Raw genomic sequence first — 56,359 nt, forward strand, 5'->3', positions numbered from 1 at the left:
GGCCCGGGGGACAACTATGTCTTCCTGTCGTCGATGATCCATGCCCACGCCGATGACCTGTTCCAGGGCATGAAGGTCAAGGGCTGCTACCAGTTCCGTCTGACCCGTAACGCCGACCTGGCCCTCGATTCAGAGGACGTGGAAGACCTTGCCCGCGCGCTGCGTGGCGAGCTGTTCTCCCGTCGTTACGGCGATGCCGTGCGTCTGGAAGTGGCAGATACCTGCCCGAAACTGCTCTCGGACTACCTGCTCAAGCAGTTCAACCTGAGCGAGACCGAGCTGTATCAGGTCAATGGCCCGGTGAACCTGACGCGGCTGTTCAGCATCACCGGCCTGGACAGTCACCCCGAGCTGCAGTACATGCCGTTCACCCCGGCGATTCCGAAGCTGCTGCAGAACAGCGAAAACATTTTCAACGTGATCAGCAAGCAGGACATCCTGCTGTTGCACCCGTTCGAGTCCTTCACGCCGGTCGTCGATCTGCTGCGCCAGGCGGCGAAAGACCCTCACGTGCTGGCCGTGCGGCAGACGCTCTACCGCAGCGGTGCCAACTCGGAAATCGTCGATGCACTGGTCGATGCCGCGCGCAACGGCAAGGAAGTCACCGCCGTTATCGAGCTGCGTGCGCGTTTTGACGAAGAGTCGAACCTTCAACTGGCGAGCCGCCTGCAAGCGGCCGGTGCCGTAGTGATCTACGGCGTGGTCGGTTACAAGACCCACGCCAAGATGATGCTCATCCTGCGCCGCGAAGCCGGCGAGATCGTTCGTTACGCGCATTTGGGAACGGGCAACTACCACGCTGGTAACGCGCGTCTGTATACCGATTACAGCCTGCTCACCTCGGACGATGCCTTGTGTGAAGACGTCGGCAAGCTGTTCAGCCAGTTGATCGGGATGGGTAAGACGCTGCGCATGAAGAAACTGCTGCACGCGCCGTTCACCCTGAAGAAAGGCATGCTGGACATGATTGCCCGGGAGACGCAGTTCGCGTCCGAGGGCAAGCCTGCGCACATCATCGCCAAGTTCAACTCGCTGACCGACCCGAAGATCATTCGCGCGCTGTACAAGGCGAGTCAGACCGGGGTCAAGATCGACCTCGTCGTGCGCGGCATGTGCTGCCTGCGTCCTGGCGTGCCGGGGGTGTCCCACAACATTCAGGTGCGCTCGATCATCGGTCGCTTCCTTGAGCACACGCGGGTGTTCTACTTCCTGAATGGCGGTGACGAGCAGATGTTCCTGTCCAGTGCCGACTGGATGGAGCGCAACCTCGACAAGCGCGTCGAGACCTGCTTCCCGGTGGAAGGCAAGAAGCTGATCTTGCGCGTGAAGAAAGAGCTGGAAGGGTACCTGACCGACAACACCCATAGCTGGCTGCTGCAGCCGGACGGGCGCTACATTCGCAGCACCCCGACCGGCAACCAGAACGCCCGCAATGTGCAGGCGAGTCTGTTGGAAAAACTCAGCAACCCGGTCCTCAGCGTACGTTGAGGATGATGCCGACTCGGGTCAGCCATTCCGCTTCGAGCGCGAAGTCGGCCTGAGTCAGCTGGTTGTTTTCCAGCCAGCCATCCGGGAACACGATGTCCAGATGGTTATCGTTGGCGGTCAGCACGGGTTGCGGCATTTCCTGAGTACCGCGAATGTGGTGAAACAGGATCGCAAAACGCAGCAGCGCGCACAGACGAATCAGCTTCACGCCTTCGTTGCCGAACTCGGCAAACTTGTCCTTGGGAATATTGCGACGATGACCGCGCACCAGCAGCGCGAGCATTTGCTGGTCTTCGCGTGAGAAACCGGCGAGGTCCGAGTGCTCGATCAGGTATGCGCCATGCTTGTGGTAGTGGTAGTGGGCGATGTCCAGACCCACTTCATGCACCTTGGCGGCCCAGCTCAGTAACTCGCGATACGCATTGTCCTCAAGCTCCCACGCCTTCGCCACTTGCTCCAGTGCCGACAGGGCCTTGCGCTCGACACGGGCGGCTTGTTCGAGATCGACGTGGTAGCGCTCCATCAGCGAGCTGAGGGTGCGTTCGCGCACGTCTTCGTGGTGATGACGGCCAAGCAGGTCGTAAAGCACGCCTTCACGCAGCGCGCCTTCGCAGTGATCCATGCGTTTGAGGTCGAGGGCGTCGAAAATCGCTTCGAGAATCGCCAGCCCTGCGGGGAAGATCGCACGACGGTCAGGCTTGAGGCCTTCGAAATCGATTTTGTCCACTTCGCCCAGCTTCATCAGCTTGCGCTTGAGCCAGGCCAGGCCTTCGGCGTTGACCTCGCCATTGCCGTGGCCGCCGGCCTTCAGAGCCAGGCCGATGGCGCGGATGGTGCCGGAAGAACCGATGGCCTCATCCCACGTCAGGCGATGCAGCGCGTGCTCGATGCTCATGATTTCCAGCCGCGCTGCAGTGTAAGCCTGGGCGTAGCGCGCCGGGGTGATCTTGCCGTCCTTGAAATAACGCTGAGTGAAGCTGACGCAGCCCATCTGCAGGCTTTCGCGCAACAGTGGCTCGAAGCGCTGGCCGATGATGAACTCGGTGCTGCCGCCGCCGATGTCGGCGACCAGGCGTTTGCCGGGCGTGTCGGCCAGGGTATGGGACACGCCCAGGTAGATCAGGCGCGCTTCTTCACGGCCGGAGATCACCTCGACCGGATGGCCGAGGATTTCTTCGGCGCGGTGAATGAATTCGTTGCGATTGCGGGCTTCGCGCAGGGCGTTGGTGCCGACGATGCGCACGGCGCCGGGCGGCATACCGTTGATCAGTTGGGAGAAGCGCTTGAGGCAGTCGAGCCCTCGCTGCATGGATTCTTCGCTGAGGCGGCGGTCGTCATCGATCCCCGCGGCCAGCTGCACTTTCTCACCGAGCCGCTCAAGGATGCGAATTTCGCCCTGATTGGCTTTGGCGACAACCATATGGAAGCTGTTGGAGCCCAGGTCGATCGCGGCGATCAGCGAGAGGTTTTTGGCTGTGGATAGCGGCATGGTCAAAAGGTCTCGGTCGATAACCCCGCCATCGTGCCACGATCCATCACCGTCGCCAAACCGGCAACGTATTTGCGCCGTATTAGTAGGACCGGCTTCAGCCGGGAAGAGGCCAGTGTGTGCGCCGTCAATGTTGCGGTGTGACACCTGACGTCTTCCCGGCTAAAGCCGGTCCTACAGTTTGAGCCGAAGCTAGCCCCCACAGGATGCACGCGGTGTCTTAGTAGGACCGGCTTCAGCCGGGAAGGGGCCAGTGTGTGCGACATCAGTTTCGCGACATGGCACCTGACGCCTTCCCGGCTAAAGGCGGTCCTACAGTTTGAGCCATGGCCGATTCTGCACTCGGGCTCAAGCCTGCTCAACTGACCCAATGAAATTCGCCAGCTCGGGCGTTTTCGGGTTGGCCATCAGTATTTTAGGATCGCCTACCTCATGCACCTTGCCCTGATGCATGAACACCAGCTTGTCGCCCACCTCGCGGGCGAAGCGCATTTCGTGGGTCACCATGATCAGCGTCATGCCGTCTTTGGCCAGCTCGCGAACGACTGCGAGTACTTCGTTCACCAGCTCCGGGTCGAGCGCGGAGGTGATTTCGTCGCACAGCAGCACTTTGGGCGACATCGCCAGCGCACGCGCGATCGCCACGCGCTGCTGCTGACCACCGGACAGCCGGTCAGGGAAGGCGTCGAATTTCTCGCCCAGGCCCACCCGGTCGAGCATCTCCTTCGCCAGCTTTTTCGCTTCGGTTTTGGAAACCTTCTTCACCACCTGCGGCGCGAGCATTACGTTCTCGCCCACCGTCAGGTGCGGAAACAGGTTGAACTGCTGGAAGACCATGCCGACTTTCTGTCTCAGGCTGCGCAGGTCAGCCCGCGCGGCATCGAGGTATTCGCCGTCGACCTCGATCACCCCGTCATTGATCGACTCAAGGCCGTTCAGGGTGCGCAGCAGCGTGCTTTTGCCCGAACCGCTGCGCCCGATGATCGCCACGACCTGACCTTCCTCGACGCTGAGGTCGATGCCCTTGAGCACATGGTGGTCGCCGTAATACTTGTGCAGGGCGGAAATTCTAAGCAGAGGCATGAAGTCTCCTTTCCAGGTAGCGCGCGCTGAGCGACAACGGATAGCAAAGCATGAAGTAGCCCAGGGCAACGAAGCCGTAGACCATGAAAGGCTGGAACGTGGCGTTGGCGAGCATGCCGCCGGTTTTGGTCAGCTCGGTGAAGCCGATGATCGACGTGACTGCCGTGCCTTTGACCACCTGCACGGAGAACCCCACCGTTGGCGCCACCGCGATGCGCAACGCCTGAGGCAGAATCACGTAACGCAGTTGCTCGAACGGGGTCAGCGCCAGACTTGCGGAAGCTTCCCACTGGCCGTTGGAAATCGACTCCACGCAGCCACGCCAGATTTCAGCCAGGTACGCACTGGTGAACAACGTCAACGCCAGCGCCGCCGCGAACCAGGGCGAAATGTCGATGCCCATCAGCGCCACGCCGAAGAACACCAGGAACAGCTGCATCAATAGTGGCGTGCCTTGAAACAGCTCGATGTAGCAGCGCGCGAGCCTGCGTGGCATTGCCTTCTCGGAGATGCGCAGGGTCATCACCAGCAAACCGATCACGCCGCCGCCGATGAACGCCACCAGCGACAGCGCCAGTGTCCACTGCAGGCCGGTCAGCAAGTTGCGCACGACGTCCCAAAGGGTGAAATCCATCAGCGGCTCCTCGCGATATAGCGTTTGCCGATCCACGCCAGCAACTGACGCACCAGCAGCGCCATGCACAGGTAGATCAGCGTGGTAATGATGTACGTCTCAAACGAGCGGAAGTTGCGCGACTGAATGAAGTTCGCGGCGAAACTCAGCTCCTCGGTGGCGATCTGCGAACAGACCGCCGAACCGAGCATGACGATGATGATCTGGCTGCTCAGCGCCGGCCACACCTTGCCCAGCGCCGGGACCAGCACGACATGGCGAAACGTCTCGAAGCGAGTCATCGCCAGCGCGGCCGACGCCTCGATCTGGCCGCGCGGAATCGCCTGCACGCCCGCACGGATGATCTCCGTCGAGTAGGCGCCAAGGTTGATGACCATCGCCAGCACGGCGGCCTGCCACTCCGATATCTGCAGGCCCAGTGACGGCAGCCCGAAGAAGATGAAAAACAACTGCACCAGAAACGGCGTGTTGCGGATCAGCTCTACATAGACACCGAAAATGGCCGAGAACGGCTGGATTTTCCACGCCCTGACAATCGCCCCGACAATGCCGACGCTGACACCGAGCAGCGTGCCGATGGCGGTCAGCTCCAGCGTGAACAGTGCGCCGCGCAGGAGCAGGTCAGTGTTTTGCAGGACCGGGATAAAGTCGAACTGATAAGCCATTTAGCGCCTCGGCAGTCGATGATCAGAGGTCGGCAGGCAATGGCTGCTTGAGCCAGGTCTGCGCGTTCTTTTCCAGCGTGCCGTCTTTCTTCGCCGCTTCGAGAATCTCGTTCACTTTGGCGAGCAACTCGGGCTGACCTTTGTTCACACCCACGTAGACCGGCGAGTCCTTGAGCTTCACTTTCAGCTCCGGAATGCGCTTGGGGTTCTTCTCGCTGATGGCGACCATCACCACGTTGCCGCTGGCGATCAGGTCGGTCTGCTTGGCCAGGTAAGCCGCGATGGTCGAGTTGTTGTCTTCGAAGCGTTTGATCGTGGCTTCCTTCGGCGCAACGGCGGTCAGCTCGATGTCCTCGATGGCGCCACGGGTCACGCTGATGGTTTTGCCTTTCAGGTCGTCCACGGTTTTGATCGCGTCTTCAGGCGGGCCGAACACGGCGAGGTAGAAGGGAGCGTAGGCGCGGGAGAAGTCGATGACCTTTTCGCGGTCCGGGTTTTTGCCGAGGCTGGAGATGACCAGGTCAACCTTGCCGGTGGTCAGGTACGGCACGCGGTTGGTGCTGTTGACCGGCGTCAGCTCAAGCTTGACCTTCAACTGATTGGCGATGAGCTGTGCGGTGTCGATGTCCAGGCCGCGCGGCTTCATGTCGGGGCCGACCGAACCGAAGGGCGGGAAGTCTTGCGGAACCGCGACTTTCAACGTGCCGCGAGCGGTTACATCATCCAGACCATTAGCGTGGGCGGGGGCCTGGCCGAGCATGAGGCTGGCAAACAGGGCGGCGAGCAGGGCGCTGTAACGCTGGGTCATGTGGTGTCTCCGAATCGATCAATATGCAGGCGAAGCCCGGGTCATGGCCAAGCACCAGTGCACAGCCCATGCCAGCCGATGGTTTGCAACCATGGAATGCGGGCCGCAGGCTTGATCCGGTCTAACTGGTCTGAACAGTGAGTGAGGGAGCCGCCCCGCTTTGGCGCGCTCGAAAGGCCCGGCGCCCCTCGCTTGGGCGTCACTTGCCGGATGCCTCCGATGGGGATACAAGGGATTTTTCCTACGGTTTCCACACCTTGATCGCCATGCATCCGAGCCCTGTAGCTGTGCCTGAAGCCGCCTTCCAGGCGATCCGCAAACTGATCGCCGAGCAGGGCTATGTGCCCGGCGACAGCCTGCCGTCTCAGCGGGATCTGGCGATTCGGCTGGGCGTCAGTCGGGCTTCGTTGCGTGAGGCACTGTCATCATTGAGCGCCTTGGGGTTGGTCAGTGTGCAGCCCGGCAAAGGCGTATTCGTACAGGCGGTTTCTGAACCACAACGGAGCACGGACGGATTTTCCTGGCCGTATGCAGCGCACGCATCACCTGCTGAGACTTTTCAGCTGCGCTATGCGCTGGAAGGCTTTGCCGCCGGGCTTGCAGCGGTCACGCTGACGGCCGATGAGCGCGATGTACTGGAGGACAACGTCGAAGCCATGCGCCTTGAACTCAAGGCAGGGGATTTTGACTGCGCGGCGCGGCTGGACTTCGATTTCCACCGGCGCATTCTCGTCGCCAGTGGCAATCAGGCGATTCTGGGGATTATCACCACCAGCGCCGATATTTTTCTGGAGAGCCAAAAGCTGCCTTTTATTCGAGCGGGCAGGGCCATGGAAACCTGGCAGGAGCATCGCAAGATCCTGCGGGCGCTGGCGCGAAACGCGTCTGGCCCGGCGCAGAAAGCCATGCAGGAGCACATCCGCGGCGCTGCGTTGCGCACCGGCATCGTGTTTGTCGCACCTTCCGGCTAAACATCTGCAATTTCTGCAATTAAGGCAACCGCGCCGGGTCATAGCTAGAGACAATGAACCTCGACTTCCTGTCACCGCGTGACACAGTTATGATGGCCCACGTTTTTTTGCCTATGACCTCGGAGAAATCTCATGAGTAACGACCTGATCAAACACGTCAGCGACGCGAGCTTCGACGCCGATGTCCTGAAGGCTGCCGGCCCTGTACTGGTGGATTACTGGGCTGAATGGTGTGGCCCATGCAAGATGATTGCCCCGGTTCTGGATGACATCGCTGGCACTTACGAAGGCAAGCTGACCATCGCCAAGCTGAATATCGACGACAACCAGGAAACACCGGCCAAGCACGGCGTTCGTGGTATCCCGACCCTGATGCTGTTCAAGAACGGCGAAGTCGCGGCAACCAAGGTCGGCGCACTGTCCAAGTCGCAGTTGCAGGCGTTCCTCGACGCCAACATCTGATGACGATATAGCCCCGCAAATCGCGGGGTTTTTTTCGGGCGTCGTACTAGACGCTCAGAAAATCAAGTGGTACATTCGGCCCCGCAACGGCTTCTCCGTTGCCCCCTGCTAGCCGTCGCCGACCGTCTCCTTTCGATTTGCACGCGATCCTGTCGCCTTCTCTGCGGCGCGGCCTCATTAAGCCAAAAGCTTAATTTCCCCCTCCATACATGATTACGTCATTCCTATATGAACCTGACTGAACTCAAGCAAAAGCCTATTACCGATCTGCTCGAAATGGCCGAACAGATGGGCATTGAAAATATGGCCCGTTCGCGCAAGCAGGACGTGATTTTCTCCCTGCTGAAGAAGCATGCGAAAAGCGGCGAGGAAATCTCGGGTGACGGCGTGCTGGAGATCCTCCAGGATGGCTTCGGCTTCCTCCGTTCTGCAGACGCCTCCTACCTTGCCGGCCCAGACGACATTTACGTCTCGCCGAGCCAGATCCGCCGCTTCAACCTGCGCACGGGCGACACCATTGTCGGCAAGATCCGTCCGCCGAAGGAAGGCGAGCGTTACTTCGCACTGCTCAAGGTCGACACCATCAACTTCGACCGTCCAGAAAACGCGAAGAACAAGATTCTGTTTGAAAACCTGACGCCGCTGTTCCCGACCATTCGCATGAAGATGGAAGCCGGTAACGGTTCCACCGAAGACCTCACCGGTCGCGTCATCGATCTGTGTGCTCCGATCGGTAAAGGTCAGCGCGGTCTGATCGTTGCTCCGCCAAAAGCGGGCAAGACCATCATGCTGCAGAACATCGCGTCGAACATCACGCGCAACAACCCTGAAGTCCATCTGATCGTTCTGCTGATCGATGAGCGTCCGGAAGAAGTCACCGAGATGCAGCGCACCGTGCGCGGCGAAGTGGTTGCTTCTACCTTCGACGAGCCACCTACCCGTCACGTGCAGGTCGCCGAAATGGTGATCGAAAAGGCCAAGCGCCTGGTCGAGCACAAGAAGGACGTGGTCATCCTGCTCGACTCCATCACCCGTCTGGCTCGCGCCTACAACACCGTCATTCCGAGCTCCGGCAAGGTCCTGACCGGTGGTGTCGATGCGCACGCCCTCGAGAAGCCAAAGCGTTTCTTCGGTGCGGCACGTAACATCGAAGAAGGCGGCTCGCTGACCATCATCGCTACCGCGCTGGTTGAAACCGGCTCGAAGATGGACGAAGTGATCTACGAAGAATTCAAAGGCACCGGCAACATGGAGCTGCCTCTGGATCGCAAGATCGCAGAGAAGCGCGTCTTCCCGGCCATCAACATCAACCGCTCCGGCACACGCCGCGAAGAGTTGCTGACGGCCGACGACGAGTTGCAGCGCATGTGGATCCTGCGCAAGCTGCTGCATCCTATGGATGAGGTCGCGGCCATCGAGTTCTTGATCGACAAGCTGAAACAGACCAAGACCAACGATGAGTTCTTCCTGTCGATGAAGCGCAAGTAACACCCTGCGCTGAACCGACCGTAGAAAAATGGTGTCCTTCTGGACACCATTTTTTTTGACCTTTTCTGTAGATCTCTCCCGTAGACAAGGAGCGTCATGCACACGTTTGGCAATCGCCGTGATATCGATGGGCTGCGGGCCCTGGCCGTGGTCCCGGTGCTGTTGTTTCACTTCGGTCTGGGCCTGAGCGGCGGCTTCGTCGGCGTCGACGTGTTTTTCGTCATCTCCGGCTACCTGATCACGTCCATCATCTTCCGCGAGATCAGCGCGGGGCGATTCAGCTTCGTCGATTTCTGGGCCCGTCGCGCGCGACGTATCGTCCCTGCCGTGACCGTCGTCGTGCTGGCCACGTTGGCGTTTGGCTGGATATTGCTGACGCCCAAGGACTACGCCGAGCTGGGCCGGGAAGTGCGGTATCAGTCGATGTTCATGTCCAACCTGCTGTTCATGCGGCAGGACGGCTACTTCGATTCCGCGTCAGATTTCAAACCGCTTCTTCACACCTGGTCGCTGGCGGTGGAGGAGCAGTACTACATTTTCTTCCCGCTGCTGATGGTGCTGGCGACGCGGTACGTGCGGCACTGGCGCTGGTTGCTGCTCGGCCTGCTGGTGCTGTCGTTCGGGCTGAACATCTGGGCGATCAAGCACAAACCCGAGGCAGCATTCTTTCTGCTGCCGATGCGTGCATGGGAACTGCTGTGCGGGGCGATGCTGGCCGTCGCCCCTGCGCCTAGACGCCCGCTGCCGACCTGGATCTATCAAACGGTCAGTTTGAGCGGTTTTGCGGCGGTCGTGCTGGCGATGCTGAGTTTTGACAAAACCACGCAATTCCCCGGCTGGGCGGCGCTGCTGCCTGTGATGGGCACCACAGCGATGATCTGGGCCAACGGTCATCCCGCGTCATGGGTCGGGCGTTTTCTGAGCATCAAACCGCTGGTGGCAATCGGGCTTATCTCCTACTCGCTGTACCTGTGGCATTGGCCTATTCATGTCTATGCCAATGCAATTTCAGCTGACGGGATTTCTGACCTTGAAGCGATTGGCTGGATCCTTCTGGCCGGCGCGCTTGCCTGGATCAGCTGGCGCTTTGTCGAGCTGCCATTCCGTGAACGCCGCGTGCTGGCCGGCCGCAAGCCGGTACTGATGGGTGGACTGCTGACGCTGGCCGTATTGGCGCTGATGGGGCAGGCGGTGCGCTCCAGTGACGGCGTACCGCAACGCCTGTCCGGCCAGGCCCTGCAATATGCGCAGTCGCGGGAGTGGAGCGCCGGGCAGATGGACTGTTTCCTGCTCGGATCAAAGCACAGCGAAGGTCTGGACAAGCTCTGTCGGGCGGGTGGCAATGCCGATGCCGCGCCGTCCCATCTCGTCTGGGGCGACAGTCATGCGGCAGCCCTGTGGCCAGGCGTCAGAAGCGCGGCCGAGCAAGCCCATGTGCCTGTCTGGCTGGCAAGCATGAGCGGATGTCCGCCGCTGGTCAGCACCGCAACAAGCAAGCGCTGTCAGGACTTCAACGCCCTGAACGTCGAGCGCGTTCGAGCACAGAAAATCCCTGACGTGACGCTGGCCGCGCGCTGGAGTTTGTACATCTACGGCCTGGAAGACGGCAACAAAAGCAACGTGCTGCTGAAACACGAATCCATTCCCCGAAACGAAGCGTATTTCGCCGATGCTTTGAAAGCTCAGATCGCTGAATTGCGAGCAGCGGGGGCGCAGGTCTGGTTGTTCAAGGAAGTGCCGCAGCAGCGCAAGGGCACCATCGAGCGATTGAGCAGCCTGGCGAGGGTTGGACGTTCGGCTGCAGAGGTCGGGCGTCCGGCTGCGGAGCTTGATGGGCGGCAGGCGTTTATCAACCACCTGTTCGACACCCTCAGCCGTGCGGATGCAGGCATTCACCTGATCGACCCTAAACCGCTGCTGTGTGAGGGCGGTCTGTGCCGTGCCGAAGTTGACGGGCGTTCGCTGTACAAGGACGAAGATCACCTGTCGGACCTGGGCGGCGAGAAGATGCAACTGCTGTTCGCGCCGCTGTTGCGCGAAACACCGCGCATTTGAGTTGGACACAAGCTGCCCTCTGCGGTCAGAGCAGGTAGGATGTGCATCTATTTGGTGAGTGGCCGGGTTAATGAAATTCAAGGATCTACGGGATTTCGTGCAGCAGCTTGAGCAGCGCGGAGAGTTGAAACGCATTCAGGTGCCCATTTCCCCTGTACTGGAAATGACCGAGATCTGCGACCGGACCCTGCGCAACAAGGGGCCGGCGCTGCTCTTCGAAAAGCCGACGGGTTTCGACATCCCGGTGCTTGGCAACCTGTTCGGCACGCCCGAGCGCGTCGCTATGGGCATGGGCGCCGAGTCGGTGTCCGAACTGCGGGAAATCGGCAAGCTGCTGGCTTTCCTTAAAGAGCCCGAGCCGCCCAAGGGCTTGAAGGACGCCTGGTCCAAGCTGCCCATCTTCAGAAAAGTGATCGCCATGGCGCCGAAAGTCGTCAAGGACGCGCCGTGTCAGGAGATCGTGATCGAGGGCGACGACGTCGACCTTGGCATGCTGCCCGTGCAGACCTGCTGGCCCGGCGATGTCGGTCCGCTGATTACGTGGGGGCTGACGGTCACTCGCGGGCCCAACAAAGAACGGCAGAATCTGGGTATCTATCGCCAGCAGGTGATCGGCCGCAACAAGGTGATCATGCGCTGGCTCAGCCACCGCGGCGGCGCGCTGGATTTCAGGGATTGGTGCAACAAGCACCCCGGTCAGCCATTCCCGGTGTCCGTGGCCTTGGGCGCTGACCCCGCCACCATTCTGGGCGCCGTCACGCCGGTGCCCGACAGCTTGTCCGAATACGCATTCGCCGGCCTGCTGCGTGGCAACCGTACCGAACTGATCAAGTGCCGTGGCAACGACCTCCAGGTCCCCGCCAGCGCCGAAATCGTCCTTGAAGGGGTGATTCATCCCGGCGAAATGGCCGACGAGGGTCCGTACGGCGACCACACCGGCTACTACAACGAGGTCGACAGCTTCCCGGTCTTCACGGTCGAGCGCATCACCCACCGCATCAAGCCGATTTACCACAGCACCTACACGGGCCGGCCGCCTGACGAGCCGGCCATCCTGGGCGTTGCGCTAAACGAAGTCTTCGTGCCGATTCTGCAGAAGCAGTTTCCGGAAATCGTCGACTTCTACCTGCCGCCCGAGGGTTGCTCGTACCGCATGGCGGTCGTGACGATCAAGAAGCAGTACCCCGGCCATGCCAAGCGCGTGATGTTGGGCGTCTGGTCGTTTTTGCGACAGTTCATGTACACCAAGTTCGTTATCGTCACCGACGACGACATCAATGCCCGTGACTGGAATGACGTCATCTGGGCAATCACCACGCGCATGGACCCCAAGCGCGACACGGTGATGATCGACAACACGCCAATCGACTACCTCGATTTCGCCTCGCCGGTGTCCGGTCTGGGCTCGAAAATGGGGCTCGATGCCACCCATAAGTGGCCGGGCGAAACCACCCGTGAATGGGGTCGCGCTATCGTCAAGGACGAAGCGGTGACCCGCCGGATCGATGAAATCTGGACTCAGCTGGGAATTGATTGATGCGTGTAACTTTGCAGCCCTCGGGCGCGGTCATCGAGACATTGCCGGGCGAGCGGATCCTCGACGCTGCGCAGCGGCTGGGCTACGAATGCCCTCAGAGCTGTCGCAACGGCAATTGTCACATCTGTTCCGCGCTGCTGGTTGAAGGCAGCGTCGAGCAGGCCGGAGAGATCCGCAACCACGGCGAAATCTACACGTGCCTGGCGGTGCCGCAGGAAGACTGCGTTGTGCTGTGGGACAGCGTGCTGGCGCTCGGCGAGTTGCCGGTGCGTACGTTCGCCTGCCAGGTCAGCGAGTGTGTTGAAGTCGGCGGCGATGTCTGGCGCGTGATGCTCCGTGCGCCTGCGGGCAAGCCGCCGCGTTATCACGCCGGTCAGTACCTGATGATCCATCGGGACGACGGCGAAAAATCGGCGTTTTCCATGGCGTCAGCGCCGGAGAGCGGGCGCGATCTCGAAATTCACGTCCTCGCCCGCGAGGCCAGTGCGCAAAACCTGATCAAGCAGCTGCAGCGCGAGGGCATGGCGCGGGTTGACTTGCCCTTCGGCGATACGCATTTGGGCGAATTGCCCGATGGCCCGCTGGTATTGATTGCGGCAGGCACCGGTATGGGGCAGATGCACAGCCTGATCGAGCATTGCCGCGCCAAAGGTTTCCCCTATCCGGTGCATGTGTATTGGGGAATGCGCCGTCCGGAAGATTTCTATCAGCTCAGGCATTGGGATGAGTGGCAGACGCTGCCCAACCTTTTCCTGCACAAGGTCGTCAGTGATCTGTGCGGTTGGGAAGGGCGCTGCGGCATGCTGCACGAGGCGGTCTGCGAGGACTTCAGCGATCTGAAGTCGCTTTATGTGTATGCCAGCGGCTCACCGGCCATGGTCTATTCGACCCTCGATGCGCTGGTGCTGGCGGGCATGGATGCGCATCAGATGCGTGCCGATGTGTTCGCGTATGCGCCGAGGCCCTGAAGCGCAGCCACTCGCCGGGCTGGATGTGGACAGCGTATTGCATGGCTGTTTGTCAGATATCGGCTTTTCCGGCGTGACCCGTGCGCCGGTGGCCGAGTCACAACGTCACACTGCCTGCGATGCCGTCTGATTGTTCATTCGTTGTTGCCAGACCCGTTTCATGAGTGTTCAGCGTTGCACCGGCGTCAGCCTTGCCGGTGGGGGGAACCAGATGGGGAATCAAATCAATATCCTGGCGGAAGCTGTCCATGATGGCTTGGGGTTGTCCTACCCGCCGGTCATCGATCTTGGGCCGAAACTGAGCCGCGAGCAGCTTCTTGCCTCCATCCACGCCACGATGAGCCGTCACCAGGGCGGCCCGATCTGGTTGTTCGCGTATGGATCATTGATCTGGCGACCCGAGTGCAGCGCCGTCGAGTGTCAGCGCGGACGGGTCCACGGCTATCATCGCGGTCTCTATCTCTGGTCCCACGAACACCGTGGCACGCCCGAGCAGCCAGGGCTGGTATTCGGTCTGGACCGCGGCGGCTCCTGCAGCGGATTCGCCTATCGGTTGCCCGAAGACAATATCGACGAGTCCCTGCTGGCGCTGTGGCAGAGAGAAATGCCGTTCCCGTCCTACCGCCCGCACTGGCTCAACTGCCGACTTGAAGACGGCACCAAGGTGCAGGCGCTGGGATTTGTGCTGGAGCGGCATCTGCCGAGTTACGCTGGCAACCTGCCCGACAGCGTGCTCACCCAGGTGCTGGCCAATGCCAGCGGCCGTTACGGGACCACGTGGGAATACGTCGAGCAAACCATCCGCGCACTGCGCACCCACGCCATGCCGGACCTGAGCCTGGAAGCGCGGTTCAAGCGGTGCAGGCCGGTGTTGTTGGCGATATAGCTTCTGGTCCGAATAAGGCTTGATCATCGCACTGACCAAGCCCTTTTCGTTTGAGACTTAAGCCATCTCCTCTCGCGACTGGCTCGCCACCCGCGTATGCCGCAGCGTCGGTATCAGGAACGCTATTGCGAGGATGCAAGCGGACACCAGCAGCACGAAGCCACCGTCCCAGCCGAAGTGGTCGACCGTGTAACCCATCAGCGCGCTGGCGGCGACCGAGCCACCGAGATAGCCGAACAGGCCGGTGAATCCCGCTGCGGTGCCGGCGGCTTTCTTCGGTGCCAGCTCAAGGGCCTGCAAGCCGACCAGCATGACCGGGCCGTAAATCAGGAAGCCGATCGAGACCAGCGCAATCATATCGACGGTGGGATTGCCGGGTGGGTTGAGCCAGTAGACCAACGTCGCAACGGTCACCATTGCCATGAACACGATGCCGGTCAGGCCACGGTTGCCACGAAAGATCTTGTCGGACATCCAGCCGCACAGCAGCGTGCCCGGAATGCCTGCCCACTCATAAAAAAAGTAGGCCCACGAGGTCTTGTCGACGTCGAAGTGCTTGGCTTCTTTCAAGTACGTTGGCGCCCAATCCAGCACGCCGTAACGCAGCAGGTAAACGAAGACGTTGGCCAGCGCGATGTACCAGAGCATTTTGTTACGCAGGACGTATTTGACGAAGATCTCTTTGGCGGTGAATTCCTCTTCGTGGCTCGCGTCGTAGCCTTCCGGGTAGTCGTTCTTGTAGTCCTCGACCGGCGGCAAGCCCACGGACTGTGGGGTGTCGCGCATGGTGACGAAGGCGAACAGGGCGACGAACAGGGCAACCGCCGCAGGCACGTAGAACGCGGCGTGCCAGTCGTTGGTCCAACCCAGCCCGAGCAGGAACAGCGGGCCGATCAAGCCACCACCGACGTTGTGCGCCACATTCCATACCGAGACCACGCCGCCACGCTCCTTCTGCGACCACCAGTGCACCATCGTGCGTCCGCTCGGCGGCCAGCCCATGCCTTGGGCCCAGCCATTGATGAACAGCAGAATGAACATGATGGTTACGCTGGACGTCGCCCAGGGTGCGAATCCGAACACGAACATCACCAGCGCGGAAATCACCAGTCCGAATGGCAGGAAGTAGCGCGGGTTGGAGCGATCCGACACCAGCCCCATCAGGAATTTCGACAGCCCGTACGCAATGGCAATCGCTGAGATCGCGAGGCCCAGTTGGCCACGGGTATATCCCTCGTCGATCAGGTAGGGCATGGCCAGCGAGAAATTCTTGCGCAGCAAATAGTAGCCGGCGTAGCCGAAGAAGATGCCGGCGAAAATCTGCCAGCGAAGGCGGCGGTAGGTAGAGTCGACACGCTCCTCAGGCAGCGGAGCCTGATGTGCGGCAGGACGGAAAAAGGCAAACATCGGGACACTCCATTTATTTTATTGTTATGCGAATCCGAATATTACATTTTCGTTACAGAAAATAGGAAGGCTTCTCATCGGATAAAAAGGACGTAAACACGGGCCGAGAGGGAATTCCTTTGCGAACATCCCGTTTGTGCAGTGCTGTCCATAGGTGGGTTTCGGTGCGTGGGACAGGTAAAGTGCGCGCTCACGCGATCACGATTGGCAAACCCTCATGCAGTCACCCCCGCTTGGGATTCGGAATAAAAAAATCATCATCCTGTGCCGCGATGTTGGCGGATACCTTGGCCGGCTCAGCACCTTTCTCGGCAAGTCGAACGACGTTGTATTCCTTGACCTGACCCATGGCGCGAAAGAACTGCCATGGCTTCCGGGGAAGCTGCGCCGATGGCTGAAAAAGTACCTGATCGTTAAGCGTGCTCGTGCGGCGATTCGGGCGGCGGGCCATGTCGATGCGCTGCTGGTTGTGAATCCAAGCCAGTTGGATCAGGGTTTGGTCACACTGGCCCAGGCTGCGGCGGCGCTCAGCGTCGCCTATCTGTCTGACGGGATTGCACGATTGTCGATGCCGATTGATCAACTGGCGACCTTTGACAAGGTCTACACCTTCGATGGCGCTGATGCCCGCGAGTATCAACTGCGCAAGCTCTACAACTACATCTACGAAGAACACGCCGATTTCAGAACGACGTCCGACTTCAAGGCTTTTGTCGTGATGGGCGGCAAGCACCGTGTGGATGTACTCGGGAGGGTGGCTCGGGCGTTTGAACAACTGGGCTACACCAACACCTGCAAGTTCCTGGTGCAGAGCAAGCCAGTGTTGGGGGCCAGTCCATTACTGACCTTCTTTCGGCAGCGCATGGACATCGATGAAACGGCCGAATACGTCAGGCGTTCGGAAATACTGATAGACATCGTCCGGCCGGGGCACGCGGGTTTGAGCTTCCGGTTCTTCGAAGCACTGCTCTATCGCAAGAAAATGATCACAAACAATGCATCGGTGGCGGATTACGACTTCTACGATCCGCGCAACATTTTGATCATCGACAGCGATAACCCGGTGATCCCTGAAGCCTTCATCGCCGGTGAATACGTGGATCCGCCCGAAGAGGTCGTGCAGCGCTACAGCATGGCGAGCTGGGCGAATGAGGTTTTCAGTTCGTCGCCGGCCAGCCCGCCTCGGTTACCCGTTAACGAATCTTAAGCCCTCGGCAAGCCGGCGTCGGCGCTTGGCGTTGCCTTGCGCAGGAATGGATGCTCGATGCACCAGTACGTCGCGACGCTGATGCTGCTGGTCAGCAGGATGATCAGCGGTAAATACAGCGCATAACTCAGCGGATCCGGCGTGGTGAAGTCGTACGCGTCCAGCAAGCTGAACGCGCTGTAGATGACGATGCCGTGCAGCAGGTAAATGCTGAAGCTGGCCTCGCCCAAAATCTTCAATCCTCGAATCTCCAGCAACCCGTGCAAGCTGTTGCCGAGCACAAACAGCGCAAACGGAATGCCGAGGATCAACATCTGCAGCGTCGAATACGATTTGAGCTTCATGCTGATCAGCAGTATCACGACCGCAACCAACGTGCAGCGCACGCCCGTGAAGTCGACGCGCCACTGGCGCATCCGGTCTTCAAACACCGCCACCGCGATGCCGACAGCGAACAGTTTGATGAATCGGTTGTGAAAGTGATGGTGGTATTCGCCCCACAGGCACGCCAGCACCATCAGCGAGACGACGACGGCCATCCCGGGGAGCGTGCGCCGAAGGAGGCAATACAGCACCGGCAGCGACAGGTAGAAGACCGCTTCATAGAGCAGCGTCCACTGCACCGAGGCGTTGATGCGGACAGTGTCCGGGAAACCGTTGATGGGGCTGCCGATGAAAATCACCCATCGGCCAAGTGCTTTGAGGGTGTCCATCACCGGGGCGCTGATGCCTGCGGATTGATACAGGGCGATGGCCGCGATCACGGCGACGCTGAAGAGGTACATCGGGAGGATTCGCCGTACCCGTGACGACAGGATCTGACGCCATTTCGGCTCGCCGCGGTAGATCTTCGCGGTAAACAGGTAACCCGTGATCATGAAAAACAGCGACACCGGCACCGTGCCCATGTTGTTCAGCACGCGACTGTCCGTGGTTTCCCAAGCTCCGTTGACGTGCCAGTAATAACTGACGATGAAGTGGTGAACGATGACCGCAGTGGCGAGCACGCCGCGCAGCCCGTCCAGCGACGAAACGCGGTGGAGCGCGTCTTGGGAAAGGATCGGCAGTCGCTGTGTAGCGAGGCAAAATATCGCGATCGACAGCGCGTACAGCGATATCAAAATCAGAGTGACGGTCATCAATACTGGGTCCGCAATTCGTATTGGAGTCGATACCGAATGAGGGCCCGTTCGGTATGTATCGGGCGTGAAATATACGGAACACATCGGGCGCCGTCGCGGGTTGTTTAGCGAGGTGTTGATTTTGGGATCGATCCTACGCAGCTCTGGGAAGTCATGAGCTATTGCCGCCGCAGCCCAACACACAAACTGCGCGCCGGCCTTTTGCACTCAAGCAGGGGGCACACGGGAAGAAGCGCGCAGGTGACGGCAGTGATGAGCAGGTGGGTTTTATGGGTGATGCTTGCGGTGTGTATCAAGGTTCATGCAGACGAGCGCAGTGTTGAGTTTGATTACCGCAGGGCGCCCGCCTGGCCGTATTCGCTTTCAAAATCGGGAGTATCCGGGTGGGTCGTCTACAACCTGAAGGCGCACCACGATGGAAAGGTTTCCGCGCCTGAGGTGCTGGACAGCTCGCACCCTCTGTTTTCCCTCTCCGTGGTAAACGTTGCGCCGATATGGCGCGTAAAACCCTGGGTGGTCAGTGATCAGCGTCCGGCAGTTATCTCGCTGCGCCAGGAGCATTACTTCGTCCACTCGCGTGAAGGAAATGCCCCCGTGCCCTGGCTTCATCGCAGCCTGCGACACATGACCTGCGCCCGATTCAACAAGCGACTGGACGACTTCCAGCAAAACTCATTCGGTCTTGAAGAGATCGACATGAGCGTGTTCCGGCACACCTTCAAAGTGCTGGCAAGGGTCGCCACTTACCGCAGGCTGTCCGACGAGCGACGGTTCGCGCTGGGGGATGCGCTGGCAGATGCAGCTCCGGAGATCATTCAGCGATGCCGGGCGAATCCGGAACTGCGTTACAAGGACGTGTTACCTGATCAAGTGAGGATGATGCTGTGAGCGCGTGGTCAGCCCTTTCAGATTGGAGGCGATCCCGATGCACGCTACCTGACGCTAACCACCACTTTGCCAACCGCTTTCCTCTGCGCCAACGATTCAATGGCTTCCCCTGCCTGCTCCAGCGGGTAAACCTTCGACACCAGCGGCTTCAGCTTGCCCTCGCTGAACCAGGTGAACAGTTGCTGGAAATTCGCCGCGTTGTCCTGGGGCTGGCGTTGGGCAAATGAGCCCCAGAACACACCCACAGCCGAGGCCCCTTTCAACAGCGCGAGATTGACCGGCAGCTCAGGAATGCGGCCACTGGCGAAACCGACGACCAGCAGTCGCCCGTTCCAGGCGATGCCCCTAACGGCCTGATCAAAAAGGTCGCCGCCCACCGGGTCATAGATCACATCGACGCCGTTACCGTTGGTGAGGCGTTTGATTTCATCCTTGAGATTGCTTTCGCTGTAGTTGATTACCTCGTCGGCGCCTGCGTTTTTGGCGACCTCCAGCTTTTCTGCGCTGCTGGCGGCGGCAATCACTCGAGCGCCCATGGCTTTGCCGATCTCGACGGCCGCCAGGCCGACACCCCCGGAAGCGCCGAGGACGAGCAGTGTTTCGCCTGCCTGCAGATTTGCGCGCTGTTTAAGGGCGTGCATGGAGGTGCCGTAAGTCATGCTGAATGCCGCGGCGGTGGTGAAGTCCATCGTTTCGGGAATGGGCAGGACGTTGTAACCGGCCACGGCGATCTGTTCAGCGAAGCTGCCCCAGCCTGTCAGCGCCATTACCCGGTCACCGACACGCACATGGCCGACCTTTTCACCGACAGCGGTCACGATACCCGACGCCTCACCTCCAGGTGAAAACGGAAAAGGCGGCTTGAACTGGTATTTGCCCTCGATGATCAGCGTGTCCGGGAAGTTGACCCCGGCAGCGTGCACGTCCAGAAGAATCTCGTTTTTCTTCGGCTCCGGGCTGGGGATTTCCTCCAGCACCAGACCTGCAGCGGGACCGAAGGCTTTACAAAGCACGGCTTTCATCGAGGGCTATTCCTTTTTCGGGGATGGCCGATAAGTACAGGTAGCGAGGTTGTGGGGTCAATGAGCATGGCCCGGCCTGATAGGCGTGCATAAGCTGAAGTAAGCTATGCGGCAAAACGGATTGAGGAGCGGACTGTGAAAGCGTGGATTCTGATGTTGATGGCATTGTCGATGCCGGTTGTGGCGCTGGCCGAAGAGGGCGGGGAGAAGGAAGATCCGAACAAGGTTTCCTACGTGGCGTTGACGCCACCCTTCGTAGGCAACTACTCACTGGATGGCGGCCCGAAACTGCACGTCTATAAGGCCGACGTCGCCTTGCGCGTGACCGGCGCCGAAGCGCAGAAGCTGGTGAAGCAGAACGAGCCGCTGATTCGCAATCAGCTGGTGGCGCTGTTCACTCAGCAAACGGTCGACAGCATGGGCAACGTCGATGCCAAGGAGAAACTGCGTCAGGAAGCCCTGAAGCAGACCCAGCAAGTGCTGACCCAGGAAACCGGCAAGCCCGTGGTTGATGACCTGCTGTTCAACAACTTCATTGCCCAATAACGCCGCGTTCTGAACTCAGCGCAGGCCTAGCACGGCGGCCCATTGTTCGTCCGTCACCGGCATGACGGACAAGCGGCTGCCTTTCTGCACCAGTGGCATCTGCTCCAGTGCGGCTTGTTGCTTCAGAAAACTCAGGCCCAGCACGTTCGGAAACGCCTCGACGAATGCCACATCAAGGGCGCTCCAGGGGTTTTTCTGCTCGGTGGCCTTGGCGTCGAAGTAGTGGCTTTTTTCGTCCAGCGCAGTGGGATCGGGATACGCGGCCTTGACGATTTCTCCGATGCCGGCGATCCCGGGCTCGGGGCAGCTGGAATGGTAGAAAAAGAACTGATCGCCCACGGCCATCGCGCGCATAAAGTTGCGGGCCTGGTAGTTGCGTACACCGTCCCAGCGCGTCTGCCCGAGCTTTTTCAGCCCGCTGATCGAGAGCTCGTCGGGCTCGGATTTCATCAGCCAATAGGCCATTTATAAGGCTCCTGAACAGGTCTTGGGAAAGTTGTCCTACGATTTGATGACAAACCGACAGTCGGCTGGCGCCAGTATTTGCGTGTTGCGTCACGTTGCCGCAGAATGCCGGCATTTTAAGGGCTGCACTATCTGGCGGCCTTGTTTAAACGTTATCGATTTCAGATTCTGATTCGTTACAAAGGGGACGATGAATGCGACGCAAGCCGGATGTACTGTGGATTTTGGCAATTTTGTTCGGCTTGGGAATCGTTACCACCGGTTATGCGCAAAGTCTGTGGGCTGCCAAGGCAGACGCGCCGGTTGAAATCACTCAGCAACAGCAGCCACAGCTCCGCCGCTAAACCGCTTTTTCGCAGCGCGCTTTTTTTCACCCAAGCGCGCATTGCTGATGATTTACCCCGCCATATACCAACGCGTACCCGTCACCGTTCCTGCCAACGGAACATCCCAACTGGCGACCGCCAGCTTCCCGACTTTCTGACACTCGTGGGCCAGTCCCAGCAGCACCGGCTTGCGCCAGGTTTTACGACGCGCGAGATAAGCCAGGCTGCGGTCGTAAAAGCCACCACCCATCCCAAGACGTCCCCCGTCCGGATCGAACCCCACCAGCGGCATCAGCACCAGGTCGAGCGTCCAGATCTTGCGCTGTCGCCTGGCATTGGTACGTGGCTCCGGGATGCGGAACCGGTTCGGCTTGAACGTCTCCCCGGGGCGCACGCGCTGAAACACCATTTTGGTTCGAGGCCAGGCACTGAGCACCGGCAGGTACGTGGTCTTGCCGCGTTTTTGAGCGGCACGGAGGAGCAGGCGCGGGTCGATTTCACCGTCCATCGGAAGGTAGAGCGAAACATGACGGGCGCGGCGAAACAGCGGGTTTTGCGCCAGTTGACGGTACAGGCCCTGCGCCGCCTGTCGCTGTTCTGCCGGGCTGAGCGCGCGACGATTATGGCGAAGAAGCCGACGCAACTGTGGTCGAGAGAGGCTTGAAGGATCTGGAAGGGGAGCGGCGCCGGATGAGGTCATGCTGGCGGGTCCGTGAGGCGTTGGATAGTGATGTCGTGGAATCAGGCAGATTCACGATGCCCACCGCCAGACGGGGCGCCTGGCGATGGGTAGAAGGTTCGAGACTCCCCGACGAACCGCTGTCGGTGTAGCCCTTGAACCCGAAAGTTCAAGGTGGAGATTGCAGGAGGTTTTAAGGCTTTCCGTCGAGCGGACATGCACACCAACCCCAACGTGCAACCCCCGTGGTTGTGCGTATCGGCTCAGGGACATGACCGACTGGCAAGCACTCCAGGGAGCGGTCGCAAGTATACCCAATCATGTCCGAACAATCAGCCTTGTGCTTTATCCGAATCCGTGGCAAGGACCAGGTCTACACGGTCCAGCAAATCGCGAACCTGCTCACTGTTGGCACCATTGGCCTGGGCCTTTGCGGGTGGCAGTTCCTGTTTGTGCAGAAGGTCATGGGTAATATTCAGTGCAGCCATCACCGCAATACGGTCGGCGCCGATGACTTTGCCGCTGCTGCGGATCTCGCGCATTTTGCCGTCCAGATAACGCGCGGCGCTGACCAGATTGGTGCGCTCCTCTTGCGGGCAGATGATCGAATATTCTTTGTCGAGGATTTGCACGGTGATGCTGTTGCCATTACTCATGAGTCTTGCTCCAGGGCCTTGAGGCGCGAAATCATGGACTCGACCTTTTGCCGGGCGATTTCGTTTTTTTCAATGAGTTGAGCGCGTTCCTCGCGCCAGGATTTTTCCTGAGCTAATAGGAGTCCGTTTTGACTTTTTAGTTGCTCGACACGATTGATCAATAACTCCAGTCGAGCCATCAGCGCTTGCAGGTCGTTGTCTTCCATTGTTTTCCACTGATTACTTTCAGATGAGTGGTGCAGGCGCTGGCGTCTGGATTCGCCCCGGACATCGCCTGATAGCTTGGGCGCGTCTGCCGGTGCTACGATACAAGGCCTTCATTCTAGACATTGCGCCGCTTGGCGCCTAGTTGCCCATGCCTATTCAGAATTCCCCGTACAACGGCTTCGCCGCCCTGCTTGCCAGCAGTGGTCATCATGTATCTCCTGCCGAATTGCACGGCCTCTTGCTGGGCCGCAGTTGCGCCGGCGCAGGCTTCGATGCAGAAGAGTGGCTGTCCGACGCTCATCTGCTGCTGGAAACAGAGCCAGACGACAAAGTGCGTCAGGCCCTGATCGGCCTGCAGGCAATGGTCAAAAGCGAACTGACCGGTGACGACATGACCGTCGTGTTGCTGTTGCCCGGTGATGATGAGCCTCTGGCTGCACGCACCGCCGCCATGGCCCAGTGGTGCCAGGGTTTCCTCAGTGGCTTTGCCCGGGTGGGTGGCCAGTCACTGAGCGATGATGCCAGGGACGTGCTGCAAGACCTAGCTGCCATTGCTCAGGTTCATGACGCGCTGGACGAGTCCGAAGATGGCGAGAGCGACTACATGGAAGTCATGGAGTACCTGCGCGTTGCGCCGTTGCTGCTGTTCACCGAGTTCAACCAGAAAACCGATGCTGACGACGAAGCCAAGCCTTCTTTGCACTGACAGCGCGTCATCGCTGCTTCGTCCATGCCGCCCTTGCGCGGCGGTGGCCGAAGCGCATCTCCCGGAGAACCGCACTTGCCCATGATTCATATCCCGAAAGCCGAATATGCCCGCCGCCGCAAGGCGTTGATGGAGCAGATGGAGCCCAACAGCATCGCCATCCTGCCAGCGGCGGCTGTGGCGATTCGAAATCGGGACGTCGAGCATGTGTACCGCCAGGACAGCGACTTTCAGTACCTGAGTGGCTTCCCCGAACCGGAAGCGGTGATCGTGCTGATCCCTGGCCGCGAGTACGGTGAGTACGTCCTGTTCTGTCGCGAACGCAATCCCGAGCGCGAGTTGTGGGACGGCCTGCGCGCGGGCCAGGACGGCGCGATGCGCGAGTACGGCGCCGATGATGCCTTCCCGATCACCGACATCGACGACATCCTGCCCGGCCTCATCGAGGGTCGCGATCGGGTGTATTCGTCCATGGGCAGCAATCCTGAATTCGACCGCCATGTGATGGAGTGGATCAACGTCATCCGTTCCAAGGCGCACCTGGGTGCGCAGCCGCCCAAAGAATTCGTTGCGCTGGATCACTTGCTTCACGACATGCGCCTGTATAAATCGGCGGCCGAAGTGAAGGTGATGCGTGAGGCCGCGCAGATCTCGGCCCGTGCCCATGTGCGAGCCATGCAGGCCAGTCGCGCCGGGCTGTACGAGTTCAGCCTGGAAGCGGAGCTTGATTACGAATTCCGCAAGGGCGGCGCGAAGATGCCGGCCTATGGCTCCATCGTCGCCTCGGGGCGCAACGCCTGCATCCTGCATTACCAGGAGAACGACGCGCCGCTCAAAGACGGTGACCTGGTACTGATCGATGCCGGTTGCGAGATCGACTGTTACGCCAGTGACATTACCCGTACCTTCCCGGTAAGCGGCAAATTCTCCGCCGAACAGAAGGCGATTTACGAGGTGGTGCTCAAATCCCAGGAAGCGGCGTTTGCAGCAATCAAACCCGGAAATCACTGGAATCAGGCCCACGAGGCTACGGTTCGAGTCATCACCGAAGGGCTGGTTGAGCTGGGGCTGCTGCGAGGCGCGGTGGATGAACTGATTGCTGCCGAAGCGTACAAAGCTTTTTACATGCACCGCGCCGGACACTGGTTGGGCATGGACGTGCACGACGTCGGCGAATACAAGGTCGGCGGAGAGTGGCGTGTTCTGGAGGCCGGGATGGCGCTGACGGTCGAGCCCGGCATTTATGTGTCCCCGGACAATCAGACCGTCGCCAAAAAGTGGCGCGGGATTGGCGTGCGAATCGAGGATGACGTCGTGGTAACCAAAAAAGGCTGTGAAATCCTGACGGGCGATGTGCCAAAAACCGTTGCCGAGATCGAGGCCCTGATGGCCGCAGCACGAACCCAAGCCGCATGAGCCGCTTTAATCTGGCCATCGTGGGTGGCGGACTGGTCGGCGCAAGCCTGGCCCTGGCCCTGCAAGCCGGGGCGAAGGCGCGAGGCTGGAAAATCGTCCTGATCGAGCCGTTTGCGCCCGGCGACACTTACCAACCCAGCTACGACGCGCGCTCTTCAGCGCTGTCTTTCGGCGCGCGGCAGATCTACGAGCGCTTGGGCCTGTGGCAGCAGATCAGCCGCCGCGCCGAGCCGATCCTCAAAATTCACGTTTCCGACAAAGGCCGGTTTGGCGCCGCGCACCTGTCTTCGATGGAAGAAGGTGTTCCGGCCCTGGGCTACGTGGTTGAAAACGCCTGGCTGGGCCAATGCCTGTGGCAGGCGCTGGACAAGGACGTGATCAGTTGGCGGGTCCCGTCCGAAGTCACGCACATGCAGGCGCTGCCCGATGGCTACCAACTCACACTCAATGACGAAACTCAGCTCACCTGCGACCTGGCGGTGCTGGCCGATGGCGGCCGTTCCAGCCTGCGCGAGCAGTTGGGCATTGCCGTGCGACACACGCCATACGATCAAAGCGCGCTGATCGCCAACATCACGCCGGGAGACCCACACGGTGGTGAGGCCTTCGAGCGGTTTACCGAAAATGGCCCCATGGCGTTGCTGCCGCTTCCGGATAATCGTTGCGCGCTGGTCTGGACGCGCACCGGCGATGACGTTCAACGGCTGATGGCGCTGGACGACCGAAGCTTCCTGGAAGAGCTGCAGGGCGTCTTCGGCTTCCGGCTGGGCGCACTGAAGCAAGTGGGGGCGCGCCACAGCTATCCGCTGGCGCTGATCGAGGCCGAAGAGCAGATCCGCTCCCATCTGGTGGTGCTCGGCAATGCCGCCCACAGTCTTCATCCGATTGCGGGGCAGGGCTTCAACCTGTCGCTGCGTGATGCCGCCTCCCTGGCCGAGGCGCTGCTGGCCAGTGATGCACCGCTGGGCGAGCTGTCGACGTTGCAGGTGTATCGCGAGCGCCAGCGGGTTGATCAAAAACTGACCGTCGGCTTTTCCGATCAGGTCACCCGGTTGTTCAGCAGTCAGCAGTCCGTCGTGACTGCAGGCCGCAATCTGGGCCTCCTGGGCCTGGATCTGTTGCCTTCGGCCAAGAGCTGGTTCGCCCGTCAGGCCATGGGCCTGGGAACGCGAAGCGATGTCTGAACACTCCATTCATTCGTGGCCTTCGCCACAGTCGAGAACGATTTAAAGCATGGAAACGCGCGCAGATCTGCTGATTGTCGGGGCCGGAATGGTGGGGAGTGCGCTCGCGCTGGCGCTGCGAGACAGTGGGCTGAACATCCTTGTGGTGGATGGCGGTCCCCTGACGGTCAAACCGTTCGTGGCTGATGCCCCCTTCGAAGCCCGGGTCAGTGCGCTGTCCATCGCCAGTCAGCGCATTCTTGAGCGGCTTGGCGTCTGGGATGGCATCGTTGCGCGTCGCGTCAGCCCCTACAGCGACATGCACGTGTGGGATGGCAGCGGCACGGGCAAGGTGCATTTTTCTGCTTCCAGCGTTCACGCTCAGGTGCTTGGGCACATCGTCGAAAACCGCGTGGTGCAGGATGCGTTGGTCGAACGTCTGCATGCCAGCGACATCGGCATGTTGGCAGACGTGCGTCTGGAGCAGATGCGTCACTCCGGCGATGACTGGCTCCTGACGCTCTCCGACGGCCGCACATTGCGTGCGCCGCTGGTGGTGGCCGCCGATGGCGCCAACTCGACCGTACGACGCATGACCGGCACCGCGACGCGGGAGTGGGACTACCTGCACCACGCCATCGTGACGAGCGTGCAAATGGCGGACTCCCACCGTAAAACCGCCTGGCAGCGCTTCACTGACAGTGGCCCGCTGGCCTTTTTGCCGCTCGACCGAGAGGGTGAGCATTGGTGCTCCATCGTCTGGTCGGTGACGCCGGAGCAATCCGAGCGTTTGATGAAGCTCGACGACGAACGCTTCTGCCGTGAGCTGGAGAATGCGTTCGAAGGCCGTCTCGGGCCGGTGATTTCTGCTGATCCACGGCTTTGCGTGCCGCTGCGTCAACGCCACGCCAAGCGCTACATAGCGCCTGGCCTTGCGCTGATCGGCGATGCCGCGCACACCATCCATCCGTTGGCGGGGCAGGGCGTCAACCTGGGCTTTCTCGACGCAGCGGTGCTGGCCGAAGTGCTGCGCGGTGCGGTGGAGCGCGGCGAACGTCTGGCCGATGAGCGCGTGTTGAGCCGTTACGAGCGTCGGCGCATGCCGCATAATCTGACCTTGATGGCGGCGATGGAAGGCTTCGAGCGACTGTTCCAGGCTGACGCGCTGCCGGTTCGTCTGTTACGCAACGCCGGGCTGAAGATGGTCGATCGTTCGGCAGAGGCCAAAGCGTTGTTCGTGCGCCAGGCCTTGGGCCTGACCGGGGACCTCCCGACGCTGGCACGGCTCTGACAACACGGCACTTTCTGTCCGCGCGCTTCACCGTGGGACCGGCTTTAGCCGGAAAAGCGCCATTCGTTACGCCGCGAATCTGATGGCGTTCAAGCTGGCCTCCTCCCGGCTGAAGCCGGTCCCACTGTAACTGCGCGTGCGTTCAGTGGTGCCGGGTGTAGCACCGCCAGCATCTCGCAACATCCGGTAACGCCTCAATCCTGACTTCGGTTGAGATGGCAGATGCGATTCACTACCATTTCGCCTCGTTTTTCCCCTCTCTCGAATCAGGAGAACCTGCATGCAGGCGAGCAAGCGTCTTTTGGCTGCCCTGGCGTTAACCGTGCTCGGCAGCACCGCCCAGGCCGCAGATGAAGTGGTGGTGTATTCCTCCAGAATCGATGAGCTGATCAAACCGGTGTTCGATGCCTATACCGCCAAGACCGGCGTGAAGGTCAAGTTCATCACCGACAAGGAAGCGCCGCTGATGCAGCGCATCAAGGCCGAGGGCCAGAACGCAACGGCTGACCTGCTGCTCACCGTCGACGCGGGCAACCTCTGGCAAGCTGAGCAAATGGGCATCCTGCAGCCGTTCACTTCGCCGGTCATCGACGCCAACATTCCGTCCCAGTACCGCTCTTCCACCCACAGCTGGACCGGCCTGAGCCTGCGCGCGCGGACCATTGCCTACTCCACCGATCGCGTCAAACCTGAAGAACTCACCACCTACGAAGCCCTGGCCGACAAACAGTGGAAAGGGCGTCTTTGCCTGCGTACCGCCAAAAAGGTTTACAACCAGTCGCTGACCGCCACGCTGATCGAAACTCACGGGGCCGAGGCGTCGGAGAAGATTCTCAAGGGCTGGGTGAACAACCTCTCGACCGACGTATTCTCCGATGACATCGCGGTGCTGGAAGCCATCAATGCCGGCCAATGCGACGTCGGCATCGTCAACACCTACTACTACGGCCGTTTGCACAAGGACAATCCGGATCTCGCCGTGCGCCTGTTCTGGCCCAATCAGTCGGATCGCGGCGTGCACGTTAATCTTTCCGGCATTGGCCTCACCAAGCACGCGCCCCACCCAGACGCCGCCAAAGCGTTGGTGGAATGGATGACGGGCCCTGAAGCCCAGACCATATTCGCCGGCACCAATCAGGAATTTCCGGCCAACCCGAAAGTGGCGCCCTCTGAAGAAGTGGCGAGCTGGGGCGCATTCAAAGCGGACACGATCCCGGTTGAAGTGGCCGGTCGGCGGCAGGCCGAGGCGATTCGCATGATGGACCGCGCTGGCTGGAACTGATCTTTCGCGAAAGAAGGCCGGGTTAACGCCGGCTTTGCATCCTGACAAAGACCCTGTGGGAGCGCCACCCCGGTCACTCCCACCGAGGGCTTCGGCAACCCGCAACTCTCCATGAGTAACCCCCTTGGCCCACTCTCCCCAGCGTCGCTGGTACCCCCTGGTTTTCAGCATTGCCGCGCTGGTGCTGCTGCCGTTAAGCGTTCTGCTGTTTTCCTGGCAAACCATCGATCAGCAGATCTGGTCCCACCTCTGGGAAACCCAGATGCCGCGGTTGCTGCGCAACACCCTGACGTTGGTGATTGGCGTGGGGCTGGGCGTCACGCTGCTGGGCGTGAGTCTGGCGTGGCTGACGGCGCTTTGTGAGTTTCCAGGGCGCCGCTGGCTGGACTGGGCACTGATGCTGCCGTTTGCCATCCCGGCATATGTGCTGGCGTTTGTCTTTGTGGGTTTGCTGGATTTCGCAGGCCCGGTGCAGACGCTGCTGCGCGAGTGGTTCGGTTCCGGCCTGCGTCTGCCGCGAGTGCGCTCCACCGGCGGCGTGATTATCGTGCTGGTGCTGGTGTTCTATCCCTACGTGTATCTGTTGGCGCGCACGGCATTTCTGGCACAGGGCAAAGGCCTGATGGAGGCCGCGCGCATTTTGGGGCAGTCGCCGTGGCAAGCGTTCTGGCGCGTGGCATTGCCCATGGCACGGCCGGCGATCGGTGCCGGTGTCGCGTTGGCGTTGATGGAAACCCTGGCGGATTTCGGCGCGGTGTCGGTGTTCAACTTCGACACCTTCACTACAGCGATCTACAAAACCTGGTATGGCTTCTTCAGCCTGTCGAGCGCCGCGCAGCTGGCGAGCCTGTTGCTGTTGGCGGTCATGGTCCTGCTGTACGGCGAGCATCGCGCACGGGGCGCGAGCCGGCCGAGCAACGAGCGTCCGAGGGTCAAGGCCCTCTATCACCTGCATGGATTAAAAGCTGCCGCCGCCAGCACGTGGTGTGGACTGGTGTTCGCCTGCGCGTTTGTGGTGCCGCTGTTGCAGTTGATTGTCTGGGTCTGGCAGCGCGGGCGTTTCGACCTCGACGAGCGCTACGCCGGGTTGATTCTGCACACGCTTTATCTGGGCGGCATCGCTGCGCTGGTCACGGTCTGCGTGGCGATGATCCTTGTGTTTGCCCGGCGTCTCGCCCCCACCCGCGCCATCCGCTCGGGCGTCAGCGTCGCCAACATTGGCTATGCGCTGCCCGGCTCGGTGCTGGCGGTGTCGATCATGTTGGCGTTCAGTTATCTGGACCGGGAACTGGTCGTGCCCTTATCTAGCTGGCTGGGCGGCGCTGGCCGACCGTTGCTGCTGGGCAGTCTGGGGGCGCTCGTGCTTGCGTATCTGGTGCGTTTTATCGCGGTCGCGTACGGGCCGCTCGAGAACAGCCTGTCGCGGATTCGCCCGTCACTGCCCGAAGCCGCGCGCAGTCTGGGGGTCAGCGGGCCGCGATTGTTTTTCAGGATTTATCTGCCGCTGCTCATACCCGGCACGTTGAGCGCTGCGCTGCTGGTCTTCGTCGACGTCCTCAAGGAAATGCCCGCCACGCTGCTCATGCGCCCGTTTGGCTGGGACACGCTGGCCGTGCGCGTCTTCGAAATGACCAGCGAAGGTGAGTGGGCGCGTGCGGCTTTGCCTGCGCTGACCCTGGTGCTGGTCGGGCTGCTCCCGGTCATCGGTTTGATCAGACGTTCGGCCAAGCCGATTGGTTAGGTGCGGGGTCCCAACCTTGCGGCTACAATGCGCCGCAATCGACTCGGTCTGTCAGACAATTCCTCAGATTAGCAAAGGTTTCAGACCCCAATTCACGGGGGATTTGCGGGATTGCCATTGACCGCGTCTTCGCCACGCCCGGAAGGAGAAACCCATGGGACAGCGTACGCCCCTCTTTGACCTGCACCTCGCGCTTGGCGCGAAGCTCGTCGATTTTGGTGGTTGGGACATGCCCTTGCACTACGGCTCCCAAGTTGAGGAGCACCATCAGGTGCGCCGGGACTGCGGGATTTTTGACGTGTCGCACATGCATGTGCTCGACGTATCCGGCAGTCAGGCCAAGCCCTGGCTGCAGCATCTGCTGGCCAACGACGTCGGTAGATTGCAACAGACCGGGCAGGCGCTTTACAGCGCAATGCTCGACACCCACGGCGGTATCGTCGACGACATGATCGTCTACCTGACCGACGAGGGTTATCGACTGGTGGTCAACGCAGCCACCGGCGACAAGGACCTGGACTGGATGAACGCCAACCTTGCCGGCTACGACGTGCGCGTCAAGCACCGCTCGGAGCTTGCGATGCTCGCCATTCAGGGACCGAACGCCCGGCAGAAGATCGGCGAACTGGTCAATCAGGAACGCACCGCGCTTATCCACACCCTCAGACCCTTCGAAGGTCAGCAGGAAGGCGACTGGTTCATCGCCCGCACGGGTTACACCGGTGAAGACGGCCTGGAGATCATCCTGCCAGCCACCGAAGCCTGCAGTTTCTTCAACGACATGGTCGGCGCCGGCATTTCCCCGATCGGACTGGGCGCACGCGATACGCTGCGTCTGGAAGCGGGCATGAACCTGTATGGTCAGGAAATCGACGAGCAGGTCTCGCCGCTGGTCTCCAACATGGCCTGGACGGTGGCGTGGATGCCTGAAGAGCGCGAGTTCATCGGGCGCTCTGCACTCGATGCGGAGCGAAAGCGAGGCATCTCATCAAGGCTTGTAGGACTGGTCCTCGAAGAGCGGGGCGTTTTGCGCGCTCATCAGGTCGTCCGGATAGCGGAAGTTGGCGAAGGAGAGATCACCAGTGGTAGTTTCTCTCCTACGCTAAGCAAGTCGATCGCGCTGGCGCGAGTGCCGATGGCCACCGCTGACCGTGCCGAGGTGGAAATCCGGGGCAAGTGGTACCCGGTCCGAGTGGTTCGACCCGCATTCGTGCGTCACGGCAAGGCCCTGATATAACCTGATTTGAAAGCCATCCCTGGCGGGTTTTTCCGCTGACCTGATGAAGTAGAGAGGATAAGAACATGAGCACTATTCCCGCCGAACTGCGTTTTGCCGAGAGCCACGAGTGGGCCAAGCAAGAGGGTGATCTGATCGTTGTCGGTATTTCCGATCATGCGCAGGAAGCGCTGGGTGACGTCGTGTTCGTCGAGCTGCCTGAAGTGGGTAAAGTTTTTTCGGCACCAGGTGATCAGGCCGGTGTCGTTGAGTCGGTAAAGGCTGCATCTGACATCTACTCGCCAGTGGCGGGCGAAGTCGTTGAAGTCAACGAGGCGCTGTCGGGTGAGCCAGAGGCACTGAACAACTCGCCTTACGATTCGTGGATCTTCAAGGTCAAGCCAGCCAATGCCGCCGACTTGGACAAGCTGCTCGACGCAGCCGGCTACAAGGCGCTGATCGCCGAATAAGCCCATCGGTCAGGCACAAAAAAGCCGCTCACATGAGCGGCTTTTTTTGCGAGCGAGATCGGCGTCAGAACGCCAATTCATCCCGATGTGTCTGACTTATTGCTCGGCAACCAGATTCTTCGCCAGGATGGCGTTTGCCAGGTCCATGTCCGATGCCTTCAGGGCAGGGTTATCTTTGCGCACTTGATCCATAGCCGCTTCAAGGTACGGGCCACGGATTTCGCCGTTGCTGGCCACGAAGCTGCCAGCGTCGTCTTGCGCCGCGACGATCAGCTTGTGGTGACGAAAGGTGAGGTAGGTGGAGCCGGTTGTGGCACCAGACGAAAGCACATCCCGCAGAAAACCGTCGGCCATTGCTGAACCGACCGGCAGGGAAAGCAAGGCTAACGTGGCTACAGCAAGTTTAAGACGCATGACGGGTACTCCGATGTTGGTTTGTTCTGAAACGATTTGATACGCCATCTCCCGTTCTAGTTCCCCACCCACAGGGGGTCATAGCACCCCGCTCTGCAAAAATGCCCGGTTCCTGGAGTTCATCAACGTTCATGGAGTCACCGTTGATGACGGTGGGAAGTTGATCGGGCAGAGTAAGGTGACTGCACTCTGCGCAGCGAACCTTCCGTATCTGACAGGAAGATCAGCTGGCGCAGCCAATCGAGCTTCACGCCACAAAAACAATAGGAGAGCGTCATGGCTGTTCTGGAAAGTTTTCGTCTCGACGGCAGGGTGGCCCTGATCACCGGCTCCAGCGCAGGCATCGGACTGGCGATCGCGCGAGGCCTGGCCGAAGCGGGCGCCACCGTCGTGCTCAACGGCCGCAGCGCCGAGACATTGCATTCGGCCGGCCAAGCGTTGACGGCCGAGGGGCATGCGGTTCACACCCAGCGTTTTGATGTGACGGACAGCGCGGCGGTCGCCGCTGCGGTTCAGGACATCGAGGCGCGCGTCGGGCCGCTGGAAATCCTGGTCAACAACGCGGGCATCCAGCGGCGCGGGCCGCTGGCGGAGTTCGCCGAAGCGGACTGGCACGAGCTGATGCGCACCAACCTCGACAGCGCGTTCTTCGTCGGTCAAGCGGTCGCGCGCTGCATGATCCCCCGTGGGCGCGGGCGCATCATCAACATCTGTTCGGTGCAGAGCGAGATGGGCCGCCCGGGTATTGCGCCGTACACGGCAAGCAAGGGCGCGCTGAAGATGCTGACCAAGGGCATGGCGATCGACTGGGGCCCGTTCGGCCTCAACGTCAACGGAATCGGGCCGGGCTACTTCAAGACCGAACTGAACGCTGCGCTGGTGGCCAACGCCGAATTCAGCGACTGGCTGGTGCAGCGGACGCCGAGCCGCCGTTGGGGCGAAGTGTCTGAACTGGCAGGCGCGGCGGTGTTTCTGGCTTCTGACGCGGCCAGCTTCGTCAACGGCCACATCCTTTACGTCGACGGTGCCATCACGGCATCGCTGTAATCCGGAGAATGACCATGCAAGCGATTGTCTGCCATGCCGCGAAAGACCTGCGTGTCGAGCCCGGCAACGAAGCATTGCCGCTTTCTGCCGGCCAGTTGCGGGTTCGCGTTGCTCGCGGCGGTATCTGCGGCTCGGACCTTCACTACTACCAGCACGGCGGTTTCGGCGCGGTTCGGCTGAAAGAGCCGATGGTCCTCGGCCATGAAATCTCGGCGGTTATCGAGGAGGTCGGCGACGCGCAGAGTGCTTTCAGCGTCGGGCAACGGATCTCCGTGTCACCGTCACGGCCGTGCGGAGACTGCAAATACTGTCACGAAGGCCTGCCCAACCATTGCCTGAACATGCGTTTTTACGGCAGCGCGATGCCGTTTCCGCACATTCAGGGCGCGTTTCGCGAGCACTTGGTGATCGAGTCAAGCCAGGCTCATGTGCTGGCGCCGACCACTACGCTGGCTGAAGGCGCACTGGCCGAGCCTTTGTCGGTCGGGCTTCACGCGATCCAGCGCGCCGGCGGCGTGTTCGGCAAGCGCGTGCTGGTGACCGGCTGCGGCCCGATCGGCAACTTGCTGATCGGCAGCCTGCGCGCGGCGGGTGCGTTGCAGATCATTGCCGCAGACCTGAGCGACAGCGCGCTGGCGTGCGCGCGGCGCATGGGCGCCAGCGAAACCCACAACCTGCGCGACGAGCCCGAAGCACTGGCGCGCTATACCGCCGACAAGGGTTATTTCGACGTGATGTTCGAGGCCTCCGGCAGCGCCCACGCCTTGCGCGATGGCCTGACCTGCATGCGCCCGCGCGGGATTGTGGTGACGGTCGGGCTCGGTGGCGATGTGGCGATTCCGCTGAATCTGGTGGTGGGCAAGGAAATCGACCTGCGCGGCACCTTTCGCTTCCACCCCGAATTCGCCCAGGCGGTGGACTTGCTCAATCGCAAAGTCATCGACGTCACGCCAGTGATCTCCCACACCCTCGCGTTTCACGACGCGGTCCAGGCGTTCGAGCTGGCCGGGGACAAGCAGCAAGCGATGAAAGTCGTGCTGGATTTCGGGGTGCCGGACCAGTAACTAACGCTGCTCGCTCTGCGGTGTCACACGCAGCACCTCTTCGACCGTCGTCAGCCCTGCCGCGACCTTTTGCGCGCCGGACAACCGCAGGCTGCGCATGCCGTCCTTGAAGCCCTGGCGACGCAACGCCGTCAGGTCCAGGTCCGCCGTGATCAGCGACTTCACGGCGTCGGACATCAGCATGATCTCGTACACCCCCGCACGCCCGCGATAACCCGTGTCGCGGCACTCCGCGCAACCCACTGCCCGGTGCGCGCCGCTTGGCACGGGCGCCTGCCAAGGCCGCGTCAGGGTTTGCCAGTCGACCTCATCCATTTCGATCGGCGCCTTGCAGTGCGGGCACAGCGTCCGCACCAGACGTTGCGCCATCACGCCGAGGATCGTCGCCTTGAGCAGATAATGCGGCACGCCCAGCTCCAGCAGACGGCTGATGGCGCTGGGCGCGTCGTTGGTGTGCAGCGTCGACAGCACCAAGTGACCGGTCAGCGCCGCCTGGATCGCCATTTCTGCGGTCTCCAGGTCGCGAATCTCGCCGATCATGATGATGTCCGGGTCTTGCCGCATCAGCGCGCGGACACCACTGGCAAAGGTCAGGTCGATGTTGTGCTGCACCTGCATCTGATTGAACGCCGGCTCCACCATCTCGATCGGGTCCTCGATGGTGCAGAGGTTCACCTCCGACGTCGCCAGCATCTTAAGCGTTGTGTACAGCGTGGTGGTCTTGCCGGAACCGGTCGGGCCGGTCACCAGAATGATGCCGTTGGGCTGTCGGGTCATGCCCTCCCAGCGACGCAGGTCATCGCCGGAGAATCCGAGCTGGTCGAAGTCCTTGAGCAGCACTTCCGGGTCAAAAATCCGCATGACCATCTTTTCGCCGAAAGCCGTGGGCAGCGTCGACAGCCGCAGCTCCACCTCGCCACCGTCAGGCGTTTTGGTCTTCACCCGGCCGTCCTGCGGCTTGCGCTTCTCGGCCACGTTCATGCGGCCCAGGCTTTTCAGGCGGCTGGTGACGGCCATCGCCACCTGCGGCGGGAATTGATACACGTTGTGCAGCACGCCGTCGATGCGGAAGCGGACAGTACCGGCGTCGCGGCGGGGCTCGATGTGAATATCGCTCGCCCGCTGCTGGTAGGCGTACTGGAACAACCAGTCGACGATATTGACGATGTGCGCGTCGTTGGCGTCCGGCTCCTGATCGCTGGCGCCGAGCTTGAGCAACTGTTCGAAGTTACCCATGTTGCTGATTTTCTGATCGCTGGCACTCGCGCCGCTGACCGATTTCGCCAGCCGGTAAAACTCCACGGCCAGTTTCTGCACGTCGACGGGATTGGCGACGACGCGCTTGATCGGCATCTTCAGTACGTGGGTCAGATCGGCTTCCCACGCACTCACGTACGGTTGGGCGCTGGCGATGGTCACCGCGTCGCGATCGACATCCACCGCGAGAATCTTGTGGCGCTGGGCGAAGGCGTAGGACATCAACGGCGTGACGGCGGCGACGTTGATCTTCAGCGGATCGATGCGCAGATACGGCTGGCCGGCTTGCTCAGCCAGCCAGGCAGTGAGGGTCTCGAGGTCGAGTTTTTTGCCGGGCCGCTTGTGGTTATCGAACTGCTGGGTGGCGATGAGTTCGAGTGGGTGGGCGTGGAGATTCTGCGCGGCTCGGCGCAGCGTGAGCGCATATTCGGCGTTGTCCTGGTCGAGGTATCCCTGCGCGACGAGGTCACGCAATACTTCGTTCAGATCCAGCCAGCGGTCCTGAGATGATGAGGCGAGGACGGACATGCGGGCTCCTTCGGACGAGACGGCTTACTTCGGTGATGAGCAAGAGTAGTCCCAAGCGTGCCAGTTGTGACGCCCTGCCGGTAGCGAAGCGTTGCCAATATTTTCGGTGCGCTCAACTGGCGGCAAGTGAGACAACCTCGGTTACGACGTGCAAATCACCCATGGGTTCAAGTTCGACCGAGCAAACACTGATCAGGTTGCGCATTTTTTCGCCAATCACCTGAGCGCGGTGCCACGTCATGCCGCCCACCTCGACATTCACCATCAGCATGCCGTCCTGCTGCAGCACGCTGACCTGTTGGGGGATCAGGTACTGCATCGCGAACAGGTTGAGCAGCCGGCAGAGTACGTCAGCTTCTGCCTCGGCAAGGATTTGATAGCGCGACAGGCAGTGAGCGTTGCCGACAGACCAGGCATCGTGGCGAAAGGGGGCGGGGCTGGCGGGTTCGAAATGCGGCATGGGAATCTCCTGACGACCTCGTCGTTGCAATGACGTTGATTGGCAGAAAGTTTTACACGCGGGAAAAGAAATTTCTGATCGAAGATGCGCTGTATTAGGCTATATGGGACTTGTTTATGTGCACTGGACTGCTTTCAGGAATTGACTATGCAAATCGAGCTGGATGCCTACGACCGGAAGATTCTGGCGCTGCTGCAGGAGGATGCGTCGCTGTCCAGCGCGCAGATTGCCGAGCAGGTCGGCCTGTCGCAGTCTCCTTGTTGGCGGCGGATCCAGCGGCTCAAGGAGGAGGGCGTGATCCGGCGGCAGGTGACGCTGCTGGATCGCAAGAAGATTGGCCTGAATACGCAGATTTTTGCAGAGGTAAAGCTCAACGCCCACGGTCGGTCCAATTTCACTGAATTCACCGAAGCGATCCGTGGCTTTCCCGAAGTGCTGGAGTGTTATGTGCTGATGGGGTCGGTGGACTTTTTGCTGCGCATCGTCACGCCGGATATCGAGGCGTATGAGCGATTCTTCTTCGAAAAGCTCTCGCTGGTACCGGGCATTCAGGAAGTGAACTCGACAGTGGCGCTGTCTGAGATCAAATCGACGACGAGCTTGCCGATTGGCCGATAGGGTGCCTCTTCCCGGCTGAAGCTGGTCCTACTGACACAACGCATGCCTTTCGTAGGACCGCTTGCCTTTAGTGGGACCGGCTTCAGCCGGGAAGGCGTAGGTAGGCACACCACAAAAATTGAGGGGCGGCCACTGGCCACTTCCCGGCTGAAGCCGGTCCTACTGACACACGCATGCCTTTCGTAGGACTGGCTTTAGCCGGGAAAGCGTAGGTAGGCACACTGCAAAAATTGAGGGTGCTGTTACTGGCCTCTTCCCGGCTAAAGCCGGTCCTACTGACACACCGCGTGCCTTTCGTAGGACTGGCTTTAGCCGGGAAAGCGTAGGTAGGCACACTGCAAAAACTGAGGGACGGCCACTGGCCACTTTCCGGCTGAAGCCGGTCCTACTGACACACGCATGCCTTTCGTAGGACTGGCTTTAGCCGGGAAGGCGTCGGTAGGCACACTGCAAAAATTGAGGGTGCTGTTACTGGCCACTTCCCAGCTAAAGCCAGTCCTACTGACACGCCGCGTGCCTTTAGTGGGACTGGCTTCAGCCGGGAAGGCGCCGGTGGACACACCACAAAAATTAAGGTGCGGCCACTGGCCTCTTCCCGGCTGAAGCCGGTCCTACCAAAACAGCGTCAGCCGGTCCTACTGCCAGCGCCTTACAATTTCAACAATGTCTTCCACGCCCGGCTTTGCAGCACGGTGATGGTTTGCTGGACGCGGGCATCGAGGATTTCGTCGGTGATGTCCAGATGCGCCAGTTGCTCTAGCTTGTTCAACTCGCCGTACAAGCGATCCAGCTCAGGCAGGTCGAGGGCCTGGCGGGCGTAATGCAGCCAGACCTGAAGGCGTTCGATGCGTGGCAGTTGCTCGGCCAGATCTTCCGGCTGTTGCTGGTAGCGCGGCAGGTTCAGCGCGGTGGCTTCATCACCCAGGAAACGCGGTACCCAACTGCTGAGCATCGCGTGGCCCTGACGATTGCCACGGTTGTTGCGCTCCACCGTCCAGCTGCGCGCCATCAACCAGCGCGAGGTGGTCAGCGAGAACAGACCCCAGCGAGTGTCCTGCAGCTCTTCGATGAACTGCTCATGGGCGGCGGCGCGCACATCGCCGTCTTCCTGGCCAGCCAGCACCAGCGTGCGCCAGTCTTCCAGCAAAGCGTCCAGCGCGGCGCGCAGGTCATGGGTCGTGGCGCGCGGAGCGGCCTGACCGAGGCTGCCGGCCAGGGCGCGCAATTCAGCGAGCACTTCGACCCATTCCTGCAACAGGCTCCAGTGACCGTTGAAACGGTACTGCTCGGCCAGACGCTGGCTGCTGCCGAGCAGGAACCAGGCGATGGCGCTGAACGCGTCGTCTACGGAGAGTTCGCCATGCAGCTCGGGTGTCGGCAACTTGATCGAGTAGCTGCTGGCGTCGAACAGGCGATAGCCACGTTCGGCCTTGCTGATATCGCAGGGCATCAGCGGCAGCTTCTCGGCCAGCTCTGCAGCCAGTTCCAGCAGCGCGGCAGGGTCGCCTTCGCGCAGTTCCAGCTCCAGCTCGCAGATTTCTTCCTGCTGCTTGCCGGCGACGACCTTGCCCAGGTCCAGCGCCGCTTCGATCACCACCTTGGTCTTGCCACGGCCCCAGGCGATTTCCGCTTTCTCGCGGACGAAATCAGTGGTGAACACCGGCTTGATGGTTTTCTTGTCCAGATCTGCCAGTTGCTCGGGCCAGCATTCGCCGTCGAGCTTCTTCAGGTCCAGCTTGGCTTTGGGTACATCCCAGTTGTATTCGTTACGCTCGGACAGGCCCGCCACGCTCTGGCCGCGGGTCTTGAGGGTCTGAATGATCGCGTCGCCGTCGCGGCGCAGGCGCAGCGCAACCTTGGCATGGGCCAGCTCGCGCTCGGGGGTGTCGAAGTACTGATTGAACAGCTCCAACCGCTCCCAGCCGCTCTTGTTGCGCTTCTTCAGCAACGGGTGCTCGCGCAGGGCTATGAGGGTTTCGCGGCTGACGCGGAGTTTGATTTCGGTTTCTTTCTGCATGGCCGGAGAATCCAAACGCTCTATCGCTGATAACAGGGGTCGCAGCCGGAATCGACACAGCTGCGTGGGCCGTGCAGTGTACAGGACATCAACCGTGACAGTTTATTCATGCGGGCCAATCGACCTATGATGGCTCGCGTGTCGCACCCCATCACCGGAGTCGCCTATGCCGTTGCCGTCCATGAAAGACCAGTTCGCCGCCCTGATCGCCGCGCCGTCTGTGAGCTGTACGCAGCCAGCGCTCGACCAGTCCAATCGCGCCGTCATTGATCTGCTGGCAGGTTGGCTGGGCGATCTGGGTTTTGCCTGCGACATCCAGCACGTGAGCCCTGGCAAATTCAATCTGCTGGCAACGTATGGAACAGGCCCCGGCGGGTTGGTGCTCGCGGGCCACAGCGATACCGTTCCTTACGACGATGCGTTGTGGAAGACCGATCCGCTGAAACTGACCGAAGTCGACGGCAATTGGGTAGGACTGGGCAGCTGCGACATGAAGGGCTTCTTCGCGTTGGCCATTGAGGCGCTTCAGCCGTTGCTCGATCAGCCGTTCAAACAGCCGCTGATCATCCTCGCGACCTGCGATGAAGAAAGCTCCATGGCTGGTGCCAAGGCATTGGCTGTGGCGGGCGGCGTGCTCGGCCGCGCGGCGGTTATTGGCGAGCCGACTCGCCTCAAGCCGGTCCGCCTGCACAAAGGCGTGATGATGGAGCGCATCGAGATTCTCGGCCGCAGCGGTCACTCCTCTGACCCGAGCCTGGGGCGCAGCGCCCTGGAAGCCATGTACGACGCCATTGGCGAGCTGAAAGGCCTGCGCCGACAATGGCAGGAGCAATACCGCAATCCGCAGTTCAGCGTGCCTCAACCCACCCTGAACTTCGGCTGCATCCATGGCGGCGACAACCCTAACCGGATCTGCGGGCAATGCTCGCTGGAGTTCGATCTGCGCCCGCTGCCGGGGATGGACCCCGAGGTGCTGCGCGCCGCGATCCGGCAGAAACTGCAGCCCGTCGCCGAGCTGCATCAGGTGCAGATCGACTATGCGCCGCTGTTTTCGGAAGTGTCCCCCTTTGAAGAAAGCGCCGATGCGGAACTGGTGCGAATCGCGGAGCGTCTGACCGGTCATACGGCCGAAGCGGTGGCATTTGGCACCGAAGCGCCTTATCTTCAGCGCCTTGGTTGCGAAACCATCGTAATGGGGCCCGGGGACATTGCCTGTGCGCACCAGCCCGGTGAATATCTTGAAATGTCACGTTTGCAGCCTACAGTGCGTCTGTTACGTCAATTGATCGAACATTACTGCCTGGCTACCCCTTGAGTGCCCTTGAATGCGCCCACGTGCTGGTTGAGTCAGGGCCTGTCTGAGAATTACCCGAAAAGGAGAGTACGCGTGTTGCGATGCCTGTTCCGACGATAACGCTCATGCCGTCTTGAGTGCTTCCACCCCTTCGTCCATCCACTACAGGCTCCTTTCGGATATGCCCGATTACGTCAATTGGCTCCGCCACGCGTCTCCCTACATCAATGCCCACCGGGATTGCACCTTCGTCGTCATGCTTCCGGGCGATGGCGTGGCGCACCCGAACTTCGGCAATATCGTCCACGACCTCGTGTTGCTGCACAGCCTCGGCGTGCGCCTCGTGCTGGTTTACGGCTCCCGCCCGCAGATCGAAAGCCGCTTGCAGGCCCGTGGCCTGACGCCGCATTTCCATCACGACATGCGCGTGACTGATTTCGCCACGCTCGAATGCGTGATCGACGCCGTTGGCGCCCTGCGAATTGCCATCGAAGCGCGTCTGTCGATGGACATGGCCGCCTCGCCGATGCAGGGCTCGCGGTTGCGCGTGACCGGTGGCAACTTTGTCACGGCGCGTCCGATCGGCGTCCTCGAGGGCGTCGATTTCCAGCACACCGGCGAAGTGCGCCGTATCGACCGCAAGGGCATCAGCCGGCTGCTCGACGAACGCTCCATCGTGTTGCTTTCACCGCTGGGTTACTCGCCCACCGGCGAGATCTTCAACCTGGCCTGCGAAGACGTCGCGACGCGCGCGGCCATTGATCTGGGGGCGGAAAAGCTGCTGCTGTTTGGCGCCGAATCAGGCTTGCTGGACGAGCAGGGCCGATTGGTCCGTGAGCTGCGTCCGCAACAGGTCCCCGCGCACCTACAGCGCTTGGGCAGCAACTACCAGGCGGAGCTGCTGGATGCGGCGGCTCAGGCCTGTCGCGGGGGTGTGGCGCGCAGCCATATCGTCAGCTACGCCGAAGATGGCGCGCTGCTCTCCGAGCTGTTCACCCGCGCCGGCGGCGGCACACTGGTGGCCCAGGAGCAGTTCGAGCTGGTGCGCGAAGCGTCGATCGGCGATGTCGGCGGGCTCATCGACCTCATCACGCCGCTGGAAGAGCAGGGCATCCTGGTGCGTCGGTCGCGGGAAGTGCTGGAGCGGGAAATCGAGCAGTTCAGCGTGGTTGAGCGCGAAGGCCTGATCATCGCCTGCGCGGCGCTGTACCCGATTGCCGATTCCGACGCGGGTGAGTTGGCTTGTCTGGCGGTGAATCCCGAGTATCGCCACGGCGGGCGCGGCGACGAGCTGCTTGAACGCATCGAAGAACGCGCTCGGGCGCTGGGTCTGAAAACCCTGTTCGTCCTCACCACGCGTACGGCGCACTGGTTCCAGGAGCGCGGTTTCGAGGCCAGCAGCGTCGATCGCCTGCCCAGCGCACGTGCGTCACTGTACAACTACCAGCGTAATTCGAAGATTTTTGAAAAGGCGATCTAAGCGAAGCGCGTCAGGACCTGAAGCCTGACGCGCATTTTCGGTTCGATACAACCGTTGTGGGAGCGAGCTTGCTCGCGAATGGTCAGGTCAGACGATACATCTCTCTCGCCTGAGACACCGCTTTCGCGAGTAAGGTGGAGCGCCACCCCGGTCGTCCCACCGTTTGCAACGGGTCTGGCGTCAGTTGCTGATCGCCAGAATGCTCGCCTGATACGCACCCACGAACGTGTCGAAATCCACTTTCTCTTCGGTCTGTTCCAGCTCCGCTTGCTGAGCCAGGGACTCACGCGCCTTGCTCTCAAAATGCGTCTGGTCCTCTGCGCTCAGCGGATTGCTGCGGAAATGATCAGCGTGAACCTGTGACTGGCGCAGCGAGAAGGCCGTGAAGCCTTCCTTGTGCTCGGTCATGGCCGCCAGCACCTGTGCCGAAGGCGTCAGAGAGGCGTCCGCCACTTTCGCGCGCTGAGCGTCCAGCGATTTGACGTGCTGATCCGTGCCCTGGCTGGCATCGAGCAGTTCACAGATCGGCCTGATCGTGTCCAGCATCTCGTTGGCCCAGACTTTCAAGTCGATCGTCGTGTCGTTGCGGTTCAGCTGCAGGCCGGGGCGGCGACCTTCCTTGACCACGGTCAGGAAGTTCGTGCTGGCGTTGCCGCACTCGTTGCTCGCCAGCTGCGGGCTGTCGTGCAGCGCGCAATACAGAATGAACGCATCGATGAAGCGCGATTGCTCAAGGTCGATGCCCACCGGCAGGAACGGGTTGATGTCCAGGCAACGGACTTCCACGTACTGCACCCCGCGCGCGACGAGCGCCTGAATCGGACGCTCACCGGAATAGGTGACGCGTTTCGGGCGGATCGTCGAGTAGTACTCGTTCTCGATCTGCAGCACGTTGGTGTTCAGCTGAATCCACTCGCCATCCTTGTGCGTGCCGATTTCGACGTAAGGCGCGTAGGGCGTTGCCACCGCGCGGCGCAGGCTATCGGTGTACGTCAGCAGGTCGTTGTAGCAGGGCGTCAGGTCCGCCTGGGCGTTGCTTTGGTAACCCAGATCGCTCATCCGCAGGCTGGTCGCGTACGGCAGATACAGCGTTTCGGCGTCGAATTGCTCAAGCTGATGCGAGCGGCCGCGCAGGAAACTGGCATCCAGCGCCGGCGACGCGCCGAACAGGTACATCAGCAGCCAGCTGTAACGACGGAAGTTGCGAATCAGGCCGATGTAGCTCTCGGACTGGAAGTCGCGGTCGTCGCCTTCGAATTTCGCGTCTTGCTTGAGCACGGGCCAGATGGCTTCGGGCAGCGAGAAGTTGTAGTGAATGCCGGCAATGCACTGCATGGTTTTGCCGTAACGCAAGGCAAGGCCCTGACGGTAGACGTACTTGAGCTTGCCGATGTTGGAGGTGCCGTAATAGGCGATCGGAATATCTGCTTCGGCCGGCAGCGGGCACGGCATCGAAGGGCTCCAGATGTATTCGCTGCCCAGTTTGCTGTACGCGAAGCGATGGATTTTATCCAGGCTTTCCAGCGTTTGAGCAGGGTCGGCCAGGGCGGGAGTGATGAACTCCAGCAGCGACTCGGAGTAATCGGTGGTGATTTGCTCGTTGGTCAGCGCCGCGCCGAGGGCTTCAGGGTGCGGGGTTTGTGCCAGACGGCCTTCGCCCGTAACGCGCAGGCATTCACGCTCGATGCCGTGCAAGCACTTCTCCAGAAGGGAGAGGTTGGAGTGCTCGCCAAGCAGAGTCAGGCGGCGGTTGAGAAGTTCGCTCAAGTTGGAATCCTTCACGCGTCAGTCGGCCCTATATGGGGGCGATATGGCGGTCTACAAGGGTGAAGAAAGGAACTGGCGTTTTCGCCTCGTCGATGGCCCTAACGCCGATGCCCGTCGCTGATCGTTCCTACAAGGAAATCAGATAATTTCGACACTGCTGAACAGTGCCGAAATTAACTCATAACGCTATCGGACAGCTAGACGATCGCAAACGTGCCCTGCGCTTTGGCAACCAGCTTGTCGTTCTGGCGAACGTCGGCTTCGACCACCAGGGTTCGGCGTCCGGCATGCAGCACGGTGCTGGTGCAGATGACTTCACCCTCGGCCACAGCACGCATGTAATTGATTTTGCATTCCACGGTGACACTTTGCTTGTCGAAGCCGTGGGTGCTGGAGCAGGCCAGCCCCATGGTGATGTCTACCAGACTGAACAGCGCGCCGCCGTGCATGACATTGCCGCGATTGCGCAGGTGCGGCTCCAGCGGCAAGGCCACGACGGCGACACCTTCATTCAACTGCACCACCCGGCAGCCGAGCGTCTTGAAGTAGGCGCTCTGAGTCAATTCATCAGGGATATCCATCAGCGCTTCTTCAATTGCTTGGCGTTGGCGAACAGCGACGCCATCGGATTGTTGCTCGGCGCCGGGGTGGGGGCTTCCTTACGGGGGGCATTGCTGTGCTGCTGGCGCGGCGCCGCACCAGGACGGGCACCGCGAGCGCCGTCGACTTTCTCGCCCGGCGTGTCGCTCATGCGCATCGACAGACCGACGCGCTTACGCGGGATGTCCACTTCCATCACCTTGACCTTCACCACATCGCCGGCTTTGACCGCTTCGCGAGGGTCCTTGATGAACTTCTCCGAAAGCGCAGAGATGTGCACCAAACCGTCCTGATGCGCGCCGATGTCGACGAACGCACCAAAGTTGGTGACGTTGGTGACCACGCCTTCGAGGATCATGCCCGGCTGAAGGTCCTTCAAGTCTTCAACGCCGTCCTGAAACTCAGCGGTCTTGAATCCCGGACGCGGATCGCGGCCCGGTTTTTCCAGTTCTTGAAGGATGTCGGTGACGGTCGGCAGGCCGAAGGTTTCGTCTGTGAATTTCTTCGGGTCGAGACGCTTCAGAAACCCTGCATCGCCGATCAGCGAGCGGATGTCGCGATCGGTCTGGGCGGCAATGCGCTGCACCAGGGGATACGCCTCAGGGTGAACGGCGGACGAGTCCAGCGGGTTGTCACCGTTCATGACGCGCAGAAAGCCTGCGGCCTGTTCGAAGGTTTTCTCGCCCAGACGCGGGACTTTCTTCAGCGCCGCACGGGTCTTGAACGCGCCATTCTGGTCGCGGTGGGCAACGATATTCTGCGCCAGCGTGGTGTTCAGGCCGGAAATCCGCGCCAGCAGGGCCACGGAGGCGGTGTTCACATCCACACCCACGGCGTTCACGCAATCTTCCACCACCGCGTCGAGGCCGCGGGCGAGTTTGAGTTGTGAGACGTCATGCTGGTACTGGCCAACACCAATGGATTTCGGGTCGATTTTCACCAGTTCGGCAAGCGGATCCTGCAAGCGGCGGGCGATGGACACGGCGCCACGGATCGAAACGTCGAGGTCCGGGAATTCCTTGGCAGCGAGTTCCGACGCCGAGTACACCGAAGCACCGGCTTCAGAGACCATGACTTTGGTCATCTTCAGACCTGGATGCTTTTTGATCAGATCGCCGGCCAGCTTGTCGGTTTCGCGGCTGGCGGTGCCGTTGCCGATCGCGATCAGGTCAACGGAATGCTTGGCGCACAGGGCCGCCAGCACCGCGATGGTCTGATCCCACTGGTTTTTTGGTACGTGCGGGTAGACCGTGGCGTAGTCCAGCAGTTTGCCGGTGCTGTCGACCACGGCGACCTTGCAGCCGGTGCGCAGGCCCGGGTCGAGGCCCAGCGTTGCGCGGGGTCCCGCTGGGGCGGCCAACAACAGGTCGTGCAGGTTGTGAGCGAATACGTTGATCGCTTCGGTCTCGGCACCTTCGCGCAGCTCGCCGAGCAGGTCGGTTTCGAGGCTGGAGTACAGCTTGACCTTCCAGGTCCAGCGCACGACTTCGGCCAGCCACTTGTCTGCAGGGCGGTTCTGGTTCTGCAGGCCGAAGCGCTCGCTGATCATCATTTCGCAGGGGTGCAGGGTGCCGGGCAATTCTTCCCCGACTTTCAGGGCCGAGCTCAGCACGCCCTCGTTGCGACCCCGAAAGATCGCCAGCGCGCGGTGGGACGGCATGCTCTTGAGCGGCTCGTCGTGTTCGAAGTAATCGCGGAATTTGGCGCCTTCTTCCTCTTTACCCGGGACCACCCGGGCACTGATCACGGCTTCGTGCTTGAGGAAGCTGCGCAGCTTCTCCAGCAGCGTCGCGTCTTCGGCAAAGCGCTCCATCAGAATGTATTTGGCGCCTTCGAGCACGGCCTTGACGTCGGCGAAGCCTTTCTCGGCATCGACGAATCGCGCGGCTTCGGCTTCGGGGGTAAGCGTCGGGTCGTTGAAGATCCCGTCGGCCAGTTCGCCCAGGCCGGCTTCCAGCGCGATCTGGCCTTTGGTGCGGCGCTTCTGCTTGTACGGCAGGTACAAATCTTCAAGGCGGGTCTTGGTGTCGGCAAGGTTGATGTCGCGCGCCAGTTCAGGGGTCAGCTTGCCTTGCTCTTCGATGCTGGCAAGGATGCTGATGCGGCGCTCGTCGAGTTCGCGCAGGTAGCGCAGGCGCTCTTCCAGATGACGCAGCTGCGTGTCATCGAGGCTGCCAGTGACTTCCTTGCGGTAACGAGCGATGAAAGGCACCGTTGAGCCTTCATCCAGTAGCGCGACGGCCGCTTCGACCTGTTGCGGGCGGACGCCGAGTTCCTCGGCGATGCGGCTGTTGATACTGTCCATAAAACCACCTGGCAAATGTGTGTGCATAAAATCAGCGGCTGGCGAACCGCCTTGAACGAGCGTTGCCTGACCTTGAAGGCGGCGCATTATACCCAGTGAGCCTTGAATAGGGGATTGCCCGGTCGATACGCCGGTTTCAGCCCGCGTAGCCGCCGTGAATCAGCCTTAAGTGACTCAACGAGAGCACCCATGTGGATTCAGGAAAAATCTGCTAACAATGCACACGGTGCGCATCACTGCAGCTACGCCATAATGCGCGCCGAGATCAAAGGAGCTTCCAATGAGCAGCACTGCACAAACGGCTGAAGGCGAGAAAATCCTCATCGTTGACGATGACCCGGGCTTGAGCAGCCTGCTAGAACGCTTTTTCAACAGCAAGGGCTACCGCGCCCGGGCTGTGCCCAACGTGGAGCAAATGGATCGGCTGCTGGCGCGCGAAGTGTTTCACCTCGTGGTGCTGGACCTGATGCTGCCGGGCGAAGACGGGCTGTCCGCCTGCCGCCGCCTGCGCGCCGCGAACAATCAAGTCCCTATCATCATGCTCACCGCCAAGGGCGACGAGCTCAGTCGCATCAAGGGCCTCGAGCTCGGCGCTGATGACTACCTCGCAAAACCTTTCAACCCTGACGAACTGATGGCCCGCGTTCGCGCTGTGCTGCGTCGTCAATCCGCACCCGTACCTGGCGCGCCTGCCACGGAAGACGAAACCGTCACCTTTGGCGACTACGCTCTGTCCCTCGCCACCCGCGAGCTCAAGCGTGGCGACGAAGTGCACATGCTCACGACCGGTGAATTCGCCGTGTTGAAGGCATTGGTCATGCACGCCCGTGAGCCGCTGACGCGAGACAAGCTGATGAACCTGGCCCGGGGCCGTGAGTGGGACGCCCTGGAGCGCTCCATCGATGTCCAGATCTCCCGTCTGCGCCGTCTGATTGAAGTGGACGCTGCCAAGCCGCGTTACATTCAGACGGTCTGGGGAGTGGGTTATGTTTTCGTGCCAGACGGTGCCAACAAGCAGTAACAGCAAGTTCGACGGTAACCTGCCGGGCCTGTCTCACGCCCGCCTACGTTAGCCAGTCACCTCGATGTTCGCGAAAGCGGCCATTGGCGTGACTGGTTTTTGCTGTGTCATGTGTTCCGCAAATTCGCGAGCCCGGCTCGCTTCCGCAAAGTGTGTAGCTGCTGTTATGAAGACACCGCTCTGGTTCCCGCAAAGTTTTTTCTCCCGCACCCTGTGGCTGGTGCTCATTGTCGTGCTGTTTTCGAAGGCGCTGACCCTCGTCTATTTGCTGATGAACGAGGATGTTCTGGTCGATCGTCAATACAGCCACGGCGTTGCACTCACTTTGCGGGCTTACTGGGCGGCCGATGAAAGTGACCGGCAGACCATCGCTGACGCCGCCGGACTGATCCGCGTGGTGGGCGGTGGTGTACCGGAAGGCGAGCAGCACTGGCCATACTCCGAAATCTACCAGCGGCAGATGCAGGATGAGCTGGGCGCGGACACCGAGGTGCGCCTGCGTGTCCACGCGCCCCCCGCGCTATGGGTGAGGGCGCCGAGTCTTGGCGATGGCTGGCTGAAAGTGCCGCTGTACCCGCATCCGTTGCGCGGGCAGAAAATCTGGAGCGTGCTGGGCTGGTTCCTGGCGATCGGATTACTCTCGACGGCCTCGGCCTGGATCTTCGTCAGCCAGCTCAATCAGCCGCTCAAGCGCCTGGTGTTTGCGGCCCGCCAATTGGGCCAGGGCCGCAGCGTGCGTTTGCCGGTGGGTGACACGCCCAGCGAGATAACCGAGGTCTACCGCGCGTTCAACCAGATGGCCGAAGACGTGGAGCAGGCCGGGCAGGAGCGCGAACTGATGCTGGCCGGGGTGTCTCACGATTTGCGGACGCCGCTGACCCGGCTGCGTCTGTCCCTTGAGCTGATGCCGACCAATAACGAGTTCATGGAAGGCATGGTTCGCGACATCGAAGACATGGACGCGATCCTCGATCAATTCCTGGCTTTCATCCGGGACGGGCGTGATGAAGAGGTCGAAGAAGTCGATCTGGTCGAGCTGGTCCATGAAGTCGTCGCGCCGTACAACAACCCGGTGGAGCAAGTGCGGCTGTGCCTGGAGTCCATTCCGCCTTTCCCGTTGCGACGGGTTTCCATGAAGCGCCTGCTCAATAATCTCATTGGCAATGCCATGCACCATGCCGGTGACGGCGTTGAAGTCGCGGCCTATGTTTCCGGCGACAGCGGCGCGCCCTACGTGGTGCTGAGTGTGCTGGACAGGGGCATGGGGATCGATCCGTCGGAGCTGGAAGGTATTTTCAATCCCTTCATCCGTGGTGACCGCGCCAGAAGCGGCAAGGGGACAGGGCTTGGCCTGGCGATCGTCAAGCGCATTGCCGCAATGCACGGCGGTAATGTCGAGCTGCGTAATCGTTCGGGAGGCGGGCTGGAGGCCAGAGTTCGGCTGCCGTTGGGGTTGCTGCTGCCGCGGGATGCCGATTGATTCGTTCGTGATTCTGCCTGGAGGCCGTGGGCGTGTGGCGCGCTCGCAACCAAAGCCTCCGAGCAAAAACAGGCTTGGGCGTTAGCCTTTGCCCTTGGTGCGGGTCATGTGCGGCCCGCCGTTTTTCTCGATGTACTCGATGATTATCCCCGCGACATCCTTGCCGGTGGTGGTTTCAATGCCTTCAAGACCTGGCGATGAGTTCACCTCCATCACCAGTGGCCCGTGGTTGGAACGCAGGATATCGACGCCCGCCACACTCAGGCCCATGACCTTGGCCGCGCGAATGGCCGTCATGCGCTCTTCCGGGGTGATCTTGATGAGGCTGGCGGTGCCGCCGCGATGCAGGTTGGAGCGGAACTCCCCCGGTTTCGCCTGGCGCTTCATCGACGCAATGACCTTGTCACCCACCACGAAGCAGCGGATATCGGCGCCACCGGCTTCTTTGATGTACTCCTGCACCATGATGTCCTGTTTCAGCCCCATGAAGGCCTCAATCACGGATTCGGCCGCGGTCGCGGTTTCGCACAGCACCACGCCAATACCTTGCGTCCCCTCGAGCACCTTGATTACCAGAGGCGCGCCGTTGACCATCTGGATCAGGTCAGGGATGTCATCCGGTGAGTGGGCGAAGCCGGTGACGGGCAAGCCAATGCCTCGACGTGACAACAGCTGCAGCGAGCGCAGCTTGTCGCGGGAGCGCGCGATGGCGACGGATTCGTTGAGCGGGAACACGCCCATCATTTCAAACTGACGCAGCACGGCGCAGCCGTAGAAGGTCACGGAGGCGCCGATGCGGGGTATCACCGCATCAAAGCCTTCCAGGGGTTTTCCTCGGTAGTGGATCTGCGGCTTATGACTGGCAATGTTCATATAGGCGCGCAGGGTATCGACCACCACGACCTCATGGCCGCGCTGGATTCCAGCTTCGACCAGACGACGAGTTGAATACAGACGCGGGTTTCGCGAAAGCACAGCGATCTTCATGCAGCACCTGTGGCAGAGAGATTTGAAGCCGGGAACACCGGCTTGTCCTGAATATATGTCACACCCGGATTGACCACCAACTGGCCGTCAATCAGGGCTTTGGAACCCAGCAGCAGCCGGTAGCGCATGGCCTTGCGGCAGGCCAGCGTGAATTCCACCGGCCAGACCCTGTCCCCCAGCGCCAGCGTCGTACGAATAACGTAGCGAACCTGAGCGTGGCCGTTGGAGCTTTTGATGGTTTTCATCGCCACCAGTTGAGCCTCACAGCGACGGTGACGCAGCTGCACCACCGTCCCCAGATGAGCGTTGAAGCGCACCCATTTCTCACCGTCCCGTTCGAACGGCTCTATTTCTGTCGCGTGCAGGCTGGAAGTGCTGGCACCGGTGTCGATTTTTGCGCGCAGCCCGGCGACGCCCAGATGGGGCAAAGCCACCCATTCGCGCAGGCCGATGACTGTCAGATGGTCAAATGTTTTCAAAGCGGTTCCGTTCGTTTACACGTTCTGCCAGGCGCCGGCATCGATGTGCGCCAGCGCCTGGAATGCAGGCTTGGCGAACCAGTAGCCCTGCATGAGGTAAATGTTGCAGTCGGCGAGGAAGTCCCGTTCGCCCGCATCTTCGATGCCTTCGGCGATCACTGTAACGTTCAGGTCCGTACACATTGTGACAATGCCGCGCACGATGGCCTGCCGTGCAGGGTCCAGATGGACGTTGCGCACCAGGGCCATGTCGAGCTTGATCAGGTCAGGCTGAAAGTCGGCGAGGAGGGTGAGTCCGGAGTGCCCGGCGCCAAAGTCGTCGATGGCGGTCTTGAAGCCGAACTGGCGGTACTCACGAAGAATGTTGGTCAGGTGGCTGTTGCTGCAGATGTGCTCGGTTTCGACGGTCTCGAAGATCAACCGGTCCAGCGGAAAGTTGTGGGCGCGGGCCGCTTCAAGGGTGCTGCGAATGCACAGGTCGGGGCGATACACCGCGTTGGGCAGGAAGTTGATCGACAGGTATTCGTCCATTCCCAGCCGGGCGGCAGTTGAAATCGCGCGGGTTCGGCACAATTGATCGAAACGGTAACGGTTGGTGTCGTCGATCTGGTTCAGGACAGACAGGGCACCCTCGCCGTTGACGCCTCGTACCAACGCCTCGTGAGCGAATACCGAGCGGTCGCGGACGTCCACGATGGGCTGATAGGCGAATTCAAATTCGAAATCCAGTGCGGAGCTTTCTCTGCAGCCCTGGCACCCACCAGTCAATGACGTTGGGAAGTCTGTCACGTCGTTCTCCTGAAGCCGGCGCTTTAGTCTGGTGGGCAGTGTAAACGAGGGTGGCGGTTACTGCGTCCCCGGCGTGACGTAGTACGATTCTGACCATTACAAGATTGAGGAATTCAGATGACACAGAAGTCAGACGAGGACGACAAAGTCCGTCTGGACAAATGGCTTTGGGCGGCGCGTTTCTTCAAGACGCGTGCGCTGGCAAAAGCCGCCATTGAAAGCGGTAAGGTTCATTGCCGCGGCGAGCGTTGCAAGCCGGGAAAAGAGCCGCGGGTAGGGGACGAGTTCCAGATCAGAGCGGGTTTCGATGAGCGGACCGTGGTGGTCCAGGCGTTGTCGATTGTCCGCCGTGGCGCCCCTGAGGCTCAGTTGCTGTACAGCGAAACCCCGGAGAGCCTCGCCAAACGCGAGCAAGCCGCCGAGATGCGCAAGGCCGGAAGCCTGGGCGTGACCACTGACGGCAGGCCGACCAAAAAGCAGCGTCGGCAATTGTTTCATTTTCGTTCGGGTGACGACTGACGATCTCGCCGCTTTCCGGGATCGCGCATTGATCGACCCCGGACTGCTCTGTAGCAACAGGCAGCTTACAAATGAGAGCCCTGCTTCATGATGCTCAGGCATTTGAGCAGCGGCAGGCGGCCCATCACGTTGAAGACTGGTGCCGTCAGTCGAAACAGAACCCCGGTAGCGGTGGCCACGAACGGGGTGTAGCAGCTCCAGCCCAGCGCGAGCAATGCGATCATTACACCGCCAATGTAGTCGTCCTGACCCCAATGGGCCCCGGCGACCAGGCGCGGCATCATGAACAGAAACGCCAGGGCCCAGATGACCACGCGCTGGCCGACTGTGCGGCTGTAGACGCTCATGAACATCGCCCAGATCAGCAGCACCGAAGCATGGTCGCCCGGGAAGCTCTGGCTGGAACGGTCCTTGAGCTGCCACTTGTCCTCCAGCTCCGGGAATATGTCGCTGAGCTTGATGGCATCGGGGATCATCACTGACGCGCTGTCATGTTGCAGCGCGCTGTGGTCGATGATTTTGGAAAACACCGTGCGGATGATCAGCAGCAGGATCAGCGTGAGCACAAAGCCGATCAGCGCGGCACGCGTTTGCAAGGATTTGAACACCCAGTCGCCCTTTATGAGCAGCGTGAGCAGAATCAGGCCGACGACGATGTCGAAGGGTCGCATGCTGGCAATCGTCCAGACCCACAGCCACGCCTTGTTTTGCTCAAGCGGGCGGTTCAGCAAGTGAAACAGGCCTTCGTCGAAGTGCGTGAAAGCCGCGTGTCCCGTGGGCCACACCCACAGCAGTAGCAGCGCCAGCGCCACCAGATTACACAGCAGGAATTTTTTGGCGTTCCACTTGGGTTGGAACAATGCGGGATAGTCCATAAAATGCCCCCATCGGCATGGCAGTGCACCAAGCGGTGCGAAACCGCGCTTTATAGGCGCTTGTCATCATTTTGTCATCCATTCAGATACCTTCTCCTATGTCAGACTTTGCGGATACCGATTACACCCAGCGCTTCATCTTTGACGAGAGCGACGTGCGCGGCGAGCTCGTGGCCCTTGAGCGCAGCTACGCCGAGGTCCTTGCCAAGCACCCGTATCCCGAGCCAGTGGCTCAGTTGCTCGGCGAAATGCTCGCCGCCGCCGCGCTGCTGGTGGGCACCCTGAAGTTCGACGGCCTGCTGGTTCTGCAGGCGCGGTCCCTTGGACCGGTGTCGTTGCTGATGGTCGAGTGCTCCAGCGAGCGTGAACTGCGCGGGATTGCGCGTTACGACGAGGCCTTGGTCAAGCCGGACGCCACGCTGCTCGACCTGATGCCCGATGGCGACCTGACCATGACCATCGACCCGCGTCAGGGCAAACGCTATCAGGGCATCGTGGGCCTGGACGGCGTCGACCTGTCGGCCTGCCTGTCCGAATACTTTGTGATGTCGGAGCAATTGCCGACGCGTTTCTGGATCAAGGCCGACGGCAAACGCGCACGTGGGCTGCTGCTGCAACAACTGCCGGCTGAGAAGCTGAAAGATCAGGATGAGCGTGAAGCCAGCTGGCAGCATGTCAATGTGCTGGTTGACACCCTGACCGCCGAAGAACTGCTCAGCCTGACCAACGAAACCGTGTTGAAACGCCTGTTCCACGAAGACGTCGTGCGGATGTTCGACGTCCAGCCACTGGTGTTCCGTTGCAGCTGCTCGCGCGAACGTTCTGGCAATGCGTTGGTCAGTCTTGGTCTGGAAGATGCACAGCAGTTGGTGATCGAGCATCACGGTGCGGTGGAGATCGACTGTCAGTTCTGCAATCAGCGCTATCTGTTCGATGCAACGGATGTAGCGCAGCTGTTTGCAGGGGGCGGGGTAGATACCCCTTCCGATACCCGCCATTAATGTAGTGCGGGTCCTGCGCTGAAAGCTTTCCGCCCGGCCCGCTTGACTCTTCTTCATGTAGTTCTGACAGGAGGGCCCTACCTTTTTTGGGCTTTTCTGGCATAATCCGGCCACTTTTTAGCTGTAGTAGTGTTGGTTTTTCTACTACAAAACGTTTGGAGCACTCGGCCATCGAGCCGACGGGGAATCTCATGACGCAAGCCAATAACGCCGTTCACACCGATCTCAGTGTCGACGATCTGGTTAAAGAAGCCCTCAAACGCGAAGAAGGCGTGCTGTCCGATACTGGCGCACTCGTCGTGGAAACAGGCCACCGCACAGGCCGCTCGCCTGTCGACCGCTTCATCGTAGACGAACCCTCCACCCAGGCTGCGATCGCCTGGGGGCCGATCAACCGCAAGTTCCCGGCCGACAAGTTCGATGCCCTGTGGGCGCGTGTCGAGGCGTTCAACAACGCTCAGGAACACTTCGTTTCCCACGTGCACGTAGGCGCCGCCGAAGATCACTACCTTGCGGTCAAGATGACCACGCAGACTGCCTGGCAGAACCTGTTCGGTCGCTGCCTGTTCATCAATCCGGCCCAGTACAACCCGGCCGGCCGTGAAGAATGGCAAGTGCTCAACGTGGCTAACTTCGAGTGCGTGCCTGAGCGTGATGGCACCAACTCCGACGGTTGCGTCATCATTAACTTCGCCCAGAAGAAGGTCCTCATTGCCGGTATGCGTTACGCCGGTGAAATGAAGAAAGCCATGTTCTCGGTGCAGAACTTCCTGCTGCCGGCTTCCGACGTGCTGCCAATGCACTGCGCGGCCAACATTGGTGAAGACGGCGACGTGACGCTGTTCTTCGGTCTGTCCGGCACCGGTAAAACCACGCTGTCCGCCGACGAGACCCGTTACCTGATCGGTGACGACGAACACGGCTGGGGCGAAGGCGTTGTCTTCAACATCGAAGGCGGTTGCTATGCCAAGTGCATCGACCTCTCCGAGAAGAACGAGCCGGTTATCTGGAAGGCCATCAAGCACGGCGCCGTGCTGGAAAACGTGGTGCTGGACGCAGCCGGTCATGCCGACTACGCCGACGGCAGCCTGACTCAGAACAGCCGCGCCGCTTACCCGCTCGAGCACGTTGAAAAGCGTTCCGAGAAGAACCTGGGCGGCGAGCCAAACGCTGTGATCTTCCTGACCTGCGACCTGACGGGCGTGCTGCCACCGGTGTCGATCCTCAGCGAAGAACAAGCGGCCTACCACTTCCTGTCGGGTTACACCGCACTGGTCGGTTCCACTGAAATGGGGTCGGGCGCCGGCATCAAGTCGACGTTCTCTACCTGCTTCGGCGCACCGTTCTTCCCGCGTCCGGCGGGCGAATACGCAGAGCTGCTGATCAAGCGCATCCGCGGTTTCGGCTCCAAGGTCTACCTGGTCAACACCGGCTGGACCGGCGGCGGCTACGGTGTTGGCAAACGCTTCAACATTCCGACCACCCGTGGCGTCATCGCGGCCATTCAGAGCGGCGCGTTGATCGGTGCAGAAACCGAGCACCTCGACACCGTCAACCTGGACGTCCCGACCTCCGTGCCAGGCGTCGAAACCGGACTGCTCAACCCGCGCAACACCTGGGCTGACAAAGCGGCGTACGACGAAGCCGCCAAAGCACTGGCCGGCCTGTTCATCGAGAACTTCAAGAAGTTCGAAGTGAGCGACGCGATCAAGGCAGCGGGCCCGAAGCTGTAAGATCGGTACCTGCTAAAAAGAAACCGCCCTTCGGGGCGGTTTTTTTACACCTGCGCGCTAGCTAGCCGCCAGTCTTCGTCGTCACCGGAAAGTCCTGGGTGATGTCGAAGCTGCCCTTCGCCACAACGCTCTTCGCATTACACAGCTTGGCATCGAACCCCGGGTGGCGTTCGCCGTGCTCGGCCGCGTACGCAGCGGCTTCCCGAGTACATTCGTCGGTGGGCTGTTCAGGGGAAAGCGCCGCGTTGAACTGGAACGTG

Annotated in this window: 54 protein-coding genes and 1 other RNA gene (2 of these 55 only partly in view); 30 read left to right on the forward strand and 25 right to left on the reverse strand. The window is 60.7% G+C overall.

The annotated features are described in order from the left end of the window. Window positions 1-1,488 carry the 3' portion of a polyphosphate kinase 1 gene (gene ppk1 / locus QWI18_RS04040; RefSeq protein ID WP_065987478.1) on the forward strand. 735 nt of this gene lie to the left of the window's left edge, so only the last 1,488 of its 2,223 coding nucleotides appear in the window; its start codon lies beyond the left edge, outside the window; the stop codon is at window positions 1,486-1,488. Here ppk1 and ppx read toward each other — a convergent pair. The 5 genes from ppx to QWI18_RS04065 all read right to left on the reverse strand — a co-directional run bounded on the left by ppx (window position 1,475) and on the right by QWI18_RS04065 (window position 6,167). Further along, window positions 1,475-2,977 (reverse strand): exopolyphosphatase, encoded by a 1,503-nt coding sequence (gene ppx, locus QWI18_RS04045; RefSeq protein WP_065987477.1) that lies wholly within the window; start codon window positions 2,975-2,977, stop codon window positions 1,475-1,477. The genes ppk1 and ppx overlap by 14 nt on opposite strands. Before the next feature lie 348 nt (window positions 2,978-3,325). After that, window positions 3,326-4,060, reverse strand: a complete 735-nt coding sequence (locus QWI18_RS04050) for an amino acid ABC transporter ATP-binding protein (RefSeq protein WP_192130693.1) — start codon at window positions 4,058-4,060, stop codon at window positions 3,326-3,328. After that, window positions 4,047-4,697, reverse strand: a complete 651-nt coding sequence (locus QWI18_RS04055; protein ID WP_065987517.1) for an amino acid ABC transporter permease — start codon at window positions 4,695-4,697, stop codon at window positions 4,047-4,049. Before QWI18_RS04055 ends, QWI18_RS04050 begins: the two co-directional genes overlap by 14 nt. Further along, window positions 4,694-5,359 (reverse strand): amino acid ABC transporter permease, encoded by a 666-nt coding sequence (locus tag QWI18_RS04060; RefSeq protein ID WP_369318260.1) that lies wholly within the window; start codon window positions 5,357-5,359, stop codon window positions 4,694-4,696. Before QWI18_RS04060 ends, QWI18_RS04055 begins: the two co-directional genes overlap by 4 nt. 22 nt (window positions 5,360-5,381) lie before the next feature. Further along, window positions 5,382-6,167, reverse strand: coding sequence for a transporter substrate-binding domain-containing protein (locus QWI18_RS04065; RefSeq protein ID WP_065987474.1), 786 nt, complete (start codon window positions 6,165-6,167; stop codon window positions 5,382-5,384). 266 nt (window positions 6,168-6,433) lie between these two features. Here QWI18_RS04065 and QWI18_RS04070 point away from each other — a divergent pair, with 266 nt between their 5' ends. From QWI18_RS04070 to QWI18_RS04100, 7 genes are all read left to right on the forward strand, one after another. Continuing rightward, the gene (locus QWI18_RS04070; protein ID WP_369318261.1) at window positions 6,434-7,138 is read left to right on the forward strand and encodes a FadR/GntR family transcriptional regulator; all 705 of its coding nucleotides are present in this window, start codon (window positions 6,434-6,436) and stop codon (window positions 7,136-7,138) included. 132 nt (window positions 7,139-7,270) lie between these two features. Beyond that, window positions 7,271-7,600, forward strand: coding sequence for a thioredoxin TrxA (trxA, locus tag QWI18_RS04075; RefSeq protein WP_065987472.1), 330 nt, complete (start codon window positions 7,271-7,273; stop codon window positions 7,598-7,600). A gap of 228 nt (window positions 7,601-7,828) precedes the next feature. Then, window positions 7,829-9,088: a transcription termination factor Rho gene (gene rho, locus QWI18_RS04080; protein ID WP_037016529.1), complete on the forward strand. Its 1,260-nt coding sequence runs from the start codon at window positions 7,829-7,831 to the stop codon at window positions 9,086-9,088. A gap of 96 nt (window positions 9,089-9,184) precedes the next feature. Then, window positions 9,185-11,143 (forward strand): acyltransferase family protein, encoded by a 1,959-nt coding sequence (locus tag QWI18_RS04085; protein ID WP_369318262.1) that lies wholly within the window; start codon window positions 9,185-9,187, stop codon window positions 11,141-11,143. A gap of 70 nt (window positions 11,144-11,213) precedes the next feature. Then, on the forward strand, window positions 11,214-12,680 hold the full coding sequence (gene ubiD, locus QWI18_RS04090) for a 4-hydroxy-3-polyprenylbenzoate decarboxylase (RefSeq protein ID WP_065987470.1): 1,467 nt from the start codon (window positions 11,214-11,216) through the stop codon (window positions 12,678-12,680). Continuing rightward, window positions 12,680-13,648, forward strand: a complete 969-nt coding sequence (locus tag QWI18_RS04095; RefSeq protein WP_369318263.1) for a CDP-6-deoxy-delta-3,4-glucoseen reductase — start codon at window positions 12,680-12,682, stop codon at window positions 13,646-13,648. The genes ubiD and QWI18_RS04095 overlap by 1 nt, the downstream gene beginning before the upstream one ends. A gap of 211 nt (window positions 13,649-13,859) precedes the next feature. Further along, the gene (locus tag QWI18_RS04100; RefSeq protein ID WP_369318357.1) at window positions 13,860-14,534 is read left to right on the forward strand and encodes a gamma-glutamylcyclotransferase; all 675 of its coding nucleotides are present in this window, start codon (window positions 13,860-13,862) and stop codon (window positions 14,532-14,534) included. Between the two features lie 57 nt (window positions 14,535-14,591). Here the strand turns inward: QWI18_RS04100 and glpT are convergent, their stop codons facing one another. Next, the gene (gene glpT / locus QWI18_RS04105; RefSeq protein WP_192130697.1) at window positions 14,592-15,941 is read right to left on the reverse strand and encodes a glycerol-3-phosphate transporter; all 1,350 of its coding nucleotides are present in this window, start codon (window positions 15,939-15,941) and stop codon (window positions 14,592-14,594) included. Between the two features lie 217 nt (window positions 15,942-16,158). On the opposite strand from glpT, the gene QWI18_RS04110 reads away from it, so the two are divergent. Next, window positions 16,159-17,148: a hypothetical protein gene (locus QWI18_RS04110; RefSeq protein WP_369318264.1), complete on the forward strand. Its 990-nt coding sequence runs from the start codon at window positions 16,159-16,161 to the stop codon at window positions 17,146-17,148. On the opposite strand, the gene QWI18_RS04115 is transcribed toward QWI18_RS04110, so the two are convergent. Next, entirely contained in the window at window positions 17,145-18,287 is a 1,143-nt protein-coding gene (locus QWI18_RS04115) for an acyltransferase family protein (RefSeq protein ID WP_369318265.1), read from the reverse strand. The two genes, QWI18_RS04110 and QWI18_RS04115, sit on opposite strands and share 4 nt — an antisense overlap. A 243-nt stretch (window positions 18,288-18,530) precedes the next feature. Between QWI18_RS04115 and QWI18_RS04120 the strand changes: the two genes are divergently transcribed. After that, window positions 18,531-19,178 carry an energy transducer TonB gene (locus QWI18_RS04120; RefSeq protein WP_369318266.1) on the forward strand — a complete coding sequence of 216 codons (648 nt, stop codon included), beginning with the start codon at window positions 18,531-18,533 and terminating at the stop codon, window positions 19,176-19,178. A 44-nt stretch (window positions 19,179-19,222) separates the two neighbouring features. Here the strand turns inward: QWI18_RS04120 and QWI18_RS04125 are convergent, their stop codons facing one another. Next, window positions 19,223-20,200 carry an NADPH:quinone oxidoreductase family protein gene (locus tag QWI18_RS04125; RefSeq protein WP_369318267.1) on the reverse strand — a complete coding sequence of 326 codons (978 nt, stop codon included), beginning with the start codon at window positions 20,198-20,200 and terminating at the stop codon, window positions 19,223-19,225. 135 nt (window positions 20,201-20,335) lie between these two features. Here QWI18_RS04125 and QWI18_RS04130 point away from each other — a divergent pair, with 135 nt between their 5' ends. Further along, a complete protein-coding gene (locus QWI18_RS04130) occupies window positions 20,336-20,746 on the forward strand; it encodes a flagellar basal body-associated protein FliL (RefSeq protein ID WP_065987463.1) in 411 nt (136 codons plus the stop codon). 15 nt (window positions 20,747-20,761) lie between these two features. Here the strand turns inward: QWI18_RS04130 and QWI18_RS04135 are convergent, their stop codons facing one another. After that, window positions 20,762-21,211, reverse strand: coding sequence for an EVE domain-containing protein (locus QWI18_RS04135; RefSeq protein WP_296308188.1), 450 nt, complete (start codon window positions 21,209-21,211; stop codon window positions 20,762-20,764). Window positions 21,212-21,405: 194 nt separating this feature from the next. Here QWI18_RS04135 and QWI18_RS04140 point away from each other — a divergent pair, with 194 nt between their 5' ends. After that, a complete protein-coding gene (locus tag QWI18_RS04140) occupies window positions 21,406-21,555 on the forward strand; it encodes a hypothetical protein (protein ID WP_122534092.1) in 150 nt (49 codons plus the stop codon). 52 nt (window positions 21,556-21,607) lie between these two features. Here the strand turns inward: QWI18_RS04140 and QWI18_RS04145 are convergent, their stop codons facing one another. The 4 genes from QWI18_RS04145 to QWI18_RS04160 all read right to left on the reverse strand — a co-directional run bounded on the left by QWI18_RS04145 (window position 21,608) and on the right by QWI18_RS04160 (window position 23,078). After that, window positions 21,608-22,237 (reverse strand): 5-formyltetrahydrofolate cyclo-ligase, encoded by a 630-nt coding sequence (locus QWI18_RS04145; protein WP_192130703.1) that lies wholly within the window; start codon window positions 22,235-22,237, stop codon window positions 21,608-21,610. A 101-nt stretch (window positions 22,238-22,338) separates the two neighbouring features. Then, window positions 22,339-22,517: non-coding RNA, 6S RNA (gene ssrS / locus QWI18_RS04150), on the reverse strand. A gap of 31 nt (window positions 22,518-22,548) precedes the next feature. Continuing rightward, window positions 22,549-22,872, reverse strand: a complete 324-nt coding sequence (locus QWI18_RS04155) for a cell division protein ZapA (RefSeq protein ID WP_065987460.1) — start codon at window positions 22,870-22,872, stop codon at window positions 22,549-22,551. Then, the gene (locus QWI18_RS04160; protein ID WP_037016503.1) at window positions 22,869-23,078 is read right to left on the reverse strand and encodes a TIGR02449 family protein; all 210 of its coding nucleotides are present in this window, start codon (window positions 23,076-23,078) and stop codon (window positions 22,869-22,871) included. The genes QWI18_RS04155 and QWI18_RS04160 overlap by 4 nt, the downstream gene beginning before the upstream one ends. Before the next feature lie 149 nt (window positions 23,079-23,227). Between QWI18_RS04160 and QWI18_RS04165 the strand changes: the two genes are divergently transcribed. The 8 genes from QWI18_RS04165 to gcvH all read left to right on the forward strand — a co-directional run bounded on the left by QWI18_RS04165 (window position 23,228) and on the right by gcvH (window position 32,364). Continuing rightward, entirely contained in the window at window positions 23,228-23,785 is a 558-nt protein-coding gene (locus QWI18_RS04165) for a YecA family protein (protein ID WP_192130705.1), read from the forward strand. Window positions 23,786-23,866: 81 nt separating this feature from the next. Then, a complete protein-coding gene (gene pepP, locus QWI18_RS04170; protein WP_065987458.1) occupies window positions 23,867-25,201 on the forward strand; it encodes a Xaa-Pro aminopeptidase in 1,335 nt (444 codons plus the stop codon). Beyond that, complete coding sequence (ubiH, locus tag QWI18_RS04175; RefSeq protein WP_369318268.1) at window positions 25,198-26,385, forward strand: 2-octaprenyl-6-methoxyphenyl hydroxylase; 1,188 nt, start codon at window positions 25,198-25,200, stop codon at window positions 26,383-26,385. Before pepP ends, ubiH begins: the two co-directional genes overlap by 4 nt. A gap of 49 nt (window positions 26,386-26,434) precedes the next feature. Beyond that, a complete protein-coding gene (locus QWI18_RS04180) occupies window positions 26,435-27,655 on the forward strand; it encodes a 2-octaprenyl-3-methyl-6-methoxy-1,4-benzoquinol hydroxylase (protein ID WP_369318269.1) in 1,221 nt (406 codons plus the stop codon). A gap of 280 nt (window positions 27,656-27,935) precedes the next feature. Next, window positions 27,936-28,937, forward strand: coding sequence for an extracellular solute-binding protein (locus tag QWI18_RS04185; protein WP_369318270.1), 1,002 nt, complete (start codon window positions 27,936-27,938; stop codon window positions 28,935-28,937). A 124-nt stretch (window positions 28,938-29,061) separates the two neighbouring features. Further along, the gene (locus QWI18_RS04190) at window positions 29,062-30,678 is read left to right on the forward strand and encodes an ABC transporter permease (protein ID WP_369318271.1); all 1,617 of its coding nucleotides are present in this window, start codon (window positions 29,062-29,064) and stop codon (window positions 30,676-30,678) included. 154 nt (window positions 30,679-30,832) lie between these two features. After that, a complete protein-coding gene (gene gcvT / locus QWI18_RS04195) occupies window positions 30,833-31,915 on the forward strand; it encodes a glycine cleavage system aminomethyltransferase GcvT (RefSeq protein ID WP_192130710.1) in 1,083 nt (360 codons plus the stop codon). 65 nt (window positions 31,916-31,980) lie between these two features. After that, window positions 31,981-32,364: a glycine cleavage system protein GcvH gene (gcvH, locus tag QWI18_RS04200; protein WP_296308176.1), complete on the forward strand. Its 384-nt coding sequence runs from the start codon at window positions 31,981-31,983 to the stop codon at window positions 32,362-32,364. 96 nt (window positions 32,365-32,460) lie between these two features. Here the strand turns inward: gcvH and QWI18_RS04205 are convergent, their stop codons facing one another. After that, window positions 32,461-32,778 (reverse strand): DUF2388 domain-containing protein, encoded by a 318-nt coding sequence (locus QWI18_RS04205; RefSeq protein WP_065987516.1) that lies wholly within the window; start codon window positions 32,776-32,778, stop codon window positions 32,461-32,463. A 276-nt stretch (window positions 32,779-33,054) separates the two neighbouring features. On the opposite strand from QWI18_RS04205, the gene QWI18_RS04210 reads away from it, so the two are divergent. Together QWI18_RS04210 and QWI18_RS04215 are read left to right on the forward strand one after the other, a co-directional pair. Beyond that, a complete protein-coding gene (locus QWI18_RS04210) occupies window positions 33,055-33,825 on the forward strand; it encodes a glucose 1-dehydrogenase (protein ID WP_192130712.1) in 771 nt (256 codons plus the stop codon). Between the two features lie 14 nt (window positions 33,826-33,839). Continuing rightward, the gene (locus QWI18_RS04215) at window positions 33,840-34,889 is read left to right on the forward strand and encodes an L-idonate 5-dehydrogenase (RefSeq protein ID WP_192130713.1); all 1,050 of its coding nucleotides are present in this window, start codon (window positions 33,840-33,842) and stop codon (window positions 34,887-34,889) included. Here QWI18_RS04215 and QWI18_RS04220 read toward each other — a convergent pair whose 3' ends face one another. After that, window positions 34,890-36,674: a GspE/PulE family protein gene (locus tag QWI18_RS04220; RefSeq protein WP_065987449.1), complete on the reverse strand. Its 1,785-nt coding sequence runs from the start codon at window positions 36,672-36,674 to the stop codon at window positions 34,890-34,892. It lies immediately after the preceding gene. Between the two features lie 112 nt (window positions 36,675-36,786). Next, window positions 36,787-37,134: a hypothetical protein gene (locus tag QWI18_RS04225; RefSeq protein WP_192130714.1), complete on the reverse strand. Its 348-nt coding sequence runs from the start codon at window positions 37,132-37,134 to the stop codon at window positions 36,787-36,789. Window positions 37,135-37,281: 147 nt separating this feature from the next. Here QWI18_RS04225 and QWI18_RS04230 point away from each other — a divergent pair, with 147 nt between their 5' ends. Next, window positions 37,282-37,752, forward strand: coding sequence for an Lrp/AsnC family transcriptional regulator (locus QWI18_RS04230; RefSeq protein ID WP_065987447.1), 471 nt, complete (start codon window positions 37,282-37,284; stop codon window positions 37,750-37,752). A gap of 649 nt (window positions 37,753-38,401) precedes the next feature. On the opposite strand, the gene QWI18_RS04235 is transcribed toward QWI18_RS04230, so the two are convergent. Further along, window positions 38,402-39,769, reverse strand: a complete 1,368-nt coding sequence (locus QWI18_RS04235) for an inorganic triphosphatase (protein WP_369318272.1) — start codon at window positions 39,767-39,769, stop codon at window positions 38,402-38,404. 166 nt (window positions 39,770-39,935) lie between these two features. On the opposite strand from QWI18_RS04235, the gene argE reads away from it, so the two are divergent. Both argE and argA read left to right on the forward strand, forming a co-directional pair. Then, complete coding sequence (gene argE / locus QWI18_RS04240; protein ID WP_369318273.1) at window positions 39,936-41,084, forward strand: acetylornithine deacetylase; 1,149 nt, start codon at window positions 39,936-39,938, stop codon at window positions 41,082-41,084. Window positions 41,085-41,244: 160 nt separating this feature from the next. Beyond that, complete coding sequence (gene argA, locus QWI18_RS04245; protein ID WP_065987444.1) at window positions 41,245-42,543, forward strand: amino-acid N-acetyltransferase; 1,299 nt, start codon at window positions 41,245-41,247, stop codon at window positions 42,541-42,543. Window positions 42,544-42,723: 180 nt separating this feature from the next. On the opposite strand, the gene gshA is transcribed toward argA, so the two are convergent. From gshA to QWI18_RS04260, 3 genes are all read right to left on the reverse strand, one after another. Continuing rightward, window positions 42,724-44,310, reverse strand: coding sequence for a glutamate--cysteine ligase (gene gshA / locus QWI18_RS04250; RefSeq protein ID WP_192130717.1), 1,587 nt, complete (start codon window positions 44,308-44,310; stop codon window positions 42,724-42,726). Between the two features lie 197 nt (window positions 44,311-44,507). Further along, entirely contained in the window at window positions 44,508-44,891 is a 384-nt protein-coding gene (locus QWI18_RS04255; RefSeq protein ID WP_065987442.1) for a PaaI family thioesterase, read from the reverse strand. Further along, complete coding sequence (locus tag QWI18_RS04260) at window positions 44,891-47,215, reverse strand: Tex family protein (RefSeq protein WP_369318274.1); 2,325 nt, start codon at window positions 47,213-47,215, stop codon at window positions 44,891-44,893. Before QWI18_RS04260 ends, QWI18_RS04255 begins: the two co-directional genes overlap by 1 nt. 280 nt (window positions 47,216-47,495) lie before the next feature. Here QWI18_RS04260 and ompR point away from each other — a divergent pair, with 280 nt between their 5' ends. Both ompR and QWI18_RS04270 read left to right on the forward strand, forming a co-directional pair. After that, window positions 47,496-48,236, forward strand: coding sequence for a two-component system response regulator OmpR (gene ompR, locus QWI18_RS04265; protein ID WP_065987440.1), 741 nt, complete (start codon window positions 47,496-47,498; stop codon window positions 48,234-48,236). 166 nt (window positions 48,237-48,402) lie between these two features. Further along, window positions 48,403-49,716 (forward strand): ATP-binding protein, encoded by a 1,314-nt coding sequence (locus QWI18_RS04270; RefSeq protein WP_065987439.1) that lies wholly within the window; start codon window positions 48,403-48,405, stop codon window positions 49,714-49,716. 81 nt (window positions 49,717-49,797) lie between these two features. Here the strand turns inward: QWI18_RS04270 and rimK are convergent, their stop codons facing one another. Genes rimK through QWI18_RS04285 form a run of 3 tightly spaced genes read right to left on the reverse strand, consistent with a single transcriptional unit; the run spans window position 49,798 to window position 51,971 of the window. Next, window positions 49,798-50,703, reverse strand: coding sequence for a 30S ribosomal protein S6--L-glutamate ligase (rimK, locus tag QWI18_RS04275; protein ID WP_065987438.1), 906 nt, complete (start codon window positions 50,701-50,703; stop codon window positions 49,798-49,800). Beyond that, the gene (locus QWI18_RS04280; RefSeq protein ID WP_192131017.1) at window positions 50,700-51,149 is read right to left on the reverse strand and encodes an ATP-dependent zinc protease; all 450 of its coding nucleotides are present in this window, start codon (window positions 51,147-51,149) and stop codon (window positions 50,700-50,702) included. Before QWI18_RS04280 ends, rimK begins: the two co-directional genes overlap by 4 nt. A 48-nt stretch (window positions 51,150-51,197) precedes the next feature. Continuing rightward, complete coding sequence (locus QWI18_RS04285) at window positions 51,198-51,971, reverse strand: EAL domain-containing protein (protein ID WP_065987436.1); 774 nt, start codon at window positions 51,969-51,971, stop codon at window positions 51,198-51,200. Between the two features lie 117 nt (window positions 51,972-52,088). Between QWI18_RS04285 and QWI18_RS04290 the strand changes: the two genes are divergently transcribed. Further along, window positions 52,089-52,490, forward strand: coding sequence for an RNA-binding S4 domain-containing protein (locus QWI18_RS04290; protein ID WP_065987435.1), 402 nt, complete (start codon window positions 52,089-52,091; stop codon window positions 52,488-52,490). Window positions 52,491-52,555: 65 nt separating this feature from the next. Here the strand turns inward: QWI18_RS04290 and QWI18_RS04295 are convergent, their stop codons facing one another. After that, on the reverse strand, window positions 52,556-53,365 hold the full coding sequence (locus QWI18_RS04295) for a phosphatase PAP2 family protein (RefSeq protein WP_369318275.1): 810 nt from the start codon (window positions 53,363-53,365) through the stop codon (window positions 52,556-52,558). 98 nt (window positions 53,366-53,463) lie between these two features. On the opposite strand from QWI18_RS04295, the gene hslO reads away from it, so the two are divergent. Next, window positions 53,464-54,366: an Hsp33 family molecular chaperone HslO gene (gene hslO, locus QWI18_RS04300; protein ID WP_065987433.1), complete on the forward strand. Its 903-nt coding sequence runs from the start codon at window positions 53,464-53,466 to the stop codon at window positions 54,364-54,366. Window positions 54,367-54,557: 191 nt separating this feature from the next. Continuing rightward, complete coding sequence (locus QWI18_RS04305; protein WP_065987432.1) at window positions 54,558-56,099, forward strand: phosphoenolpyruvate carboxykinase; 1,542 nt, start codon at window positions 54,558-54,560, stop codon at window positions 56,097-56,099. A 61-nt stretch (window positions 56,100-56,160) separates the two neighbouring features. Here QWI18_RS04305 and QWI18_RS04310 read toward each other — a convergent pair whose 3' ends face one another. Next, window positions 56,161-56,359 carry the final stretch of a hypothetical protein gene (locus tag QWI18_RS04310; RefSeq protein WP_192130721.1) on the reverse strand. 536 nt of this gene lie beyond the right edge of the window, so 199 of the gene's 735 nt are visible here — the last part of the coding sequence; its start codon lies beyond the right edge, outside the window; the stop codon is at window positions 56,161-56,163.

Origin of the sequence: Pseudomonas sp. W2Oct36 (assembly GCF_041060465.1) — a bacterium.
Taxonomy (GTDB): Bacteria; Pseudomonadota; Gammaproteobacteria; order Pseudomonadales; family Pseudomonadaceae; genus Aquipseudomonas; species Aquipseudomonas graminis_B.

Coding starts and splice junctions, on each gene's coding strand:
- ppx (WP_065987477.1), bottom strand. CDS start 2,977: ATGCCGCTATCCACAGCCAAAAACCTCTCGCTGATCGCCGCGATCGAC.
- QWI18_RS04050 (WP_192130693.1), bottom strand. CDS start 4,060: ATGCCTCTGCTTAGAATTTCCGCCCTGCACAAGTATTACGGCGACCAC.
- QWI18_RS04060 (WP_369318260.1), bottom strand. CDS start 5,359: ATGGCTTATCAGTTCGACTTTATCCCGGTCCTGCAAAACACTGACCTG.
- QWI18_RS04065 (WP_065987474.1), bottom strand. CDS start 6,167: ATGACCCAGCGTTACAGCGCCCTGCTCGCCGCCCTGTTTGCCAGCCTC.
- QWI18_RS04070 (WP_369318261.1), top strand. CDS start 6,434: ATGCATCCGAGCCCTGTAGCTGTGCCTGAAGCCGCCTTCCAGGCGATC.
- trxA (WP_065987472.1), top strand. CDS start 7,271: ATGAGTAACGACCTGATCAAACACGTCAGCGACGCGAGCTTCGACGCC.
- rho (WP_037016529.1), top strand. CDS start 7,829: ATGAACCTGACTGAACTCAAGCAAAAGCCTATTACCGATCTGCTCGAA.
- QWI18_RS04085 (WP_369318262.1), top strand. CDS start 9,185: ATGCACACGTTTGGCAATCGCCGTGATATCGATGGGCTGCGGGCCCTG.
- ubiD (WP_065987470.1), top strand. CDS start 11,214: ATGAAATTCAAGGATCTACGGGATTTCGTGCAGCAGCTTGAGCAGCGC.
- QWI18_RS04095 (WP_369318263.1), top strand. CDS start 12,680: ATGCGTGTAACTTTGCAGCCCTCGGGCGCGGTCATCGAGACATTGCCG.
- QWI18_RS04100 (WP_369318357.1), top strand. CDS start 13,860: ATGGGGAATCAAATCAATATCCTGGCGGAAGCTGTCCATGATGGCTTG.
- glpT (WP_192130697.1), bottom strand. CDS start 15,941: ATGTTTGCCTTTTTCCGTCCTGCCGCACATCAGGCTCCGCTGCCTGAG.
- QWI18_RS04110 (WP_369318264.1), top strand. CDS start 16,159: ATGCAGTCACCCCCGCTTGGGATTCGGAATAAAAAAATCATCATCCTG.
- QWI18_RS04115 (WP_369318265.1), bottom strand. CDS start 18,287: ATGACCGTCACTCTGATTTTGATATCGCTGTACGCGCTGTCGATCGCG.
- QWI18_RS04125 (WP_369318267.1), bottom strand. CDS start 20,200: ATGAAAGCCGTGCTTTGTAAAGCCTTCGGTCCCGCTGCAGGTCTGGTG.
- QWI18_RS04135 (WP_296308188.1), bottom strand. CDS start 21,211: ATGGCCTATTGGCTGATGAAATCCGAGCCCGACGAGCTCTCGATCAGC.
- QWI18_RS04140 (WP_122534092.1), top strand. CDS start 21,406: ATGCGACGCAAGCCGGATGTACTGTGGATTTTGGCAATTTTGTTCGGC.
- QWI18_RS04145 (WP_192130703.1), bottom strand. CDS start 22,237: ATGACCTCATCCGGCGCCGCTCCCCTTCCAGATCCTTCAAGCCTCTCT.
- QWI18_RS04155 (WP_065987460.1), bottom strand. CDS start 22,872: ATGAGTAATGGCAACAGCATCACCGTGCAAATCCTCGACAAAGAATAT.
- QWI18_RS04160 (WP_037016503.1), bottom strand. CDS start 23,078: ATGGAAGACAACGACCTGCAAGCGCTGATGGCTCGACTGGAGTTATTG.
- QWI18_RS04165 (WP_192130705.1), top strand. CDS start 23,228: ATGCCTATTCAGAATTCCCCGTACAACGGCTTCGCCGCCCTGCTTGCC.
- pepP (WP_065987458.1), top strand. CDS start 23,867: ATGATTCATATCCCGAAAGCCGAATATGCCCGCCGCCGCAAGGCGTTG.
- ubiH (WP_369318268.1), top strand. CDS start 25,198: ATGAGCCGCTTTAATCTGGCCATCGTGGGTGGCGGACTGGTCGGCGCA.
- QWI18_RS04180 (WP_369318269.1), top strand. CDS start 26,435: ATGGAAACGCGCGCAGATCTGCTGATTGTCGGGGCCGGAATGGTGGGG.
- QWI18_RS04185 (WP_369318270.1), top strand. CDS start 27,936: ATGCAGGCGAGCAAGCGTCTTTTGGCTGCCCTGGCGTTAACCGTGCTC.
- gcvT (WP_192130710.1), top strand. CDS start 30,833: ATGGGACAGCGTACGCCCCTCTTTGACCTGCACCTCGCGCTTGGCGCG.
- gcvH (WP_296308176.1), top strand. CDS start 31,981: ATGAGCACTATTCCCGCCGAACTGCGTTTTGCCGAGAGCCACGAGTGG.
- QWI18_RS04205 (WP_065987516.1), bottom strand. CDS start 32,778: ATGCGTCTTAAACTTGCTGTAGCCACGTTAGCCTTGCTTTCCCTGCCG.
- QWI18_RS04210 (WP_192130712.1), top strand. CDS start 33,055: ATGGCTGTTCTGGAAAGTTTTCGTCTCGACGGCAGGGTGGCCCTGATC.
- QWI18_RS04215 (WP_192130713.1), top strand. CDS start 33,840: ATGCAAGCGATTGTCTGCCATGCCGCGAAAGACCTGCGTGTCGAGCCC.
- QWI18_RS04220 (WP_065987449.1), bottom strand. CDS start 36,674: ATGTCCGTCCTCGCCTCATCATCTCAGGACCGCTGGCTGGATCTGAAC.
- QWI18_RS04225 (WP_192130714.1), bottom strand. CDS start 37,134: ATGCCGCATTTCGAACCCGCCAGCCCCGCCCCCTTTCGCCACGATGCC.
- QWI18_RS04230 (WP_065987447.1), top strand. CDS start 37,282: ATGCAAATCGAGCTGGATGCCTACGACCGGAAGATTCTGGCGCTGCTG.
- QWI18_RS04235 (WP_369318272.1), bottom strand. CDS start 39,769: ATGCAGAAAGAAACCGAAATCAAACTCCGCGTCAGCCGCGAAACCCTC.
- argE (WP_369318273.1), top strand. CDS start 39,936: ATGCCGTTGCCGTCCATGAAAGACCAGTTCGCCGCCCTGATCGCCGCG.
- argA (WP_065987444.1), top strand. CDS start 41,245: ATGCCCGATTACGTCAATTGGCTCCGCCACGCGTCTCCCTACATCAAT.
- QWI18_RS04255 (WP_065987442.1), bottom strand. CDS start 44,891: ATGGATATCCCTGATGAATTGACTCAGAGCGCCTACTTCAAGACGCTC.
- QWI18_RS04260 (WP_369318274.1), bottom strand. CDS start 47,215: ATGGACAGTATCAACAGCCGCATCGCCGAGGAACTCGGCGTCCGCCCG.
- ompR (WP_065987440.1), top strand. CDS start 47,496: ATGAGCAGCACTGCACAAACGGCTGAAGGCGAGAAAATCCTCATCGTT.
- QWI18_RS04270 (WP_065987439.1), top strand. CDS start 48,403: ATGAAGACACCGCTCTGGTTCCCGCAAAGTTTTTTCTCCCGCACCCTG.
- rimK (WP_065987438.1), bottom strand. CDS start 50,703: ATGAAGATCGCTGTGCTTTCGCGAAACCCGCGTCTGTATTCAACTCGT.
- QWI18_RS04290 (WP_065987435.1), top strand. CDS start 52,089: ATGACACAGAAGTCAGACGAGGACGACAAAGTCCGTCTGGACAAATGG.
- QWI18_RS04295 (WP_369318275.1), bottom strand. CDS start 53,365: ATGGACTATCCCGCATTGTTCCAACCCAAGTGGAACGCCAAAAAATTC.
- hslO (WP_065987433.1), top strand. CDS start 53,464: ATGTCAGACTTTGCGGATACCGATTACACCCAGCGCTTCATCTTTGAC.
- QWI18_RS04305 (WP_065987432.1), top strand. CDS start 54,558: ATGACGCAAGCCAATAACGCCGTTCACACCGATCTCAGTGTCGACGAT.